This window comes from Streptomyces profundus (assembly GCF_020740535.1).
GTDB classification, from domain to species: domain Bacteria; phylum Actinomycetota; class Actinomycetes; order Streptomycetales; family Streptomycetaceae; genus Streptomyces; species Streptomyces profundus.
In genome coordinates this window covers 1,428,723-1,486,393 of record NZ_CP082362.1, presented here as the reverse complement: position 1 = coordinate 1,486,393, position 57,671 = coordinate 1,428,723, and the positions used below count along the sequence as shown (strand labels likewise).

Sequence of the window (57,671 nt, the reverse complement as noted above, 5' to 3'; positions counted from 1 at the left end):
CGCCCGCCACGAGTCGCTGCGCACCGTGTTCCCGGCGCGCGCCACCGGCGAGGGCGGCGTCCCGGCCCAGGTGGTGTCGGCGACGGCACGCGCCGAGGTGACCCACCACGCCCGGGTGCCGGCCGGCGACGTCGAGACGCGGATGCTGACCGAGGCGGCCCGCCCCTTCGACACCGAGACGGGCCCGCTGCTGCGCTGCTCGCTCTACGCCGTGGCCGACGGCAGCCACCGTGTGCTGCTGGTGGCGCACCATCTGGTCTGCGACGGCTGGTCGTTGCAGCAGATGCTGCGCGAACTCTCCGCCGACTACGCCGCGTTCACCGACGGCCCACCCGAGCGTTCCACCGCGCTCCCCGAACCAGCGCTCCAGTACCCGGACTACGCCGTCTGGCAGCGGGAGCGGCTGGCCGCCGGCGGCTACGCCGAGGCCGTCGCGCACTGGGCCGGGCAGCTGGCCGGCGCCCCCGACACCACCGCGCTCCCCGTCGACCGGCCCCGGCCGGCCCGGCGCACCACGGACGGCGGCGTGGTCCGCTTCGTGCTGCCACCCGCGACGCTGACCAGGGTCGGCGAGCTGGCCAGGGCCCGCCAGGGCACCCCGTTCATGGCCCTCCTCGCCGCCTTCGCCGCGTTCCTCGGCCGGCTCAGCGACCAGGACGACCTGGTCGTCGGGGTGCCGGTCTCGGGGCGCGACCGGCCCGAACTCCACGACATGGTCGGCATGTTGACCAACACCCTCGCCATCCGCTGCGAGCTGGCCGGGGAGCCGAGCTTCGCCGAGCTGATCGACCGGGTGCGGGAGCGGCTGCTGGCCGGCCAGTCCCATCAGGACGCCCCCTTCGAAGCCGTCGTGGACGCGGTGGCTCCGCACCGGGCCGTCGGCCACGACCCCCTGGTCCAGGTGATGTTCGCCTACGACGACGACACCCGACTCGTCCTCGACCTGGCGAACACCGACACCCGGCGCGTCGAACTCCCCCTGGACACGGCCAAGTTCGACCTGCTGCTCTATGTGGAGCGGATCGGCGACGAGCTGGTCGCCTCGCTGATCCACTCCACCGACCTCATCGGCCAGGACACGGCCAGGCGCTGGGTGCGCGCCTTCGAGACCCTGTTGGACTCCCTGCTGGCCGCGCCCGACGCACCGATCAGGGCCGCCACGCTGCTCCCCGCCGACGAACGGGACTGGCTCGCGAAGATCGGCGACCGGACGGCCGAAGCCGCCCCGCCGCAGCCGCTGGTGCCGGAGCTGATCGCCGCACAGGCCGCGCTGCGGCCCGAAGCGCCCGCCCTGCACTACCGGGAGACCACCCTCAGCTACCGCCAACTCCTCGACCGGGCCGACCGGTTGGCGGCCCGGCTGCGCGCCGCCGGGGTGCGGCCCGACACCGTCGTCGGCCTGCTGCTGCCCCGTTCGGTCGAGATGGCCGTCGCCGCGCTGGCCGTGCTGCGCGCCGGCGGCGCCTACCTCCCGCTCGACCCGGGGCACCCGGTGGCCAGGCTGCGCTACATGGTCGGCGACTCCGCCGCGCCGCTGCTGCTCGCCGACGCGACCACCGCGCCCCTCGCCGACCAGCTCGGCCCGCCGGTGCTCAGGGCCGACGTCGAGCAGGCCGTGCGGGCGCCGGCCGAGCCGCCGCCCGCGCCCACCCCGAGGAACCTCGCCTACCTCCTCTACACCTCGGGCTCCACCGGCACCCCCAAGGGCATCGCCGTGGAACACCGGGCCCTCGCCAACCTCTGCGTGGCCGTCCGCGCCGCCTTCCCGCTGGACGCCGACGACCGGGTGCTCCAGTACGTCAACTTCGGGTTCGACGTGGCCGTCTCCGATCTCTTCCTCACCTGGACCGTGGGCGCCGAGCTGCATATCGCCGGCGACGACGAGCGCCTCGGCGAACCGCTGCTGGCCCGGCTGCGCGACTCCCGCATCAGCTATGTGTTCCTGCCGCCGTCCGCCGCCCTCTCCATCCCCGAGCCCGAGGGGCGCCTGCCCGACCTGCGGAGCCTGGTGGTGGGCGGCGAGGCCTGCCCGGCCGAGCTGGTCGAACGCTGGTCGGCGCCGGGCCGCCGCGTCGTCGACGCCTACGGCCCCAGCGAGGCCACCGTCTACGCCACCACCGAGGACCTGCGGCCCGGCGTCCCCGTGGCCATCGGCGAGCCGGTGCCGGGCGCCCGGGTGACGGTGCTCGACTCGGGGTTGCGCCCCGTCCCGGTCGGCGTCACGGGCGAGATCCATATCGCCGGCGCCAGCCTCGGCCGTGGCTACCCGGGGCGCCCAGGGCTGACCGCCCAACGCTTCGTCGCCGACCCCTACGGCCCCCCTGGATCGCGCATGTACCGCACCGGCGACCTGGGGCGCTTCGACGCGGACGGCCGGCTGCACTACCTCGGGCGCATCGACACCCAGGTCAAGGTGCGCGGCTTCCGCGTCGAACTCGGCGAGATCGAGAGCGTGTTGGCGGGACATCCGGATGTCGCGATGGCCGCCGCCGATGTGCGCGGCGAGGCCGCCGACCGCCATCTGGCGGCCTATGTGGTGCCGGCCGAAGGACGCCGCCCCACCGAGGCCGCGCTGCGCCTCCACCTCGCCGAGCGGCTGCCGAGCTATATGGTCCCCGAGTACGTCACCCACCTCGACGAACTCCCGCTGAACCGCTCGGGCAAGGTCGAACGCGCCCGGCTGCCCGCGCCGCACCGGGCCGCCGCCGACCCGGAACGACCCCATGTCGAACCCGAGACCGACACCCAACGGCGGGTCGCCGCCGTCTGGGCCGAGGTGCTGGGCCATGACCGGATCGGCGCCCACGACAACTTCTTCGACCTCGGCGGCAACTCCGTCCGGCTGCTCGCCGTCCTCGAAGCGCTCAACGAGCCGACCGACGGAGCACCGGGCCAGGGCCTCACCCTGGTCGACCTCTTCCGGCACCCCAGCCTGGCCGCCCTCGCGGCCCACCTGGACCGACCACACCACCGTCCGGCGATCCCGGACGGCGACAGTGACGCCGCGCGGCGCGGCCAGGACCGCCGCCGACGCCTCACCTCGGGCCGCGGCGCCCGACCCCGGAAAGGCAGCACACCGTGACGCATCCCGCTTCCGCCCCGACCGCCGAGGACGCCGCCGGCTCCGTCGCGATCACCGGCATGCACGGCCGGTTCCCCGGCGCCGCCGACCTGGACGTCTACTGGTCCAACCTGCGCCAGGGCGTCTGCTCCCTGCGGGACTTCACCGCCGACGAGCTGCGCGCCGCCGGCGTCCCCGAGGACGAGCTGAGCCACCCCGCCTACGTTCCGACCAAGGGCTGGCTGGCCGACGCCGACCGGTTCGACGCCGCCGCCTTCGGCTTCCACCGCGCCGAGGCCGCCGCGCTCGACCCACAGCACCGGCTGCTGCTGGAGAGCGCCTGGGCCGCCCTTGAGGACGCCGGCTACCACCCGGAGAAGGCGCCGGCCAAGACCGCGGTCTATGTCGGCGGCAGCCTCACCGAACACCTGCTGGCCGCCAGCGGCGACCGCCGACTGGCCACCACCCTCGGCGCGACCCAGCTGCGCATCCTCACCGACCGGGAGTTCCTCGCCCCCTGGATCTCCTACCGGCTCGGCCTCGACGGGCCCAGCATGACGGTGGGGACCGCCTGCTCCACCTCGCTGGCCGCCGTCCACCTCGCCGTCCAGGCGCTGTTGGGCGGCGAGTGCGACGCGGCGCTCGCCGGCGGCGTCGCCGTGGACGCCGTCGAACCGCGCGGCTACACCTACTACGAGGGCGGCGTCTACGCCCCTGACGGCCGCTGCCGCCCGTTCGACGAGCGCGCCTCCGGCACCGTCCCCGGCAACGGCGTCGGCCTGGTGGTGCTGCGCCGCCTGGAGGACGCCCTCGCCGACGGCGATCCGATCCACGCGGTGATCCGAGGCACCGCGATCACCAACGACGGGGCGGGGAAGGTCGGTTTCACCGCACCAGGCGTCGCCGGGCAGACCGCCGCCATCGAGGAGGCCTGGTCGGCCGCCGGGCTCGACCCGGCCCAGGCCCGGTGCCTGGAGGCGCACGGCACCGGCACCAGGCTCGGCGACCGCGTCGAGGCCGAGGCGGCGGCGACGGCCTTCGCCGGCGCCGGACGTGGCCGGGTCGCGCTCGGCTCGGTGAAGGCCAACATCGGGCATCTGGACGCGGCGGCCGGCGTCGCCGCGCTGATCAAGACGGCGCTGATGCTGCGCCACCGTACCCTGGTCCCCTCCGCGGGCGTCAGCGACGCGAACCCCGAACTCGGCTTGGACGAGGGTCCCTTCCGGCTGCCGCGCGCGTGCGAGCCGTGGGCAGGCGCGGTCGGCGTGCCCCGTCTCGCGGGCGTCAGCTCGGTCGGCATCGGCGGCACCAACGTGCACGCCGTGCTGACGGAGGCACCGGAGCGCTCCCCTGGCGCCCGCCGGGCCGCGCCGACGCCCCGCGCCTTCACCCGGGAGTCCTACCCCGCGCTGCGCTTCCCCGGCTCGGCCCCCGCCGCCGCTCCCGCCGTGGCGGCCGAGGCTCCGGCGGAGCCGGCTGACCTCACCGCGCGGGTCCACGCACTGCTGATCGAGGCGCTGGAGCTGCCGGGCGACGAGGCGCTGGACGTCGGCTACTTCGAGGCCGGCGGCGACTCCCTCACCGCCGTCCACCTCATCGGCCGGCTCCGCGACGAGCATGGCGTCGAGGTGCCCATCACCCTCTTCCTTGAGGAGGCCCCGCTGCGCGAGTTGGCCGCCCGCGTCGCCGCCGAGGTGCGCGTCACGGCGGAGGGCCCGCTGGCCTCGCTGCTCGACGAGATCGAGAACGAGAACCAGATCGAGAACGAGAGCTGACCCGTCCGCGCTCGTGGGCGGTCGGGACCTACCCCTTGACCGCCCCCGAGGCGAAGCCGGAGGTCACCTGCCGTTGGAGCAGCAGGAAGATCAACAGCGCCGGGATGGCGAAGAGCGTGGACGCCGCCATGGTCGCGCCCCAGTCGGTGCCGAACGTGTTCTGGAAGGACGTCAGCCACACCGGCAGGGTGCGCGCGTCCTGGTTGTTGATGATCAGGAAGTTGGCGTAGGCGAACTCGTTCCACGCGGTGATGAAGCCGAACAGCGATGTCGCCATCAACCCCGGTGCCAGCAACGGGAAGATCACCCGGCGGAACGCGCCGAGCCGGGTGCAGCCGTCCACCTGGGCGGCCTCCTCCAACTCCGGTGGCACGGTGGCCAGGAAGTTGCGCAGCACCACGATGGTGAACGGCAGCGTGATCATGAAGTAGACCAGGGTCAGCGCCGGCAGCCGGTCCAACAGGTCGGTGTCCCGGTACATGATGTAGATGGGGATGATCAATGACTCCCAGGGCGCCATCTGGGCGGCGAACACCATCAACAGGAACTGCCGCCGGCCGCGCCACCGCATCCTGGCCACGGCGAACGCGGCGGCCAGCGCCACCACCAGCGCCAGCAGCACGGCGCCCACCGTCAACAGCAGGCTGTTGCGCCAGAACAGCCAGAACCCGTCCGCCGCCATCGCCGTCCGGAAGTGGTCGAACGTCCAGCTGAACGGGACCAGCTTGGGCTCGTCCGTCTGGATGTCGCCGGCCGGCTTCAGCGCCGTGGAGAACATCCAGTACACCGGGAACGTGCAGAAGACGAAGACCACGACCGCCGCCGCGCTGCGCAGCGGACGCCGTCGCCGCCGGCGCGGCGGCACCGGCGCACCGGCCGGGGCGGGACGCGGGAGTGCGGTGGTCACAGCTCGGCCTCCTGGCGGTAGAGCTGACGGAAGTAGATGACCAGCACGCTGGACATCAGCAGCACGGTGATCATGGAGGCCGCCGTGCCCAGGTCGTAGCGCTGCGCGGACAGCGCGGTCTGCACGGCGTAGACCGGCAGGATGGTGGTGGCGTCTCCCGGGCCGCCCTGGGTGATCACCCAGATCTGCACGAACGCCCGGAAGGTCCAGATCACTTCGAGGCAGATCACCAGCATGAAGAGCGGCCTGAGCATCGGGAAGGTGATGGTGCGGAACGTCTGGAAGGCGCTCGCCCCGTCCAGCCTGGCCGCCTCGTGGAGCTCCCTGGGCACGGTGGTCAACCCGGCGTAGAGGGTGATCGCCGCGAACGGCACGGACTGCCAGACCACCAGAAAGACCACGATGGCGAACGCCGCGGTCCCGTTGGCGAACCAGGCGTAGCGGTCGAAGGAGTCGAAACCCAGACTGGTCAGGGCCCAGTTGACCACTCCGTACTCGGAGTGGAACATCCACTGGAAGACGGTGGTCGCCGCGACCACCGGCATCCCCCAGGCCAGCACGAGACCGCTGAGCACGGCCGTTCTGCCGAACCTGCCGAGCCGCTCGATCAGCAGCGCGACCAGGGTGCCCACGCCGACGATCAGCACCACGTTGACCGCCATGAAGAGGAAGGTGCGCCGCACCACCTCCCAGAACCTGGGGTCGCCCAGCAGCGTGCCGTAGTTGTCCAGGCCGACGAACTTCGCGTCCCCGTTGACGAGTTCGCGCAGCTTGAAGTCCTGGACCGAGATCAGCAGGCCGCGCAGCAGCGGGACCAGCAGCAGCGCGGCCGTGCCCAGCACGGTCGGGGCGATCAGCAGATAGGGCCACCAACCGGAGCCACGCGCGCGGCGGCGCGGTGCCGGCTCGTCGCCGCGCGCCGGGGGAGCGCCTCCGGTTTTGGCGGCGGGACGGGGACGCTGGCCGATGACCGACATCTTCGTTCCCTTCGGTTCCGTCTGCCGAGCCGGTCAGGGGTTCAGCGCCCGGGTGATCACCTCGGACGCCTCCCGGGCCGCGGCCTCCGGATCGCCGCCGGTGAGCACGGCCGTCATGTAGTCCTTGATCGGGTTCTCGGCCTCGACGGCCGCCCAGTCGGGGGTGTTGGGCGTGGCGCGCCCCTCGGCGGCGCCCACCGCCATCGCGGCGGTGCCGGGCTCGTCGGCGACGGCGTCGGCGAGCCCGGTGCGGTTGGGCACATAGCTCATGGCCCGGGAGAGCTCCCGCTGCCAGGTCTCGCCGGTCAGCTCCTGGATGAAGGTGTAGGCGGCGTCCTGGTCGCCGGAAGCGGCCGGGATGATCAGGTTGGAGCCGCCCGTGAAGACGGCGCCCGGGGTGTCGGGCGTCTTGCCGGGGATCGGGAAGAAGCCGATCCTGCCCTCCAGTTCGGGGTTCCGCTCCACGATCAGGTTGGCGCCGCCCGGCACCGCGATGATCTGGGCGACCTCCTCGCCGGCGAACACCTCGACCTGGGGCGGCTGCGCCTCGTCCGAGTCGCGCGGGCCCTGGCCCAGGCTCTGCAACCGCTGGTAGAAGTCCATGCCGGCCAGCGCCTCAGGCGTGTCGAGCGTGCCCTCCCAGCCGTCGGCCGTCTCGACGGCCAGCTCGCCGCCCTCGTCCCAGACGAAGCCGGCCAGGGCGTACCAGTTCTGCCCCGGCAGATAGACACCCTGCTGCCCCTCGGGCTCGTTCAGGGTCTCGGTGGCGGCCAACCAGGCGTCCCTGGTGGTCAGTTCGGCCGGGTCGATGCCGGCGGCCTCGAAGAGGTCGGTGCGGTAGATGACCACCCGGTTGGCCGCGTAGTACGGGATGCCGTACTGCCGCCCGTCCACGGCGCCGGGTTCGGCGAGCCCCGAAATCCAGTCGGCGCCGTTCAACTCCTCGACGCGGTCGGTCAGGTCGGTGACGCCGCCGCTGGCCGCGTACTGGGCGACCTGGGTGTTGCCGACCTCGATGACATCGGGCGCGTCGTTGCTGGCCAGGGCGGCCGTGACACGCTGGCCCACCCCGTTCCACTCCTGGATCTGGACGTTCACCCTGATGTCCGGATGGGCTTCGTGGAAGGCGTCGACGAACTCCTGTTGGAACTCCTGGCTCACGCTGTCGCGCATCAGCCAGACGTCGATGGTCGTCCGCCCGTCCCCGCCGTCCGACGAGTCGTCCGAACAGCTTGTCAGGAGCATGCTGGTGGTAAGCGCGGTGACCAGGGCAACGGTACGGATCTTCACGGTTCACCTCGGGGTCGAGAGGCGGAAGGCGCTGAATCGATTGACCAATTGGCTTGCCTGCGTCGTGAACGTTGAAGTTGGCATAGACCTTTGAGGGCGTCAAGGCCGCCGGTGCCGTTCGTATGTAAACAACCGGGGAAGAAACGAACTCAACCCGTCGCTAGTCGAGTTGGCGCTGAAACTTACCGCCACCCGCCGCCAGGGCCGGGCGGGGAGGTCCAGGGGGAAGGCTGCCGCCGCCCTTGACACCGTTCGGCCGAGGCTGCCACTTTGCTTACCAGCACAGCCCTTCAGTTGACCAATTGGAAAGTCGCAGGACGGGTCCCCGGGCGTCGGCACCGGGCCCGTCCGCCACCGGAGGCATCCGTGCTCATCCCGCTGCCCCGCCATCTCCTCGAACGCTCGGGCCACTTCACCCTCACGGAGCGCACCGCCCTGCGCCTCACCCCGGGCACCGAGCCCGTCGCCCGACTGCTGCGCGAGTCGCTCGCCCCCGCCACCGGACTGCCGCTGCCGGCCCACGCCGACGGCCAACTCGCCCTCGCCCTCGACCCCGCGCTGACCGGCCTCGGCCCCGAGGGCTACGGCCTGACCGTCGGCGCCGAGGCGGTCCTGCTCCGCGCCGCGACGCCCGCCGGGCTGCGCAACGGCGTGCAGACCCTGCGTCAGGCGCTCCCGCCACCCGCCCTCGGCGACACGCCGGCGCCCGGCGTGCCCTGGCGGCTGCCCCTGACGGAGATCACCGACCGCCCCCGCTTCCCCTGGCGCGGCGCGATGCTGGACGTGGCCAGGCACTTCATGCCGATGGCCTTCCTGCACCGCTTCGTCGACCTGCTCGCCCTGCACAAGCTCAACGTCTTCCACCTGCACCTGACGGACGACCAGGGCTGGCGGATGCCGGTGCCCGGCCACCCCGCGCTCACCGAGGTGGGGGCCTGGCGCGCCGAGTCGATGGTCGGCCGCGCCGGCAGCGACCGCTACGACGGCACCCCGCACGGCGGCGCCTACACCCGCGCCGAGTTGACCGGTCTGGTCGCGTACGCCGCCGAGCGCGGCGTCACCGTGGTCCCCGAGATCGAGATGCCGGGGCACACCCGCGCGGCGATCGCCGCCTACCCCCACCTGGGCAACCACCCCGAGCGCCGGCTGCCGGTCTGGCCCGAGTGGGGGGTCTGCGAGTCCGTGCTCGGCGTGCACGACGCCGCGTTGGACTTCTGCCGCGAGGTGCTGACCGAGGTGATGGAGGTGTTCCCCGCCCGTCATGTGCACATCGGCGGCGACGAGTGCCCCACCACCGAGTGGGCCACCTCCGACGCCGCGCTCCGCCGGATGCGCGCCGAGGGCCTGACCGCACCCGCCGCGCTGCGCGGCTGGTTCCTGCGGCGGATCGCCTCCCATCTGATCGAACATGGCCGCACGCCCGTCACCTGGGACGAGGGGGACGGCCAACTGCCGCCCGAGGTGGTGACGATGGCCTGGCGCACCGGCGCGCAGGGCGCGCACGCGGCGCGTTCCATGGCGCGCGGGCACCGGGTGGTGCTCACCCCCTGGGAGCGCACCTACCTGGACTACCCGCGCTCCGCCGACCCGCGCGAACCGCTCGGCCAGGACGGCACCGTCACCATGCGGGACATCCACGCCTGGGACCCGATGCCGGCGGGAGGGCCCGGCACCGCCGCCGGCTCGGTGCTCGGCACCCAGGCCCAGCTGTGGACCGAGTTCGCGCCCACGCCAGCCGATGTCGAGTACCTCGCCTTCCCCCGGCTCGCAGCTCTCGCCGAGGTGGCCTGGAGCCCCGCGCGCGCCGTGCCGGGACGGGGCTCCCGTTCGTTCGCCGCACGGCTGGCCGCGCACGGCGCCCGGCTTGACGCGCTGGGCGTCAACCACCGCGAGCCCCGGCGCCCGCCGCCCAGCCGCGCGACAGCCCGCTTCGCCTGACCGCTCGTGACCTCCCGCCCGTGATCGTCCCGCCCGTCCCCCCGCACCGAAGGAGAAGTGATCCATGCGCCCCTCCCATCCGGGACCGTCGATCCGGCGGCGGATCGCCGCCCTGGCGGCCGGTCTCGCCCTGGCAGCCGGGCTCGGCGCCGCCGGCACCTCCCACGCCGAGCCCCCGGGCTCGGCCACGGCCGCCGACGACACCGCCGTGGCCCTCCACTACCGCACCGGCAACGGCGGGGCCACCGCCGACCAGATCGAACCCTGGCTCAAACTGGTCAACACCGGCGACCAATCAGTTCCGCTCGGTGAGTTGACCATTCGCTACTACTTCAAGGCCGAGTCGCCCGGCACCGACTACCGCTTCGGCTGCTCCTGGGCCGTCGTCTCCTGCTCCCAGGTGCGCGGCTCGTTCGGCCTGTTGGACCAGCCGACCGCCACGGCGGACCGCTATCTGGAGGTCGGCTTCGGCACCGGCGCCGGCACCCTCGCCCCCGGGACGGACACCGGTGACCTGCAACTCCGCCTGCACCGCGCGGACTGGCAACAGGTGGTCCAGTCCGATGACTACTCCTTCGGCGCGGCCCAGACCGCCTACGGCCCCTGGGAGCGGATCACCGTGCGGCGCGGCGGCGCCCTGGTCTGGGGCACGGCCCCCGAGGGAGAGGACCCCGGCGAACCGGGCGAGCCCGGCGACCCCACGGGTGAACTCTTCGACGACTTCGACTACACCGGGCACGCCGACCCGGCGCTGAGCGGCAACGGGTGGATCGTGCGCGGCTACCCGGGCGGCCCTGGCGTCCCCGGCGCCAGCTGGCCGGCGGAGAACATCACCTTCCCGACCAGCGGGGGCTCCACCGTGCTCAACCTGGAGTCCGGCACCGACGGCACCCCGGGCGGCACCGAACAGTCCGAGCTGTACACCTCGGAACTCAAGTTCAAGGAGGGCACCTACGCCGCCAGGGTGCGGTTCTCCGACGCCCCGCGCTTCGGACCCGACGGCGACCACCTGGTGCAGACCTTCTTCTCCATCAACGCCCTCGAAGCCCCCATGGACCCGGACTACGCCGAGTACGACTTCGAGTACCTGCCCAACGGCGGCTGGGGCGAGCCGGACAACATCCTCTACGCCACCTCCTGGGAGACCTACCGCCCCGACCCCTGGGAGGCGGTCAACACCCACACCGCCGAGCGAACCAGTTTCGACGGCTGGCACGACCTGGTGTTCACCATCGACGACCAGAGCATCAGGTACTACCTCGACGGCCGGCTCTTCGCCGTGCACGGCGAGCCCTACCTGCCGGAGCGGCCCATGTCGATCAACTTCAACCAGTGGTTCATCGACCTGCTCGGACAGCCCGACACCACGCCGCGCGCCTACGACCAGCAGGTGGACTACGTCTACTTCGCCGCGGACACCGCGCTGACCCCCGCACAGGTCACCGCGCGGATCGCGGAGTACCGGGGCGAGGGCGTCTCCTTCGAGGACACCGTCCCCGCCGGCTGACCGCCCCGACTCCCTTCCAGGACAGGCGAGAAGCGCCGGCCGGTGCGGCAGCCTCGGGCACCGGCCGGCGCCAACTGGTCATATGCTGGTCAAGAGCGGCGGCCCGGAGCCACCGCCGGGAGCAGCCGTCGAGCACGGGGGAGGGACCATGGCCAGACCGTCACCCGGGGCGGCCCTCAAGCGCGAACGGGTGCGGGAGCACCTGCTGGAGCTGATCGAGGAACGACGCCCAGGCGACGCGATCCCCTCCGAACGCTCCCTCTGCGCCCGGCTTGAGGTGTCCAGGCCGACGCTGCGCGCCGCGGTGGACGAACTGGTCGCGACCGGCCAACTCGTCCGCGAACACGGGCGCGGCATGTTCATCGCCCCGGGCAAGATCACCCAGGAACTGGTCTCCGGCGGCGACTCCTTCGCCGTCCCACCGGCCTCCGGGGCCTGGACCAGTCGCGTCCTGGAGTTCACCGACCAGGCGGCCGGCGCCCGGGTGGGGCGCAAGCTCCGGATGTCGCCCGCCGGACGGATCTTCTACGTCGCCCGGCTGCGGCTGGTGGAGTCCATCCCCATGGCCGTCGAGTACCTGCACCTCCCGGCCGACCTCGCCCCCGAACTCGACCCGCGCGAGCTGGCCGCCGGCGACCTCTACGACCATCTGCGGGAACGCCACGGCGTGCGGGTGCGGGAGGCCATCCAGTCCATCGAGCCGACCGTGGTCAGCGAGGCCGAGGCCGCGCTGCTGGACGTGCCGGCGTTCTCCCCCGCGCTGCTCTTCGAACGCGTCACCACCGACACGGAGGGCCGTACCGTCGAGTACTGCCACTCGCTGTACCGGGGCGACCGCTACCGCATCGTCTCCCGGCTCGCCCTCACCGGCACCGGGGCACCGGGCGCCGGCGCGGGGGCGGCCGGCGGCCACCACCCGGGAATGCCCCCGGCCGACTCCAGCTCGGGCCGCCCCGTCGTCTCCGCCACCACCGGCGACATCCAGCCCGCCGACTGACCGCGGGTTTCCTTTCGCCGCCAGGGGGCTCTCAGAAGGGGGACGCCAGGCGGGGCCGGCGAAGTGCCGGCCAGGCCCGCGACGGCCCGCGAAGAGCGGGGCGGTCCGCGAAGGGAGAGCTATGCGAGCGACGTTTATCCACGAGGCCGGCGATGTGCGGGTCGAGGACGCCCCCGATCCGGAGCTCCGCGAGCCCACGGACGCCATCGTGCGGGTCCTCCTCGCCTGTGTCTGCGGCAGCGATCTGCACCCGTACCACAACAGACCCCCGTCCGACGGGCCAGCGTCGATCGGCCACGAGTTCCTCGGCGTGGTCGAGGACGTCGGCTCGGAGGTCTCCGGCCTCCGCCCCGGCGACCTGGTCGTCTCCCCGTTCGTCTACGCGGACAACACCTGCGACTTCTGCCGCGCGGGCCTACAGGTCTCCTGCCGGCACGGCGGGTACTACAACGCCGAAGGGGTGGGCGGCGGGCAGGCGGAGGCGGTGCGCGTCCCGCAGGCCCAGGGCACCCTCGTCCGTCTGCCGGTCGCCGAGGACTCACCCCTGCTGCCGTCGCTGCTGACGCTGGCCGACGTCTATGGCACGGGGTACCACGCGGCGAAGGGGGGCCAGGTCGGCCCCGGCAGCACGGTCACCGTGATCGGGGACGGGGCGGTCGGGCTGATGGCGGTGCTCGCCGCGCGGCGCCTGGGGGCCGAGCGGATCATCCTCATGGGGCGCCACCGGGACCGCACCGACCTGGGCCGGGAGTTCGGCGCCACCGAAGTGGTGCCCGAGCGCGGCCCCGAGGGCGTCGAGCGGGTCCGCGAGCTGACCGGCGGCGACGGCAGCGAGGCCGTGCTGGAGGCGGTCGGGCTCAGGCCGGCCTATGACATGGCGGTCGGCGCGGTGCGCGCCGGCGGCGTGATCAGCCGGGTCGGCGCCCCGCAGTACGTCGAGGCGCCGATCGGCTGGGACAGCCTCTTCAGCCGCAACGTCCGGCTCGCCGGCGGCGTGGCGCCCGCGCGCGCCTATATCGAGGAGCTGATGCCCGCGATCCTCGACGGGACCGTCGAACCGGGGCGGGTCTTCGACCGGACGGTGGGCCTGGAGGACGTCCCCGACGGCTATCGGGCGATGGACCGCCGCGAGGCGCTCAAGGTCCTCGTCCGCCCCTGACCCCGCCGGTGCCCGGGGAAGCGGCTCAGGGGCGCCCGGCGGCGAACGGGCCGCCACCGGCGAAGACCAGCTCGGCGAACCGCTCCCCGACCCGGCCGTGGGTGGCGGCGTCCGGATGCAGCTCGTCGGGCAGCGGCAACTCCGCGTAGTCGGCCTCGCCGTAGAGGGCCCGGCCGTCGAGGTAGTACAGCTCGGGATCGTCGACCGCCCGCCGGCCCACGATCCGGGCCAGCTCGTCCCTGATGACCGTGAGCGTCAGCTTCCCAGAGGCCAGCTCCGCCGGATCGCCGGCGGCGCGGAACCGCAGGATCCCGCTGCTGAGATCGCTGAAGTCGGGGACGCTCGGCCCCGGGGTGTCCTCGTGCAGCGGGCACAGCAAGGGCGAGACGACCAGCAGCGGCGTGGTCGGATGGCCCTCACGGAGGGTGTCGAGGAAGCCATGCACGGCCGAGGTGAAGGCGCGCAGCCGCATCAGATCGGCGTTGACCAGATTGATGCCGATCTTGACGCTCAGCAGATCCGCCGGGGTGTCGCGCATGGCGCGGGCGGTGAACGGATCGAGCAGCCCGCCGCCGCCCAGGCCCAGATTGACGAGCTCCACGCCCCCGAGGGAAGCGGCCAGCGCCGGCCAGGTGCTGCTGGGGCTGGCGGCGTTCGAACCCTGGCTGATGGAGCTGCCGTGGTGCAGCCACACCCGCCGGCCCGACGGCCCCGCCGGCGTGACGGGGGCGTCGGTGCGCAGCGCCACCAGCCGGGTGATCTCGTTGTGCGGCAGCCAGATCGCGATCTCCTTCGCCGCGTCCGACAGCCCGGCGAACCGGACGGTGCCGACCGGGCCGGGCAGCGTCTCCGCGGTGCCGGCGGCCATGTCCACGGAGAGCACCATGCCGCCCGGCGCGCTCGCCCGGCCGACCGGCAGCCCGTCGACCAGCAGGTCGTAGACACCGTCGGGGCGCGGCGGGGCGCCCTGGTAGACGGTCTTGGTGGGGAGCGTGTCCAGCTCGACGACGGTGGCCCGGCTGCGGAAGACCAGCCGAACGCCCGACGGCTGGGACTCCGCCATGGCCAGCTGACCGTCGTCGCACTGCGCCCGGGCCCGAGCGGGCAGCCGATGCGGCAGCAGGCCGTGCTCGGTGCGCTCGATATCGAGTGCGCCGAACAGCAGGTCATCCCCGATGGGGGTCTCGATCAACGGGGCGGACGGGGACGGCCGCGGGGCGTCGTGGTGGGGGTCGTCCTGCTGCGAGGCGCCGTGCTGGTGGTCCATGGGCCTCAGGGTGCCAACGGGACGCCCCCTCCGCACCCGGTTTGCCGCCGGGCCGGTGGGCGCCCCTTCAGCCGCTGGCCGAGGGCGGCGTGTGCGTGAGCACCAGGCGGACCGCGTCGTCGAGGAGCCCGGTCTCCGCCTCGCTCATCGCGGGGTCGGCCGCCCGCCGCGCCCTGGCCTCCGCCAGGCAGCCGGCCTCGGCGTTCCCCCACCGGACGGACGGGGCGATCCGCCGCAGCAGGGAGGGCAGCACGGCGCGCGCGACGGCCGCCTCCGCCATCGGGCCGACGGCGACCTGGGCCAGGATCAGCGCCGACATGGCCCAGTCCAGCCCCGGGGGCCCCTCCTCGCTGTTGCACCAGTCGATCACCATCGGACCCGCCGGGGTCAACATCACGTTGTCCGGGTGGAGATCGAGGTGGAGGACGCGGACCGCGGGATCGGTGGAGAGCCGGGCGGGGATCGCGTGCAGGGTGTTCAGCAGCGCCCCGAGGGTCGCCCCGGCCTCCTCGGCGCCGACCGTGCCGCGCCCGAGCGCCACCAGCATCGAGGGGCCGCGCAGCCGCCGCAGCACCAGATCTCCTGCGGTCGCCACACCGGCCTCGGCCGCCTCTGGCGCCCGCACCCGGGGCACCGGATACCCGCGCTCCGCGAGATAGGCCATCACCTCGGCCTCCACCGTGGCGTCATCGCCGTTCCGGTAGCGGCGCAGGACCCAGTCCCGGTCGATGGCGAACACGTCCGCGCTTCGGCCGGAGCCGATCAACTGGCCTGTCCCCATGGGTGGACCGTACCGCGCGAGCGGCGCCCGCCGGCCGGTCAGCGGCGCAGCGAGAGACGGAAGACGCAGCCGGCACCGCCGGGCCCGGGGGAGGCGACCGTGAGACGCCCCCCATGGGCCTCCGCAATCTGATAGGCGATCGGCAGACCGAGCCCCGCACCCCGCATATCGTCGTGGCCGCGCCAGAAGCGTTCGAAGATGTGCTCCTGCTGCTCGCGGGGAATCCCGGGGCCGTGGTCGGTGACGACTATGGCCGCCTCGGCCCCCGCGAGCTCCACCCGCACCTCCACTTCCGGGGGGACGCCGTCCGAGGCGTATCTGATGGCGTTCTCCACGAGGTTGGACAGCGCGCGCCGCACGGTGAGCTCGTCGACCGAGCAGATCGCCTCGGCGGCCCCGGCGACCCGCAGCTCCAGCCCTTCCGCCGCCGCCAGCACGGCGGCGTCCTCGACGACGCCACGGGCCAGCGCCGTCAGATCGGCGGGGGCGCGGTCGAGCGTGCGGGCCCGGCCACGTGCCTCGATCAGCAGCTCGTCGATGGTCGCCTGTAGCCGATCGGCCGCCCGCCGCGAGCGCCGCAACCCCTCCCGCCACACCTCCACGCTCGGATCCGGATGGGCCAGCAGCACATCGGCGTTGGTGGTCAGCACGGAGAGCGGGGTGCGCAGCTCGTGACTGGTCTCCTCGATCAACCGCCGTTGGAGATCGGCAGCGCGCTCAAGGCGCCCCAACATGGCGTCGAAGCTGGCCGCCAGCGAGACGATCTCCGTGGGGCCGTGGCCCAGCCCGATGCGGCGGCTGAGATCGGACTCCTCGATCTCCTCGGCGACCGTCCGTATCCGCTCGATGGGCCGCACCGCGCGCCCCGCCCACCACCACGACACGGCGGCGGCCAGCGGGCCGAGAGCCACCACCGTCCAGGAGACCCAGGACGAGCGGTTGGTGGCCGTGGTTCGCGTCGCCATCCCGCCCTCGACCGTGATCGTGGTGTCGGTCTCCGTCACCAGCACCACTCCGAAGAGGATGAGCACCGGGAGATAGCCGGCGAGAAAGCCGAGCAGGGCCAGCCGGATGCGCAGCGAACCCCAGAGCGGCGAGGCCCCTCGCCTCCGTGGCCCGCTCATGACGAGGGCCGCAGCTGATAGCCGGCGCCGGTGATCGTGAAGATCAGCGGCGGCTCGCCGAGCTTTCGCCGCAGCCGGCTGAGGATGACCCGGACGGTGGCCGTGAACGGATCGGCGTTGGCGTCCCAGACATGCTCCAACAGATCCTCAGCGGAGAGGACTTCCCCCGGGTGGTGCATGAAGTACCGCAGCAGGGAGAACTCCCGGGCCGTGAGCCTGAGCCGCGTGCCGGAGCGGGACGCCGTGTGCGTGGCGAGATCCAGCGTCACATCGCCCACGTTCAACAGGGCCCCCCGATCGTCGCCGCGCCGCGCCAGGGCGCGGAGCCGCGCCATGAGCTCGGCGAAGTGGAACGGCTTCACCAGATAGTCGTCGGCCCCGGCGTCCAGACCGGCGACCCGATCGCCGACCGCGTCCCGCGCCGTCAGGATCAGCGAGCGCCGAGGGCGCCGCAGCTCCCCGTCGGTGGTCAGCCTCCGCACCAGATCGAGGCCGTCGCCGTCGGGCAACCCCAGGTCGACGCAGGCCACGTCGTAGGTGGTGGTGCGGAGCAACTCGTCGGCCCCGGCGTAGGTGCCGACGACATCGACGGCATAGGACTCGTTGCGCAGGCCGAGCGCGACGACCTCCGCGAGGTCGGCGTCGTCCTCCAGCAGCAGGATGCGCATGGCAGCAGTCTCCCAGCGGCTCGGGCGGTCAGTCGGCCGTCTCGGCGGTTGTCACACCGGCGGGGCCGGAGAGCGTCATCGTGCCCTCGTCGAAGGCCACGGACGGCTCGGATCTGTCGCCCGTGGGATCGTCCGGCCGGAACTCGCCACCGCCGACGGGGACCAGCGGCAGGGCCGGGGCCGCCACCGGACCCTCGACCCCCGCGATACCGCCCGCCTCGTCGAGGGCGTACCACAGGGTGACCGAATCGTCCCCGACGGAGAGCGTGACATAGGTGCGCGGCTCGCCTCCGTCGACCAGCGTGCCATCGACCGCGATCGCGTCGATCGGCCCGAACTCGGACTCCAGGGCCTCCCGCTCCTCCCGGCCCTCCTGGGACTCACCGGCCCACAGCGCCCGCACCCGATCCTCGTGCGCGCGCAGCTCGTCGGCGGTGAAGCCGCCCGTGGGCGGGAAGAGGGCGGAGACGGCATCGGGGCCGTGCGCGGAGACGGAGAGCCCGGAGCCCTCGGCGACCACGTCGAGGACGCCGCCGGAGGCCAGCGCGTACGCCCCCTCGACCGCGGCCAACTCGGCGGGCGGCACATCCGCCGCCTGCCCCTCCGGCAGGGGCGGCGGCTCGTCGGCGAGCAGCGCAGGGCCCACCGCCCGCGCCAGCTCCTCCGCCGTGATCTCCGCGCTGTTGGAGGTGATCGCGAGGGAACGGCGGCTCTCCGGCAGCCACACGGCGACCGCGTGGTGCCCCGTGGCGCTGCCGCCGCCGGCCACCGCCAGCACCGGCGCCCCGAAGGCGGCCTCGTCCAACGCCACCCAGCCGGGCGTCTCCGCCGTGCCGTCCTCGCCGACCCACCCCGGCGTCGCGATCACCTCGGCCCACTCCGGCGGGACCACCTGGCCGGTGAAGAGCGCGTGCGTCCAGGAGGCCAACTCCGTGGCCGTCATGGCCAGATCGCCATTGCCGGCGAGCGCCCAGTGCGGCCCGGCGAACGCGCCGACCTGCTCGGACGGCCCGTCGGCGAGCCTGCCCCTGGCCCGTGGCTCGGGCGCGGCCGGCTCGCCGTCCCAGAAGCCGCCGGCCGAGCCGCCCTCGGGCAGGGGCAGGATCCGCGAGGCCAGAAACTCCCGATGGCCCTCGTCCGTCAGCTCCTCGATGATCAGCGCGAGCAGGGTGTAACCGCCGTTGGAGTAGAGGAAGTCGGTGCCGGGCTCGAAGGCCCGCTCCAGCCGGCTGATCGCCGCCACGGCCTCCTCGCGGTCCAGCGGCACATGATCCTCCCCGTGGGTGCCCGTGAGCCCGCTGGTGTGGAGCAGGAGCTGCTCGACCGTGGCGTCGGCGGCCGGACCGCCGAGCCCGGGGACGAGGGAGCCGGCGCGCTCGTCCAGCGACAGCGCGCCCTCGCCGGCGAGCTGGAGCACCGCGGCGGCCGTGAACGACTTGCTCACCGAGCCGATGGCGAAGACCGTGTCCGGCGTGTTCGGCGTCGGCGGATCGTCGAGGGCCTGACCGTAGGAGGCGACGCAGTCGGGCTCCCCGCCCGTGGCGAGCGCCACCGAGCCGCTGAAGCCGGCATCGGCCCAGGCGCCCAGCGCCTCGTCCAACTCCTGGGCACAGCTGCGGCTGTTGTCGTGGCCGACGGCCGAGCCGTCGGCCGGGCCGGCGGAATGGGCGCCGTCGTCGGTGTCGCTGTCGCTGTCGCTGGCTGAGGAGCAGCCCGTCAGTGCGGCGACCGCCAGCAGGGCGATCAGGATTCTTCTCATGCCCCGAAGCTAGAAAGCCCCTTGCAAACCTGATGTGAACGAGCCCGCCGTCCTCGGATTTCTTCCCCGCCGTCCCCGGACTCCTTCCCGCCGTCCCCGGACTCCGTCCCCGCCTTCCCGCCTTCCCGCCTTCCCCGCCTTCCCGCCTTCCCCGCCTTCCCATCCGTGGAGGTCAACCGCCCTTGCTAACGTGACCGATCGAGGTTCGATGGAGGCTGAACGGATGACAGGTCCGAGCACGTTCCGTATCGGTGGGGATCTGGAGGTGGGCAGGCTGGGCTTTGGCGCCATGCGGCTGCCGACCGAGGAGGGACCGCCCCGGGAGGGATCCCTGGCGTTGCTGCGCAGAGCCGTGGAGTTGGGCGTGACGCTGATCGACACCGCCTTCCTGTACGGCGGCGGGGCCAACGAGGAGCTGATCGTCGAGGCGCTCCACCCCTTCCCCGAAGGGGTCCTGGTCACCACCAAGATCGGAGTCGCCCGCTCGGCCGAGTCGGGCGAGTGGGCGCTCGACGGGCGTCCCGAGGTGCTCCGCGAGCAGGTCGACCTGGCGCTGGCCCGGCTGCGCGCCGAGCGGCTCGATCTGCTCCAACTGCACCGGATCGACCCGGAGGTGCCGCTGGCCGACCAGATCGGCACGCTGCGGGACCTGAGGGCCGAGGGCAAGATCGGCCGGATCGGGCTGTCCGAGGTCAGCGTCGACGAGCTCGCGCGGGCCCAAGAGATCATCGATGTGGCGAGTGTGCAGAACCGCTACAACCTGCTGGACGCCGAACACGAGCCGGTGCTCGCCGCCTGCGAGGCGGCCGGGATCGCGTTCCTGCCGTGGCGTCCCGTGCACACCGTGGCGTCGGAGACGACGGACGACGTGTCGGCCGTCGCCGCCGAACTCGGCGCGACGCCCGCCCAGGTGGCACTCGCCTGGCTGTTGGACCGCTCCCCGGTGATGATCCCCATCCCCGGAACCGCCAGCGTCCGGCATCTGGAGGAGAACGTCGCGGCGGCCGGTCTGCGGCTGACTCCGGAGCAGCGCGCCCGCCTGGACCGGCATCGGCCCGCCCCGCCCCAGGCGTAGCGGCCGTCGCGGCGGTCGGCCGGGAATTCGGTCGCCGGCCGATCCGTTGACGGGTCGGCGCGGCCGAAGCCGTGGCATGCCTGGAGAAGAGGGGGCGGTCGATGCGGGTGCCGTTGGGGGACGACGGCGCGGAGTTGGGGGCGTTGGCGCCCTGGCGGGCCGAGGAGTTTCTGGCGCACATCGATCGGGCGCGCGAGTTCGTCGGGCGGCATGTGTCGCTGCCCGACCGGGTGGTCGACGTGGCGTCGAGCCGCGCGTTCCTCCAGCGGTACGCGGATCGGGCGGCGGCCGACACCGGTCGGCTCTTCGGCGTCTGGAGCGCGGGCACGCTGGTGGGCGGCGTCCTCTTCCGGTTGCTCGACGTGCCGGGCGGCACAGCGGAGGCGGGGTGTTGGCTGGAGCCGGCGGCGGTGGGCGGCGGGCTGGTGACCCGGGCCTCGCGGGTGATCATCGACTGGGCCGTCGAGGAGCGGGGCATCCAGCGCGTCGCGTGGCTGACCTCGGTGCGCAACGCGCCCAGCATCGCGGTGGCCCGGCGGCTGGGGATGACCAGGGAGGCCGTGCTGCGCGCCAAGTACCTGCACCGTGGCCGCCGGGGGGACATGGAGCTGTGGTCCGTCCTCGCCCCCGAGTGGCGGGCCGCCAGGGCCGCGCCGCCGCCGGGTCAGCGTCGCGACGCGGCGTAGTGGGCCGCGATCTCGTCGCTGGTGGTGAGCCAGACGTCGGGGTGGTTCGCGATGTGTTCGAGCGCCTCGTCGAGATACCTGGCGCGGAACGCCTGGCCCATCACGAACGGGTGCAGCACCAGCGGCAGCACCCGGCCGCTTTCGGCCGACTCCGCGTGCAGCTGCGCCAGTTGGTCCTTGACGAGCTGGACGAAGTCAGGACCGCTGAGGCTCTTGCCGACGAAGAGGCTGATGTCGTTCAGCTCGACGGTGTACGGCACCGAGTACATTCCGGCCACGTTCAGCGGGTACGGCTGGTCGTCGTTGGTCCAGTCCAGGAGATAGCTGAGGCCGAGGTCGGCCAGCAGCTCCGGGGTGTGGAAGGTCTCCGTCAGGGCCGGGCCCAGCCAGCCGTGCGGTCGGCGGCCGGTGGTGCGTTCGATGCTCTCGACGACCTCGGTCAGATAGCGCCGCTCCTCGTCACGGTCCAGGCCCGTCTGGAACGTCGAGTTGTTCCGGCCGTGCGCGATCCAGGCCCAGTCCCGGTCCCGGCCCGCCCGGACGATGGCCGGATAGCGTTCCCCGGCGTCGGAGTTGAGCATCACGCTGGCCCGCACGCCGTGCCGATCCAGGCTCTCGACCAGCCGCCAGACGCCGACCCTGGGCCCGTAGTCGCGCCAGCCGTAGTTCAGCGGGTCGGGCGTGAAGGCGGCGGTGTCGGGGAAGACGCTGGTCGCCGGGCGGTCGACCCGGTAGTGCTCGATGTTGAGCGCGAGATAGAACGCGATCCTGGCGCCGCCGGGCCACCGGATCGGGGCGCGGTCCACGATCGGGCTGTAGTCGTAGAGCCGCTGCTCGCCGTCCGAGGGCTGCTCGTCGCGCGTGGGCTGGTCGGTCATGGCGTCTCACCTGTCGCTGCTCGGGGTGGGCCGGTGGCCCGGTGTCCGCCTATGCTCAAACGTTCACACCTGTGTGAGGGTAAAGCGGGGTCAAGGTGAGGTGGGTCACATGCGTATCGGTGAGCTGTCCGAACGCACCGGCATATCGCGGCGGTTGCTCCGTTGCTCCGTTGCTGCAACGAACAGGAACTGATCACACCCGCGCGGTGTGCCAACGGCTACCGTTCCTATGACGAGGTCTTCGTCGACCGGGTGATCCAGATCAGGGGCCTGCTGGAGGCGGGGCTGCCCACCCGGATCATTCGGCAGATCCTCCCGTGCCTCGATCGCCCCCGCGATATCCACTTCCGGGACGCCACCCCCGAGATGCTCGCGCTGCTCGAACGGGAGCGCGACGCGATGACCGACCGGATCGCGTTCCTGGTCCGGAACAGGGACGCCATCGTCGACTACCTCGACGCCGTCCGCGCCCGTTGACCTCAGCCGGAGCGCCCTTAGGGCGCCGCCGGGCGCGGCCGGGGACGGCCGCCGGTCAGGGGGCGCTCGGGGTGACACAGGGGGGCGTGGACGGGTGGACGACCAGATGGCGGGCGCCCCGCTCGCCTACCATCGTCAACGCACCCGTTTCTCGTGCGGCGCTCGGCCTCACCGGGGACGGGGCAGGTTCCCATTACCGTGCGACAGACGTGAGGAATCCACGACCATGCCGACCGAGACGTTCGAGTTCCAGGTAGAGGCGCGCCAGCTTCTCCAGATGATGATCCACTCGATCTACTCGAACAAGGACGTGTTTCTACGCGAACTGATCTCCAACGCGTCGGACGCGTTGGACAAGGTGCGCATCGAGTCCCTGCGTGATGACGCCCTTGAGGTGGATGTCTCCGACCTCCATATCGAGATCGAGGCCGACCAGGACTCCCGCACGCTCATCGTGCGGGACAACGGCATCGGGATGTCACACGACGAGGTCGTCGAACTCATCGGCACCATCGCCAAGTCGGGCACGGCCGAACTGTTGAAGAAGCTGCGCGAGGCGCAGGACACGAGCGCGGCCGAGGGCCTCATCGGCCAGTTCGGCGTGGGCTTCTACGCCAGCTTCATGGTGGCCGAGGAGGTCCAGCTGCTCACCCGCCGCGCGGGGGAGAGCCAGGGCACGCGCTGGTCGTCCGCCGGCGAGGGAACGTACACCATCGAGTCCGTGGACGAGGCGCCCCAGGGCACCTCGGTCATTCTGCGGCTGAAGCCGGCGGACGACGACGACCAGCTCTTCGACTACACCTCCACCTGGAAGATCCGGGAGATCGTCAAGCGCTACTCGGACTTCATCACCTGGCCCATCCGGCTGGCCGCACCGGCGGTCGCCGAGGCGGAGCCGGCTGAGAGCGCCGACGAGGACGCCGCCGACGGGGACGCCGCCGTCGAGGGCGCCGCCGACGGGGACGCCGCCGACGGGGACGCCGCCGACGGGGAGAAGAAGGCGAGCGCCCCGGCCGAGCCCGAGACGCTCAACTCGATGAAGGCGCTGTGGGCCCGCTCGCGCGGCGAGGTCGCCGACGAGGAGTACCACGAGCTGTACAAGCACATCAGCCACGACTGGAACAACCCGCTGGAGACCATCCACCTCAGGGCCGAGGGCACCTTCGAGTACCAGTCGCTGCTGTTCCTGCCCAAGCGCGCGTCGCAGGACCTCTACTCGCAGGCCCACAAGCGCGGCGTCCAGCTCTATGTGAAGCGCGTCTTCATCATGGACGACTGCGAGGCGCTCATCCCGGAGTACCTCCGCTTCGTGAAGGGCGTGGTCGACGCCCAGGACCTGTCGCTCAACGTGTCCCGCGAGATCCTCCAGCAGGACCGCCAGATCCAGCTGATGCGCCGCCGGCTGGTGAAGAAGGTGCTCTCCACCCTGCGGGAGATGATGGCGGGCCGCGAGGAGAACTACACCGCGTTCTGGAAGGAGTTCGGCCGCGTCGTCAAGGAGGGGCTGCTCAGCGACAGCGACAACCGTGACGCGATCCTCGCCGTCTGCTCGTTCGACTCGACCCAGGACGAGGAGAAGCAGACCACGCTCAAGCAGTATGTCGAGCGGATGAAGGACGGCCAGCAGCACATCTACTACATGACGGGCGAGTCGCGGACCGCCGTGGAGAACTCCCCGCATATGGAGGCGTTCCGGGACAAGGGCCTTGAGGTGCTGGTCCTGACCGACCCGGTGGACGAGGTCTGGGTGGACGCGGTGCCCGAGTTCGAGGGCCGCCAGCTCCGCTCCGTCGCCAAGGGCGACGCCGACCTGGAGACCGAGGAGCAGAGCGAGGAGACCAAGGCCGAGCGGGAGCGGCAGCAGGAGGACTACGCCGAGCTGCTGCGGTGGATGAGCGAGCGGCTGAGCGAGGAGGTCAGGGAGGTGCGGCTGTCGTCGCGGCTCACCGTCTCGCCGGCCTGTGTCGTCTCGGACGCCGAGGACGTGACGCCCGCGCTGCAGAACATCTACCGGGCGATGGGGCAGGAGGTGCCGATCGGCAAGCGCGTCCTGGAGCTCAACCCGTCGCATGGCCTGGTCACCGGCCTGCGGAAGGCGCACGCCGCCGACACAGCCGATCCCGCGCTCGGCAGCACGACCGAACTCCTCTACGGCATGGCCCTGTTGGCGGAGGGCAGCCAGCTCGCCGACCCGGCGCGGTTCACCAAGCTGCTCGCCGAACGCCTGGAGCAGAGCCTGTAGTTCCCGGCTCTCCCCACGGCGCCGCTCGCGTGCGGCGCCGTGGGGAAGTACCCGTTCGCAAACTCGGGGAGGCTCGACCCGCGCCGGCCGTCATGGTTCACGGGAGGTGGGGTAGGGGGCGGGCAGCGAGTGCACGAGCGGTGGGGGCGATCCTTGAGTAAAGAAGCAAACACGAAGCCGGTGTGGTGGCTGCTGGTGCCGAGCCTGTCGCTGCTCCTGGCGCTGACCGTCTGGGGCGTGGCGCGGTACCCGCGTCTTCCCGATCGGATTCCCCAGCACATCGGTCCCGGCGGTGTCGACGCGTGGACGGACAAGAGCGTTCTCGTCGCCTTCCTGCCGGTCTATGTCTATGCGCTGCTCACAGCGCTGATGGTGATCGCGGCCGTGGCCATGCTCCGCACCACGCCGGCCGACCAGCTGCCGGAGCAGGAGAACCGGTGGGCGCGGGCCGCCAACGCGATGAGCAACCGCCCGGCCAGTGCCGCGTCCGCCCGCCGGGGCGCCGTCGCGCTGCTGATCGGCAACGCCCTGATGGGGATCGCCTTCATCCCCATGGCCCATGTGCAGTGGCGTGGCACGGAGACCTCCCATGTCCCGGGCTGGATGTTCGCCGCTGTGCTCGTCCCCCTGGCCGGCGGCATCGCGCCCCTGGTGATCGCGACCCTGCGGGACTCCGCCGAGAAGCGGAGGGCGCGCGAGGGCCGGGCGGCCTGACGTTCCCCCGGTCCTGAGCGGCGAGGCCCCGTCCGCTGGCCGGGATAGCATGCCGAGGTGGCTGGCAGCGGTGAGGGTGTGGAGCGGAGAAGGCCGACGTCACGGGATGTGGCCAGGCTCGCCGGGGTCTCCCACACGGCGGTCTCGTTCGTGTTCAACGGGCGCGCCGACGGCAACCTCTCCGCCGAGACGCAGCGCCGCATCAGGGACGCCGCCGAGCAGCTGAACTACCGGCCCAACCCCGTGGCGCGGGGCCTGCGCAGCCGCCGCACGGCCGTCATCGGCATGGTCACCGACCACATCGCCTCGACGCCGTTCGCCGGCGCCCTGCTGCGCGGCGCCATGCGCACCGCCTGGGAGCGCCAACACCTCGTGCTGACGGTGGACTCGGCCGGATCGCAGGAACGCGAGGACGCCGCCGTGGCCGAGTTGCTGGACCGCAGGGTCGACGGCATCGTCTACGCCGCGATGTCCCTGCGGAGGGCGCGGCTGCCCGCCGGGCTCGACCAGTGCCACAGCGTCCTGGCCAACTGCCTGCCGGCGGACGGCTCCCTGCCCGCCGTGATCCCCGCCGAGCGGGCCGGCGGCCGGGCCGCCGCCCGGCTGCTGCTGGACGCCGGCCACCGTCGGCTGGCCCTCGCCGGCGGCCTCGACGACATCGCCTCCGCCGAGCGGCTGCGCGGCTTCCGCGACGCGCTCCGCACCGTCGATCTCAAGCCCGCACCGGACAGCGTGGTGCGCACCGGCGGCGAGATCGCCAGCGGCTACCGGGCCGCCCTGCGGCTGCTGGACGGCGTGCCGGTGAACGAACGCCCCACCGGCGTTGTCTGTTACAACGACCGGGTCGCCGCAGGGGTGTTGCTCGCCGCCGCCCGCCTCGGTCTCGATGTGCCCGGGGACCTCTCGCTGGTCGGATACGACGACCAGGAGCATATGGCCGCCTTTCTCGACCCGCCGCTGACCACGGTGGCGCTGCCGCACGAGGCGATGGGCCGGGTGGCCGTCTCCCTCCTGCTGGACGCCGTCGAGAGCGGCACCCCGCCCGCCGTCGAGACCACGGCGCTGCCCTGCCCCACCGTCAGCCGGGGCTCCGTCGCCCCGCCGGCGGACCGCTGACAACGGGGAAGTCGACCGCCGAAGCCGCCCGTCGACCCCGGGACCGCCGCCGGGGAGGGCGACAGCGGAACGCCGCCCGCCCCCCTACCGGCCGAGGACCACATCGCGGGGCCAGTCGAAGATTCCGTCATGGTGTGATGGTGACAGGCGGCACTGACAACGGGCCGTCAGCCCTGGCCGGGAAGGTCCAACTCCCAGCAGCGGACGGAGAACGAGGCGGCCCCCGTCTCCGCGCGCACCGCCAGCGCCGGTCGGTCGTCCGGGCGGAGGTAGACCCGTTCGGTGGCCATCGCCCGGCCATCGCCCGCCAGGATCTCGACCACCGAACCGTCCACCCACGCCCGCACCGACAGCGCCCCGGAGCCGCCCTCCGGCACCGGTATCCGCAGCGGCCCGAAGTCCGCCTCGGTGCCCGGCCGTTGCCTCGGCCAGCCGGCGCGGGAGAACACCACCTCGCCGGCCGCCGGGTCGAGGCGCAGGGTCAGCGCCCGACCCGCGCCGTCCCCGGCCAGCTCGACCAGCACCGGGCCACCGCGCGCCGTCACCGCCACCTCGTGGGCGGACGGCAGCGGCACCGGGCCCAGCTTCCGCACGCCCTCCCGCGCCACCAGGGGCGCGCCGGCGCGCAGCGCGCTGAGCTCGGGCGCCGGCGCGATGCGCAACGCGCCGTCCGGATGGGTGGCCACCTCACGCGGCAGCGTCAACAGCCCCGCCCAGCCAGCCTCATCGACCTCGCGCTGCCCGCGCGCCTCCCAGGACCAGCCCCACAACAGCGTCCGTTCCTCCTCCTGGAGCACGGCCGGCGCGTAGCAGTCCCGGCCCAGATCCAGCGGGCCCGAACGGCGCGGCTCGAACGTCAACCCGGGGCCGTCAGGACCCCGCGCCGGCCGCAGTTCGCCGGAGAGCCAGACCACGCGCAGCGGGTCCCCGTCCCAGAGCGACAGCACCAGCACCCACTCCCCGCCGCCCGCGTCGAAGAGCTGAGGACACTCCCAACCCGTCCCCTCGAAGCGGGCTTCGGCGTGCCGTCCGTCCAACAGCACGCCGGCGAAGCGCCAGACGGCGAGGTCCTGGCAGTCGTAGAGCAGCACCGAAGAGGTGCCGTCCGCATGCCCCGCACCCACCAGCGCCCAGCGACGACCGCCGTGCCGGAAGACGAACGGGTCGCGGAACATCACCACGTCCAGACCCGCCGGTGGGCCGTCGACCACCGGCCGGGGCAGCGGCTTCCAGTCGAGCAGCCGATCGTCGGCGGGGTCGGCGGCGCGCGCCAGGCAGATCGCGCCGAGGCCGGCGTGCCGCTCGTCGATCCCCGTGTACACGGCGGTCGGCGTCCCGTCGTCGTCCACCACACAGCCCGACCAGCAGCCCGCCGAGTCCGCCCCGCCCGGGGTGGGCGTGAGGGCCACCGGGTAATGCTCCCACCTGACCAGATCCGTGCTGCCGGCGTGCCCCCAGTGGATGTTCTCGTGCACCGGCCCCGCCGGATTGTGCTGGTAGAAGAGGTGGTAGCGACCGCGCCAACGGAACGGCCCGTTGGGGTCGTTGGCCCAGCCCGAGGGCGGCCGGACATGGAGGCGCGGATCTGCTGGACGGGTCACCTGTTGACTCCTGCGGACGTGATGCCCTCACGGAGAGGACGTTGGCCGACGACGAACACGAGGACTGCGGGGATCATGGAGAGCACCACGCCGGCCAGCACTACGGAGACGCTGCCCGTGCCGAGGTTGCCCTGGAGCGAGACGAGTCCGAGGGGCAGGGTGAAGTTCTCCGTGCTGGTCTGAAGGATCAGCGGGCGGAAGAACTCGTTCCAGTGGTAGTTGAACGCCAGCACCCCGATGATGGCCAACCCCGGTGCGGCGAGCGGGGCGTAGACGGAACGGAAGATCCGCCAGGGGCCCGCGCCGTCGATCATGGCCGCCTCGCCGAGGTCCTTGGGCATCCCCAGGAAGTACTGCCGCATCAGGAAGGTGCCGAACGCGGTCGGCCAGGCCGGAATGATCAGCGCCAGCAGGGTGTCGGTCAGCGACATCTCCTTCAGCAACAGGAAGACCGGCACGATGGTCACCTGTACCGGCACCATCATCGTCGCCAACACCAGACCGAACAGCGGTCGTTTGAAACGGAAGTCGATCCGGGCGAAGGCATAGCCGGCGAGTGCCGCCGTCAGCATCTGGCCACCGGCGACCAGGGCCGTCACCAGGGTGCTGTTGAACGCCAGCAGCAGGACGTCGATCTGGTCGAAGACCTGCCGGTACGCCTCCACGGTCGGGTCGGCCGGGATCGGCCGCGGTGGCAGGTCGAAGGACTCGGCGGGCGTCCGCAGCGAGGTGGAGACCGTCCAGAGCACGGGCCCCAGGGTGAGCAGCGCGACCAGCGTCAGAGCGGTGACCCGCCCCACCAGGCCGAGACGGGGGTGAACGGACTTCGATGTCGTGGTCATCGGGATTCCTTCGTGGATGCCCCCGGCTTCAGCCGGGGGTGGAAACGAGGCTCCTGCGGAGCAGGGCAGGGGAAGCCGGTTTGCCGTCAGGGCGGACCGGCGTCTACCAGCAACGACCGGTATTTCACCACTAATTGATTCCTTATCATGTGAACTGTGAAGACCACGCATGTGAAGCGGGCGTTGAAGTACCGCTGCTATCCGACGGATGCGCAGGCGGCGGAGCTGTCGCGCACCTTCGGATGCGTGCGGAAGGTCTACAACCTGGCCCTTGCCGCGCGTACGGAGGCGTGGACGCGGCAGGAGCGGGTGAACTACCACCAGACCTCGGCGATGCTGACGGCCTGGAAGAAGACCGAGGAGTTCGCCTACCTCAACGAGGTGTCCTCCGTCCCGCTCCAGCAGGCGCTGCGGCACCTCCAGGGAGCGTTCACCAACTTCTTCGACAAGCGAGCCAAGTACCCGCGTTTCAAGTCGCGGAAGAGGTCGCGGAAGTCGGCGGAGTACACCACCTCCGCGTTCCGGTTGAGGGATGGCGGGTTGACCTTGGCGAAGATGGCGGAGCCGTTGGGCATCGTGTGGTCGCGTCCGCTGCCGGAGGGTGCGTCGCCGTCCACGGTGACTGTCTCGCAGGACGCGGCCGGACGTTGGTATGTGTCCCTGCTGGTCGAGGACCCGACCATTCAGCGGCTCCCGGCTGTCGATACGGCTGTGGGTATCGATGTCGGGCTCGATCACCTGCTGACCCTCTCCACGGGGGAGAAGATCACCAACCCGAGGCACGAGCGTGCGGATCGTGTCCGTCTGGCCAAGGCTCAGCGACAGTTGGCCCGTAAGGCCGAGGGGGAGGGGGCCAATCGTGCCAAGGCCCGCCGGAAGGTCGCCCGGGTGTATGCCCGGATCGCTGATCGCAGGCGTGATCACCTGCACAAGCTGACCACTCGACTCGTGCGTGAGAACCAAACGCTCGTGATCGAGGATCTCGCGGTTCGCAATATGGTGCGAAACCATTCTCTGGCCCGCGCCATCTCGGACGCGGGGTGGTCGGAGTTCCGGAGCATGCTGGAGTACAAGGCGGCTTGGTATGGGCGGGAAGTGATCGCGGTCGACCGTTTCTTCCCCTCCTCCAAGCTGTGCTCCGTCTGCGGCGCCGTGCGGAGTGGGATGCCGCTGCACGTCCGGGTCTGGACGTGCGGCGGTTGCGGGGCGACCCATGACCGGGATGTGAACGCGGCGCGCAACCTGCTGGCCGTCGGGCTGACGGTGTCTGTCTGTGGAGCTGGTGTAAGGCCTCAACGGAGAACTCCGGGCGGGCGGTCGGCGACGAAGCAGAAAACTCCACGGCGCGAGCCGTAGGAACCCCCCTTGTTCACGAGGGGGAGGAAGTCAACGTCAGGCAACCCCGGCTCACTGGTAGTGGACGAAACGTCGGCTCAGCCGGAACTGGAGCGCGGTCATGGCGAGGATCAGGCCGAACAGCAACACACCGACAGCGGAGGCCGAACCGAAACGCAACTGTTCGAACGCGTTCTGGTAGATCACCATCACCACCGTGCGCGTGGCGTCGCCTGGACCGCCGTCGGTCAGCACATACGGCTGCTCGAAGACCTGCAAGGCGTTGATGACGCCCACCACCGAGGCCACCAGCAGGGTCGGGCTGAGCAGCGGAAGGGTGATGTGCAGATGCTTGCGCCAGCCCGTGGAACCATCCATGGCCGCCGCCTCGTGCATCTCCCGGGGGATGTTGTTCAGCCCGCCGATGAACAGCAACAGCGAGAAACCGAACTGTTGCCACACGTACACCAGCACCACGGCAACCATTGCCCAGGTCTCGTGTGTCAACCAGGGCACGGGCGAGACGCCCACCTGCCCCAGCGCCCAGTTGACCACTCCGAAGTCCTGGTTGAAGAGGTACTTCATCACCACCGAGATCGAGGCGGCGGAGAGCACCAGCGGAAAGAAGAACGCCGAACGGAGCGCCGTCCGAAGCCAGTTGGGCAGTCGGCCGTCCAGCGCCAGCGCCAACACCAGGGCCAGGAAGATCTGTAGGCCCACCGCCAGCACCATGAACAGCAGGGTGTTGGTGAACGACACCAGCACCGTCGAATCCGTCACCATCTCGCGGTAGTTGGCGGTGCCGGCCCAGCGCGGCGAGTCGATCACGTTCCAGCGGAAGAAGCTGAGCAGCACCGACCCCACGATCGGCACCACCGTGAACACCAGCACCCCGATCACCGTCGGCGCCAGGAACACGGCCGCCAACAGCCGGGCGGCGCGCTGGTGTCGGGGCCCGCCGACGCCGCGCCGGCGTCCCCTCCGCGCGCCGCTCACAGGTCACGCTCCATGGCCGCCTCCAGGTCGTTCTGCATCGCGCGCAGCGCCGATCGCACCGATCCGGGACTGCTCAGCGCGGTGCTGGTGTGTTTGGTCAGGGCCAGTTCGACCTCGGTGACCCGGGGCGGCGCCGGGATCGGCCCGGTGTCGGGGAAGGCGTCGAGGGTGTCGTAGAAGGTCCGCCAACCGGCGGGGCCCGTCTCCCGGTAGCGCGCCGCGTCCACCATCGAGCGGCGGGCCGGTGTGGTCTGGTTGGCCTGGAAGAGCGCCTCCAGCACCTCCGTGCGCACCGAGTACTTGATGAACTCCCACGCCTCGTCGGGCTTGTTCGAGGTGCGCAGCAGCGCATAGCCGGCGCCTCCGAACTGGTGCCGCTGGGAGCGCCACCGTGGGAAGAACCGCACGTCGTAGCCGGCCGGATCCATCCCGGCCTCGTGCAGCCCGCCGGCCCAGAAGCCGCCGGCCGGGGTGACGCCGACGCGTCCGGTGGAGAAGACCCCGACCAGGTTGTTCCCGCCGCCGCCCTCGGGCCGGGAGCAGAGGCCCTCCTGGATCAGCTCCGTCAGATAGTCGTAGACCTCGGCCACCGGCGCCGAGGTCGCCTGGGGAGTGGTCCAGCGGTAGCCGCCGCCGCGCCCGGCGGCCAGGTCGGCGGGGTAGAACTCGTCCCACAGCCACCTGCCGCCGGGGGCCTTGGACTCCGACAGGATGTTGGTGTCGTTGACGAACAGCCAGGGCACCACCCCGCCCCAGAGCCGGTTGGTCCAGTAGTAGGGGGTGAGGCCAGAGCCGCCGGCGCTCCGCAACTCCCGCAGCAGGGCGGTGAACTCGTCCCGGGTCCAGTCGGCCGCCGGCAGTTCGAGACCGGCCCCGCCGAGCACCGAGGTGTTGAGGTACATGTCGGCCGCGTTGAACTCGACCGGGAGTTGGTAGAGGCTCCCCTCGTACATCATCGACTCCACCAACGCGGGGTGCACGTCGGCGAAGTACTCCCGCAGCTCGTCCGCGTCCCGCCGCACCCGGTCGTCCAGCGCCACCCCCAGGTTCTCGGCGAACAGCTGCACGCCCTCGGTGGCGACGTAGACCACGTCGGGGGCGGTGCCGGCGGCGATCTGGGTGAGGATCTTGGCGAAGAAGTCCGGCCAGTCGGTGGCCTGGACGGGAATCAGCCGCACCTTGATCTCCGGGTGCAGCCGCTCGAAGCCCTCGCGCAACACCCGTTGCGCCGCCGGGTCGATGGACGCGCCGAGCGTCGCCACGGTGAGCGCGTCGCCGCCCCGGCCCGGGATGTCGGCGCCGGTCAACCGGTCCCAGCTGGCGGCCACGCCGGCGGCGGTCGCGCCGTAGGCGCCGTAGCGCAGCAGCGCGCGCCGCGATGGGCCGATCCGATCTCGGCGGCCGGTACTGCTCATGGAGGACCATCCTTTGTTCGCGGCTCGGCCCGGGAGGCTCCATGGCAGGCCCAGGGACGCGCCCGCAGGGGGACGCGGTCAACGGGTGGCCATGGGTGCCCGGGGCGCGGGCGCACCGACCTAACTCCTGTTAGGTCTGTCGTGCCGGAAATCATGGGAACGCGGCGACGGTCGTGTCAAGAGGTGGGCGCGCGGAAGTTTCCCGCAGGTGTGGTCAGGGAGCGAAAGTGCCCACGGGGCTTGACCTTTAACGGGTTAGGTATACGGTCTGGGGCACATCGACTTGGACCATCGGGCCACTTCCGAGCGCGGCGGTGGCCATCCCCACGGAGAGGACGAGTCCCCCATGGATCCTCAAGGGCACACCCCCGCACGGCGGTTCGGTCCCGGCAGGCGCTCCTTCATCGGGCTGGCGGCGGGCGGCGTCGCCCTCGGCGCGGTGCCCGTGCTGACCGCCCGCGCCAGCAGCTCCGACGCCCCGGCGCCCGTCGACGATCCGTCCGGCGCCACCACCCCGGCCGCCGTGACCTATCGGCCGGTCTACCACCACAGCGTCCCCGACGAGTGGAAGAACGACCCGCAGCGCCCGCTGTTGATCGACGGGACATTTCACTACTACTACCTCTACAACGCGGACTACAGCGCGGACGGCGAGGGCACCGCCTGGCGCCGCGCCACGTCGACCGATCTGGTCACCTTCGTCGACCAGGGGGTCTCGATCCCCAAGGACACCACCCCGGCCGGCGACGTCTGGTCCGGCTGTGCCGTCCTCGACCCGGACGACACCGCCGGCTTCGGCGCCGGCGCGGTGGTCGCGCTGGTCACCATGGAGCCGGTCGAGGGCGCCGACACCCAGGCGCAGTACCTCTGGTACTCGACGGACGGCGGTCGGAGCTTCGTCTCCCACAGCGACGATCCGGTGCTGGCCAACCCGGGTGTACGGGACTTCCGTGACCCGAAACTGATCTGGGACGCCGAACACGGACGTTGGGTGCAGCTGCTCACGGAGAACAACAAGGTGGGCTTCTATGTCTCGCCGGATCTGAGGGACTGGACCTATGTGAGCGGTTTCATCCGGGACGGCATCGGCGTGCTGGAGTGCCCCGACCTGTTCGTGATCGAGACGGCCGACGGCGAGGCGCGCTGGGTGCTCGGCGTCAGCGCCAACGGCAAGGCGGCCGGGCTGCCCAACACCTATGCCTACTGGATCGGTTCCTTCGACGGCGAGACCTTCACCCCCGAGGCCGTCGAACCTCGCTGGCTGGACCATGGGTTCGACTGGTACGGCGCCGTGACCTGGGAGAAGTACACCGATCTCGACACCGGCGCCCTGGACCCGACCACCCGCTACGCCATCGGCTGGATGAACAACTGGGACTACCCCCACAACACCCCGACGCTCCAGAGCGACGGCTTCAACGGTACGGACTCCATCGTCCGCGAGATCACCCTCGGCCGGGACGGGGACGGGCAGTTCGTCCTGCTCTCCCGCCCGGTGGACACGCTGGACGGCCGGGTGGCGCGGACGATCGACCTCGGTGATCAGACAGTGGACGGTGAACTCGTCCTCGACTACACCGGTGTGGCTTACGAACTGCGCACGCAGGTGCGGTGGGAGCAGCTCACCACGCTTGGTGTCCAGCTGCGCCGCTCCGCCGACGGCGGTGGCCATGTGGATGTCGGGGTGCACGAGGACTACGCCTTCCTCAACCGGGGCGGCGTGCCCAACCCCGACACCGGCGGCAGCTGGCAGGAGAGCCGCACCCCGTTCGACCCGGGGCGCCGCGAGGTCACGCTGCGGATTCTGGTGGACCGGATCTCCGTCGAGCTCTTCCTTGACGACGGCCGCCATGTCCACTCCCACCTGGCCTTCCCCGCGCCCGAGGACGCCGGCCTGGCGCTGTTCACGGTGGGCGGACCGGCGACCTTCGGCGGAGTGGTGATCCGTGAGTTCGACTGAGCCGCCACCCGGCCGGGGAACGGCGTTCCTGGTGGTCGGCGAGTGCGTCGCGGACATCGTCCGCACGCCGGGCCGGCCGGACGTGGTGCGTCCGGGCGGCAGCCCGGCCAACGTCGCCTACGGTCTTGCCAGGTTGGGTCACGCGCCCACGCTGCTCACGCAGACCGGGGACGATCCGTCGGGCGCGGCCGTCAGGGCCCGGCTGTCGGGGGCGGGCGTCTCGCTGCCGGCGCCGGGCGGGGCGCCCGTCCGCACGCCGTCGGCTGTGGTCTCCCTGGACGAGGCGGGCCGGGCCGACTACGCCTTCGACATCGCCTGGACGCTGCCCCCGCGGGGCACCGTCCCCGGGCCGCCCCCCGACCATCTGCACTTCGGCTCCATCGCCGCCACCATGGAGCCGGGCGCGGCCGGCGTGCGCGCGCTCGTCGAGCGGCTGCGGCCCACGGCGACGGTCAGCTATGACATCAATATCCGGCCCCAACTCCTGGGCGGCCAGGCGGAGTCGGCGGCGCTGGTGGAGCGGAACGCGGTGCGTTGCGACCTCGTCAAGGCCAGCGACGAGGACCTCGACTGGCTCCATCCGGGACGTTCCCCCGACGAGGTCGCCGACGGCTGGCTTGAGCTGGGTGTCGGCCTGGTGCTGATCACGCTGGGCGCGCGCGGCGCGCTTGTGCGCACCCCGACGGAACGGGTCACGGTGCCCGCCGGACGCACGGTGGTCGTGGACACGGTGGGCGCGGGTGACGCCTTTATGACCGGTGCCCTGGACGCGTTGGCCCATATCGGCGCGCTGGCACGCGCTTCGCTGCCCGGGCTGACCCGCGCCGAGCTGTCCAGGGTCGCCGCCCACGCCACCGTGGCCGCCACGCTCACCGTCGCCCGATCCGGTGCGGCGCTCCCCGGCCGGACGGAGCTGGGCCTGCCGTAGGCGGCTCCCGCGCGTTGACCGGCACATCGGAATCGCCGCGGCCGGCGTCACATGCGGTGCACGTGACGCCGGCCGCCCCCCCGTTCCTCGGGACCCGTCCGCGTCCCGCGCGGGTGGGTGCCGAAGGGTGAAAGGCCGTCAGGCGCGCGCGTTCACGGCTTGTCGGATGTGGTCGAATCTGGTCGATATCCCGTGGAACGGAACGGGGCGACCATTTCGTTCGACCGGCGCGTCAAATTGCATACGCAATCGTTGCATATGCGCCCCGTCCGTCTCGAAGGCCGTGGGACTGCCGTGGTGGCGCTGTATCAGCGTGCATGATGGTGGACGGAGCGGTGGGGGGTTACCCCTTCGCCGCTTACCGTAGATGTGCGTACGCAAAGATGTCAACGGGGGTGGGTTGAAGCTTTGGGGCGGAGACGCGAATATGGAAGGTCGCCGCCCTGACGACCGGCCAGCGGCTTCAGGTCGAATGGCCCCGTACGGTGAGGAGATTCGCCCGCCTTGAGATGTGTTCCCGCAATTCTCGCCCTGAGTGCGTCAACTGTCCTGTTGGCCGGCTGCTCCGGCGGCTCCGATGAGCCGGAGCCGGAGCCGGAGCCGAGCGCGGAGTCGTCGGAGCCGTCTCCCAGCCCCACGCCGTCCGAGGACCTGTTCTCCGAGGAGATAGCCACGGTCGAGAACCTGGCGCGGTTCTGCGGATACCGGGAGGGCGAGGCGTACGACGAAGGAGCGGAGTACTCCGGCGACGGCCCGCACACGATGGTGGTCAACCTGTCCGAGGAGCGAACGGACCTCCCGCTCGGCAATTCCTTCACCGTTCAGGACGGTGAGCCCTTCTCCGACTGGATTCCGGATGAGCCGACCGAAGCCGAACTTCTGGGATGTGTCGAGGGAGTTCCAGGGGAAACCGAGGTCGATCTGTGTGTGTACGAGGAATTCGGGGTGTTCCCGGATTCGTCCGTCCTCTCCCTCCCGCTGTACGGCCAGACGTTCCACATCACCGTGTACGAGCTGAGGACGGCAACGGTCGTCGCCGAAACGATCCTGGAGCCCGAGCCCGACTGCCCGGCGAATATCGAGTACTTCCAACTTGAGGACGAGTTGCCCAACCTGGTGTACACGCCCGTGGTGATCTCCGACGTCTCGGACTATCTGGCCGAGGTGGTGAGCGCCCCCGCCGGCTGACGCGGTACCGGGGTGATCGGCGGGGGGCGGGGCCGTCGGGAAGGGCCGGCTCACAGGCCGAGGCTCTCCAACTGCGCGTGGTAGTCGTCGGTGATCTCCTCGATGTCCCTGGTGTCGTCGTCCCACATCTGGTAGAGGCGGGTGCGGGTCTCCTCGTCAAGGCCCTCCCAGCGTTGGCGCAGCTCCTCGGCGCGATGGGTCCAGTAACCGACGGTGGTGTAGGTGCCGTTGGGCAGCTGCCGCTCGCGGCGGAGGTTCTTGCGGATGGCCCGCATCACGCCGGTCTCGCCGGCGAACCACAGATAGCCGGGCCCTTCGGGGAGTTCGAGGTCGCGCACGATCTGGTCGAGGCGGGATGGGGTGTGCCCGTTGCCGGCGTAGATCCAGTCGATGTCGAGCTTGCCCCGGCTGGTGATGTCCTGCCGGTGGGTGGGGTCGATCACTTCGAGGATGGCGCGGGTGGGCAGGTCGGCGCGGGTGGTCTCGGCGATCCTGGCGGCGGCCGGCAGCCCGGCCGCGTCGGCGATCAGGATCTGCCAACGGGCCTCGGCCGGCGCCTCGTAGAGGCCGGTGGGGGAGGTGAGGCCGACGACATCGCCCTCGGTCGCCGCCAGCGCCCAGGCGGCGGCGACCCCGCCGTCGTGCACCACGAAGTCGATGTCGACGGTGCGGGCCTCGGCGTCGACGGCGCGGATGGTGTACGTCCGCATGGTCGCCGGCCGCTGGTCCTCGTCCCAGCTCCAGCCGCCGCGTTCGGTCGGCGTCGGCAGCTCCGGCTCGTGCTCGCCGTCGGCGGGGAAGAACAGCCGGACGTACTCGTCGCCCACGCCGGTGGTCGGGTACTCGGCCAGATCGGGGCCGCCCAGGGTGATCCGGACCATGCCGGGGGTCAGGCGGCGCACGGCGGTGACCTGGGCGCGGTGGATGGTGAGAGGCATCAGCCCAACAACTCCTTCTCGACGACTTCGAGGAATGCCGGCCGCTGGGCGACCCGAAGGGCATTTCCCCGTCATGGGGGTGGATGGCTTCGTTCTCGACGAACGGCGGCTGGTTCCGCCGGTTGTTGTCCGCGCGGGAGGCGAACGGGCCCCGCCCACCGGTCATGTCCCCGGCGCGGCGGAACAGCCGCCGCCTAGGGTGAGTGCGCGGCGGGTTCCCTTCGGTGGTTCGACGCGTTGTCAGCGGGGCGATGGTGTTGTCCGCCGGCCGTTCCCGGACCGGCCGGGAGCGCGGGGCCCGACCGTGGGGCGCCGGTCGATCGCAGGTAGCGTCCTGGCGTGTGTCCCAACACGCGGCGAAACGACTGCACGAAGGAGCTCGCCGTGGTGTAGCCCACGGCGCGGGCGACGGAGCCGACCGGGGTGCCGGCGGTGAGCAGCGCGATCGCCACCCGGATACGGGCCTGGATGCGCCACTGCTCGAATGTCATCCCGGCCTCGCGGACGAAGAGCCGGGACAGGTTGCGCGCGCTGCCGCCGACCGCGCGCCCCCAGTCCCCCAGGGAGCGGGAGTCCGCCGGATCGTCCAGCAGGCGCTGGCAGATGGCGACCAACCGCTCGTCGCTCGGCATCGGCAGCGAGATGTCGTGCGCGGCCACCGGGGCGACCAGGCCGAGGAACAGGTCCTCCGCCGCCCTGCGGACGGAAGGCCCGGTCGGGGCGTCGCGCAGGTGGAGCAGGATCTCCCGCATCAACGGGCTGACGTCCACCGCCCGTGTGCCCAGGGTGAGTTGGGGATCGAGAGCGGTCGCGGCACCGGCCGGGGCGGTGAGGTAGGTGCAGTAGAAGCCGGTGTGGCTTGAGGACCTGACCGCGTGCACGACGCCCGCCGGTATCCACAGGCCGAGGGTCGCCGGCGCCACGAACAGTCCGTCGTCCGTCTCCACGCTGAGGGTGCCCTCGGTGCCCCACAGCAGCTCGTGGCAGCCGTGGTGGTGCGCGGCCCAGACTCCCGGGTGGTCGAGCCTGAGATGGGTGGTGGCGATCCGGAACGGTGGAGCACGGTGAGCGGCGTTGCTGGTAAGCGACATGGCGTGGCAGGTAGCTCCATTGAGCATGGGTAAGGGAAGGCTTACCTTAGTGCAATGTCTGAAGCGTTGCCATCGTTGCCGCCAGCCCCCATGACCTTCGGCGAGGTCTTCCGGCTGGCGCTGGTCCGCGACCGACGCGTGCTCCTCGTCCTCGGCGGCACGGTCGGGCTCAGCGGCCACCAGTTCGGGGAGGCCCTCGTCCCGGTCGCCATCGGCTGGGCCATCGAGTCCGGCATCGTCGCCGGCGACACCGGCGCCTTCCTCCGTGATCTCCTGCTGCTCGCCCTGCTCTTCGTCGGCCTCACCGTCTCCTGGCGCTTCGGCTTCACCTGCCTCACCAGAAACAGCCTCTACGGCGCGCACGCGGTGCGGCAACGCGTCGTGGACCGGGTGCTCGACCCGCACGGCTCCGCCGTCCGCCGCGCCCCCGGCGCCGCGACCGCCATCGCCACGTCCGACACCGGCCGGGTGGCCCGACTCGCCTGGTCCGTCAGCGAGTTGGTCTCGGTGCTGGTGGCCCTCACCGTCAGCACCGTGGCCCTGCTGTACATCTCGCCCGCCCTCGGCCTGATCGTGCTGATCGCCACCCCCGTCTCCCTGGTCCTGATGCACCTGATCTCCCGCCCCCTGGAACGCCGCAGCGGCGCCGAACAGGCCGCCTCGGCCACCGCCTACGGGCTCGCCACCGAGTTCGTCTCCGGCGTCCGCGTCATCAAGGGCATCGGTGCCGAGGACGAGGCCGCCGCCCGCTACCGCACGGCCAGCCGTCACTCCCTGGAGGCCGCCGTCCGCGCGATCCGCTCCAAGGCGGGCTTCTACGGCGTGAGCGTCGTCTTCTCCGCCCTGCTCACCTCGCTGATCGCGCTGGTCTCAGGACTGCGCGCGCTGGACGGCGAGATCAACGTCGGCCAACTGGTCGCGGTCGTCGGACTCGCCCAGTTCATCCAGGAACCCATGGCGCGGCTCGGGACCTTCGGCCTCGACGTGGCCCAACAGCGCGCCTCCGCACGGCGGGTGGCCGACCTGCTCGCCACCCCGCCGGCCGTCAGGACCTCCGCGGCCCGGGCGGCCGGCGCGGAACTGACCGCCGGCACTCTCGCCATCTCCGCCCGCCCCCAGGGCCGTTGGCCCGCCGTCACGGCGCGGGCCGGGCAGCGCGTCGGCCTCGTCTTCGACGACCAGGCCGAGGCCGTCGCCCTGGTCGAGACCCTGGCGCGACGCGTCCCCGTGGACCCCGGACGGATCACCGTCGAGGGCCGCGACCTGGCGACCCTCAGCCCCGACGAGGCCCGCGTCAGCCTCCATGTGCAGGGCGGCACGACCCGGGTGCTCACCGACACGTTGAGCGACAACGTGATCCTGGACGCGCCACTGAACGACGAGGCCCTGCGGATCGCGGCGCTGGACGAAGTGGCACGGCTCCTGCCCGCCGGCTATGCCGAACTGCTCGCCTCCGGCGGCGGAACGCTCTCCGGGGGCCAGCGACAACGCATCCTGCTGGCGCGTGCCCTGCACTCCTCACCACCCCTGCTGGTGCTCCAGGACCCGACGACCGCGCTGGACGCCGTCACCGAATCCCATATCGCCCACGGCCTGCGGGGCATCGACGACCGCGCCGTCCTCCTCGTCACCACCAGCCCCGCCCTCCTCGCCACCTGCGACACCGTGGCCGCCCGCCTCGACGGCACCTGGGTCACGGCCGAACACGCCCACCTCTTCCACCGTTCCCCCACCTACCGAGAGCTGGTCGGCGCATGACCCCCACAGACGGCTCCGCCCACGGCTCCGCCGGTTCGGCCACCCACCACCCCGCCGGCGCCGGCCCTGCCGGCGGCGCGGCTGCGACGGTGGGTTCCGCTGGTTCGGCGGCTGTGCGGGGCGAGGCCGCGGACGGCTCCGCCGGTTCGGCCGGCGGCGGTTCGGCCGGCGCGCCGGGCGCGCCGGGCGGCGGCGCTGGTTCGTTGTCCGGCTCCGCCGATGGCTCCGCCGGTTCGGCGAGTGGTGTCGTTGTGGATGAGGCTGCCGCTACGGGTGTCGCCGGGGGCGCCATCGGCGGTTCCGCCGCGAACCCCCCGAACCCATCCGCCGAAGCCGTCGCCCCCGGCGCCCCCGGCGGAGCCGGTGTCTTCGACCCCGCCGGGTCGGCGAACGCCGCTGTCGCCGCAGGCAAGGCCGCTGCGGGGGCGGCGAACGGTTCGGCCGACGCGCCGGGCGCCGGCGCGGGCCGCGCCAGCGGCGTCGCTGCGGATGAGGTGCCCGCAGCGGGTGTTGTCGAGGCTGCCCTCGGCGGTTCTGCCGCAGGCACCACGCACACCCCCGACGGCGAGCCGGGGGTCGGCACGAGCCCTGGCAGCGTCGTTGCCGCCGCTTCCGCACCGGCTGCCGGTGTGGACTCCGAAGTTGCCCCCGCCGGTTCGGCGAACGCCGCCCCCGCCGAAGCCGAGCCCGGCCCCGCCGCGCCCGGCGGAGCCGATGTCGTCGACCCCGCCGGTTCGGCGAACGCCGCTGTCGCCGCAGGCGCCACGCACACCACCGCCGGTACCTCTCCCGATGGCGGGTCGGGTGGCGGCGCGAGCCGTACGGGCGCCGCTGACGCGGATGTGTCCGCCGCCCCCGCCGGCCCCGCCGCGCCCGGCGGAGCCGGTGTCGTCGACCCCGCCGGTTCGGCGAACGCCGCTGCCGCCACGTACACCACCGCCGGTACCTCTCCCGATGGCGGGTCCGGTGGCGGCGCGAGCCGTGCGAACGCCGCTGACGCGGACGTGCCCGCCGCCCCCGGCGGAGCCGGTGTCGTTGACCCCGCCGGTTCGGCGAACGCCGCTGCCGCCACGTACACCACCGCCGGTACCTCTCCCGATGGCGGGTCCGGTGGCGGCGCGAGCCGTACGGGCGCCGCTGACGCGGACGTGCCCGCCGCCCCCGGCGGAGCCGGTGTCGTTGACCCCGCCGGGTCGGCGAACGCCGCTGTCGCCGGAGGCGAGGCCGCCGTTCCCGGGGAGGGTGGGTTGTTGCCGATCGCGGGGGCGCGGGAGACGCGGCGGGAGGCTTGGCGGCGGCTCGTTCGGCGGCCCTACGCGTTGGCCGGCGTCGCGCTGCTGTTCGTCGTCGCCTCGGTCTGCGGCCTGGCCGCGCCCGCGCTGTTGGGGCAGATCGTCGCCGCCGTCACCGAGGGGAAGTCCACCTCGTTCGTCGTCGGCGCCGCCGTCGGCATCGTCGTCGCCGGGGTGGTCGCCGCGCTGCTGGGGCGGTTCGCGCACGCGCTGCTGGCCCGGCTCTTCCAGTCCGCGCTGGCCGATCTGCGCGAGGAGGCGTTCGGCACGGCGCTCGGCCTGCCGCAGGCGCGGCTGGAGAAGGCCGGCGCCGGTGACGTGGTGAGCAGGGTGTCCGGCGATGTGGAGGCGGTCGGCGAGGCCGTCGGCGGCGTGTTGCCCGCGTTGACGTCGGCCGCGTTCACCATCGTGGTCACCGCGGCCGGGCTGGCCGTGCTGGATCCGAGGTTCGCGCTGGGCGCGCTGGTCGCCGTTCCCCTCCAGGTGTGGGTCACCCGCTGGTTCCTGGCCAGGTCGGGGCCGGTCTACCGGCGGCTGCGGGTCGCCGAGGGGCACCGCACGGGGGAGTTGGTCGAGGTCTTCAGCAGCGAGGACACCATCGTCGGCACCGGCCGCTCCGCGCGCCACTCGCGGCGCGTCGCCGACGCGTCCGAGGCCGCGATCATCCCCGGCCTGGAGGCCACCCGGCTGCGGGCCGGCTTCTACAACGGGCTGAACGCCGCCGAGTTCGTCGGCCTGGCCTCGGTGTTGGCGGTCGGCGCCTGGCTGACGTCGTCGGCGGGCGTCTCCGTCGGCGCCGCCACCACCGCCGCGCTGCTGTACTTCCGTCTCTTCGACCCGATCGGCATCGTTCTCGCCGAACTCGACGCGCTGCAACGGGCGATGGCGGGACTCAGCCGGCTGTTCGGGGTGGTCGGCGTCCGGGAGTTGACGGCGGTGCCACGCGCGACGCGGCGGCAGCGGGAGGCGCGACGGGCGGGCGCCCCGGCCCGGTTGACCATCGAGGAGGTCACCTTCTCCTACCAGCCCGACCGGCCGGCCGTGCGCGGCGTCTCGCTGACCGTCGAGCCGGGTGAACGGGTCGCCGTGGTCGGCGCCTCGGGGTCGGGCAAGTCCAGCCTGGCCGGGCTGGTCGCCGGCATCCACCGCCCCGGCTCGGGCCGGGTGCTGCTCGACGGTGACCCGGTGGTGCCGGGGGCCGCGGCCGAGGCGGGCGTGCTGCTGGTGACACAGGAGGTGCGCGCCTTCAGCGGCACCGTCGCCGACAACCTGCGGCTGGCCGCGCCGGACGCCGCGCCGGACGCCATCGCCGCCGCGCTGCGGGCGGTCGGCGCCGAATGGGTCTTCGCACTGCCGGACGGCGCCGACACCGGGATCGGCCCGGAGGCGCTGGCCCTCACCAACGAGCAGATCCAGCAACTCGCCCTGGCGCGCGTGGTGTTGGCCAAACCCCGGGTGGTGGTGCTGGACGAGGCCACCGCCGAGACCGGCGCCAGGGCCGCCCGTGCGCTGGACCGGGCCACCGCCGAGGCCATCGGCGACAGCGGCGCCCTGGTGATCGCACACCGGTTGACGCAGGCCGTGGGCGCGGACCGGGTCGTCGTCATGGACGAGGGGCGCGTCGTGGAGTCGGGGCCGCACGAGGCGTTGCTCGCCGCCAGAGGCGCCTACGCGCGGCTCTGGCAGGCGTGGTCGCGCCGCGCCGTGGCGGGTGACTGAGGCGGCGCGAGTGTCGAACTCCGGTGCGGGGCACCGCCGTCAGTGCGGACGTGGTCACCCGAACCGGTGGTTTCGTCCGCGACCTCGCGCCGGAGGGGAGCGCCCCGCCGGTGACGGCGCGTCTCATGGTCTTCCGAGGCTGGCCCGGCGGGGCGGCGCCGGGCCAGCCGTCCGGCCGGTCGAGCCGGTCCTGCCGGGCGAGCGGGGAGTGGGAGCACAGTGGAGCGGACGCGAGCGACACCCGCCGAGGAGCCCCTGGCGGGCACGGTGGATCTGGCGTACTGGCTCGGCCGGGCCGTCGCCGAGCACCAGGCGTGGACGAAACGGTTCGGCCCGCACCCCCGGCATCCGTCGCAGTCCGTCGACCCGGAGCGACTGACCGTCGCCTTCGACGAGTTGAGCCAGCGCATCGGCGGCAGCTACCCGTTCTTCCACCCCAGCTACGCCGGCCAGATGCTCAAGCCGCCGCATCCGGTGGCCGTCCTGGGCTATGTGGCGACCATGCTGGTCAATCCGAACAACCACGCCCTGGACGGGGGCCCGGCCACCTCGGCCGTGGAGGAGGAGGTGGTGGCCCAACTGGCCGCCATGTTCGGCATGGAGACCCATCTGGGCCACCTCACCGGCGGCGGCACCGTCGCCAATCTGGAGGCGCTCTTCGTCGCCCGCCAGTGTCACCCGGGGCTGGGCGTCGCCTACAGCGCGGCCAGCCACTACACCCATGCCCGCATGTGCCATCTGCTGGGCGTCCCCGGCTACTCGGTGGCCGTCGACGCGCGCGGCCGGATGGACGTGGACGCGCTGGAACGGCTGCTGGCGACAGGCGAGGTCGGCACCGTCGTGGCGACCGCCGGCACCACGGGCCTCGGCGCCGTCGACCCGGTGCACGAGATCCTGGCGCTGGCCAGGGCGAGGGGCGTGCGCGTCCATGTGGACGCCGCCTACGGCGGGTTCTTCACCCTGCTCGCCGACGAAGGGCCCGGCGGCGAGGGCCCGTTGGTCGATCCAGCGCCCTGGCGGGCCGTCGCCCGCTGCGACTCCGTCGTCATCGACCCGCACAAACACGGCCTCCAGCCCTACGGCTGCGGCGCCGTCCTCTTCGCGGACCCCGAGGTGCGCCGCCACTACCAGCACGACTCGCCGTACACCTACTACAGCTCCGACCGGCCGCACCTCGGGGAGATCAGCCTGGAGTGCTCGCGCTCGGGGGCCAGCGCCGCCGCGCTGTGGCTGACCCTCAGGCTGCTGCCGCTCACCAGGGAAGGGCTTGGCGCGGTGCTCGCCGGCGGACGCCGCGCCGCCCTGCGCTGGGCGCGACTCCTCGCAGCCGCACCTGGGTTGGAGCTGTTCCAGCCGCCCGAGCTGGACATCGTGAGCTACTTCCCACGCACCGCGCGCCGCTCGCTCAGCGAGATCGACGCGGCCGGCACCGCGCTGATGCGACGCGGCGAGCGGGCGGACGATCCGGTGTTCCTGAGCGTCGGACGGGTCTCGGCCGCCGAGTTCACCGCGCGCCACCCGGACGTGGTGGTCGACCGGGGGGACGCGGCGATCCTGCGCAGTGTGCTGATGAAGCCCGAGTTCGAATCGCGGGTCGACGCGCTGCACGCCCGGGTGGCGGCGCTGGCCGCCGAAGGATCCGGGGGAGTGGGACGGGCATGAGCCAGGGCCCCGAGGACGAAGGACCCGCCCTGCCGCCCCCGCTCGCGCTCCCCGACAACCTCCGCGCCCCGCAGGCCGGCCCCGAAGTCGCCGAAGTCGCCGACTACGAACGCTACTTCGGCATCACCAGGACCAGCCAGGGACCGGACGGCTGGACGCGCGGGCTGCTGGCCACCCAGGCCATGGTGTTGGCGGACCTGCCGGCCGCCCGGCTCGCGGACCACGAGCGGACCGCGCTGCTCACCGGGCTGCTCCTGCTCAACCACCTGTCCCTGACGGCCGCGGCGCCGGACGCCGCCGGGGCCGAGCTCCCCTGGCAGGGGCCGCGGGGGCCGGCCGAGCCAGGCGCGGCGGCGCTGTGGCGGTGGCGGCTCGGCCACCAGCTGTTCCATCTGCTGCTCACCGCGATGAACCGCGAGCTGGACCGTGCGTCGGCCGCCGCCGGATCGGCCGGCTGGCCGCCGCTGATCGCGGCGTTGAAACGGCTGACCGTGCTCTACGACGCGGCCACCGCCACGATGAGCTACGCGGCCGACTTCGGCCCCGACACCTACCGGGAGCAGGTCCGGCCCACCATGCGCCCGCCGTTCGTCAGCCCGGGGTTCTCCGGCGTCTTCAACCGGGAGCACCGCGAGCTGACCACTCTGATGCGGGCGCTGCGCCGCACCCTCGGCGAGCTGGCCGCCGGGGGCGGCCTCCCGGCCGAGGTCGCCGAGGCGGCCGATCTGGTGCGCGGCGCGCAGCGGCGGAACCGGGCCAACCACCTGCGGGTGTGCGAGGCGTGTGTCCCGGACGGCGTCTCCCTGCTGCGCGAGCACCTCGACCGGGCCGACGGCGGGCCGGCGGCGTAACGGCTACGGCTTGATGCCGACCGCCGCCCAGATGGAGACCTCACGGCTCAACGCCTCGGCCTCCTCCGGGACTTCCTCGTCACCCGGCCGCCACAGGTGCGGCGGCACGATGCCCGGGTCGACCAGCTCAAGACCCTCGAAGAAGCGGAGGATCTCGTCTTTGCTCCGCGACTGGGCCGCCATCCCGCCCTGTTGGTAGATCGCCTCGACCCGCCGCATCACGTTCTCGTCGAAGTCGTGCGTGCCGTGCGAGAGCACCAGCGCCGACCCGGACGGCAGCGCGTCCACCAGCGCGCCGACCACCTCGCGCGCGCCCTGCTCGTCGGGCACGAAGTGCAGCAGCGCGACCAGCGAGAGCGCCACCGGGCGGCTCCGGTCCAGCACCTCGAACGCGTCGGCCAGGATCCGCTCGTGGTCCCGTGCCACATCCGCCTGGATATACGCCGTGCGCCCCTCGGGGGTGCTGCGCATCAGCGCGTCGGCGTAGACCAGCACCAGCTTGTCCTTGTCCGTGTAGACCACCCGCGACTCGGGCGCCACGCCCTGGGCGACCTGGTGCAGGTTGGGCTCGGTGGGGATGCCGGTACCGATGTCCAGGAACTGCCGCACCCCGCGCTGCGCGAGATGGCGCACCGCGCGGTGCATGAACCGGCGGTTGGTCTGCGCCGCCTTCCGCGCGCCGGGCCAGACCTGTAGCACGGAGTCCCCGGCTTGCTGGTCTATCTCGTAGTAGCTCTTGCCACCCAGGTAGTAGTCGTAGACCCGCGCCGTGTGCGGCACTCCCTGCTGCTGTGACTCCATGGCTCCCCAACTCACTTACCGGTGTGACGTGGTCATCCTCCCAGGTGCACCTCTGCCCCGGTCCCCGGGGTTCACTCCCGCGCCGGCTGCCGACGCCGGCTGTCGGGCGGGCCCACCCGAACCGGGGAACCTCCCGCGCCGGGCCCGCGTCGGAGACGACAGAACGCGCCGGAGCGGGCGAGGTCGCGCGCCCGCCCCCGGGGCCCACGTCGACATGGGGGGACGGCACATGGGACGCGTACGAACGGTGGCCGCCGGGCTGCTGGTGGCGCTGGCGCTGACAGCGCCGGGCCCCGCCGGGGCGGCCCAGGCCGCGCCGGCGGAGGCGGTGGCCAACAACGACCCGGACTTCCTCCAGGTGTATGACGGGAACCTGGAGAACCTGCCGATCAGCACGGAGAACTGTCCGGGCGACTGGCACGACCTGATGTACTACATGCGCCTCCAGGACTACCGCCCCGATGTGCTGATCGCTCAACAGATCGGTGGACAGAAGCAGTTGACCACGCTGCTGACCCGCATGGAGGAGCACTTCGGCGAGCGCTACGAGGGTGTGGTGGCGGAGGCGAACCCGGCGCCAGGCGGCGGGGTGTGCGGCTCCGACAAGACCTACCAGAGCAACGTGGTGATCTGGCGCGCCGACCGGCTGGAGCTGCTGCTGTCGCAGTCCCCCGACAACCGCTGGCAGGCACAGTACGCACCGGATCCGGACGCCCCCGCCACCTGCGTCAACAACAACCAGGCACGGACCAAGGGCGTCAAGGCGCTGCTGTACGACAGGGTCGCCGAGCGGCAGGTCACGGCGGCCTCCTTCCACTGGCCGACCCAGGGCCACGGCGGCACCGCCGCCTGCGCCGACTCCAACGCCCGGGAGACGCACGACGAGTTGACCGAGGACGGCTATGGCGTCGCGGACCTCTACCTCGTCGGCGGGGACACCAACCGGGCGGCCAGTACCACCAACGGGCAGGACGACTGGACCAGTTGGTATCGCTCCATGAACGGTGACCTCGGCGGCGCCTACGGGTTCCGCGACGTGGTCTACGCCGAGTGCGCCGGCGCTCCGGCCTGCCTCGCCGACCAGTGGACCATCATCACCTCGGGCAACGAGCGGCGGATCGACTTCCTCTTCGCCCGCAAGCCCGGCGGCGCACTGCCGGTGACCAGCCACGCGGTGGTGCCCACCTTCGACGAGGGCGACGCGGCCGACCTGGCCCTGACCGGGACCGACAACGAACACCTGGACTACTCCGACCACCGCGCGATCGGCGCCCGCGTCCACTACTAGAACCCGTCTGCCCGTGGCAGAGCCGGGTGTGAACGGGCGCCGGCGGGCCAGGGAAGAGGCATGGGTGAACTGGGGTTCGGCGGCCAGGTCGCCGCGTACTACGCGCGTTACCGGCGGGGCTATCCGGCCGAGGTGGTGGATGCGCTGGCGTCGGCCTTCGGGCTGACCGATCGGGACGCGGTGCTCGATCTGGGCTGCGGCACCGGCCAGTTGGCGCTGCCGCTGGCCGCGCGGGTCGGCTCGGTCGTCGGGATGGACCCGGAGCCCGACATGCTGCGGCTGGCCCGCGCCGAGGGGGCTCGGCGCGGAGTCGGCAACGTGTCCTGGGTGCTGGGCGGGGACAACGATGTCCCCGCGTTGGGCGCGCTGTTGGGCGGCCGCGGCCTGGCGGCGACGGTGATCGGTCAGGCGCTGCACTGGATGCGCCCCGCGCCGCTCCTCGCCGCGCTGCGGCGGGTGACCCGGCCGGGTGGTGGGGTGGCGGTGCTGGCCAACGGCACTCCGCTCTGGCTCCAGGACGACGCCTGGTCGCTGGCCCTGCGATCGGAGTTGGAGGCGTACTTCGGCCGCCCGCTGGTGGCGACGTGCGGCACGGCCGCGACGGAGCGCGAGCGCTACGCCGAGGAGTTGCGCGGCGCCGGCTTCGCCGAGGTGCGGGAGACGTCCGTCGCCTACCGCGCGCCGCTCAGCTTCGACGAGCTGGTCGGCGGCGTCTGCTCCGCCCTGCCGCGGGACCGACTGCCCACGGACGTCGACGCGTTCGCCGCCCGGCTGCGGCGGGCCCTGCCGCCCGCCCCCTACGCCGAGTCGGTGCGGGTCAGCACGCTGGTCGGGCTGGTCGGCGCGGGGGGCGGGCAGCGGTGAACGAGCGGCGTGGCAAGTGCCGTGTCAGTCGGGGTTTGCCCGGTAGCGAGGTGTCCTGGTGCGTGCGATCGCCAGGCAGCCGGGAGCCGCATGTAGTTGTCCTACCTGGGCTCTCGGCTAACGCAGCGAGTGTGCGTGCCAGGGCGGCGAGCGGGGCAAACCCTGGCTGACGCGGCACTACGGCAGGTGGACCTCGCCCTGGTTGAACACCCGGGGGTGGAAGTAGGTTTCCTGGATCTCCTCGTTGGAGTTGTTGTCGCGGAGCTGTTCGGACCAGACCATGAAGTAGCTCCAGCGGGTCTGGGAGTCCAGCAGCCAGGGGGCGGGCACCTTGCCCATCTCGGCCAGCGCGATGGGCTTCTCGCCCGCGATGGCCTGGAGCTGCTGGTAGTCGCCCTCGCTGGGCAGGTCCTTGTACCAGACGTCGAGCGAGGCGACCTCGACGTAGTCGTCGCCCGGGTAGTAGGCGTCCCAGCCGCCGGCCGGGTTGTCCTGGACGTTCCACACCCAGATCAGGTTGTCCAGGCCCCGGGTGCCGGCGAGGTGGTCGTGGGTGATCTGGAAGAGCCGTGAACTCCCGTCCGACCCCGGGCGGTCGCCCCACCAGTTCCATGCCTCGTTCATCTCGTGGAACGGCCGGAAGAGCACCGGCACGCCGGCGTCCTGGAGCTGCCGGAGGTAGGGGACCACGGCGTCCAGCCGGCTGAGCCACTCCTGGTGCAGGTCGGTGCCCTCGGTGACGATCTCGGCGAACTCCTCGTCGGAGATGGAGGACTTGACGCCGCCCTCGAACTCGCAGGACGTGCCGCCGGTGGGCGGGCAGGCGTGCCAGGTGAGGGTGACCAGGGAGCCGTTCTCCCATTCGGTGAGGGCCTGGTCGATCACGGACTGCCGGTTGGCGATGTCCTCGGCGCGGAACATCAGGTCGCCGCCCCACAGCCCGGGCCACTGGCCGGTGATGTCGTGGACCTGCTGGGTGTACTGGCCGGGCTGGTCGGCGGGCTCCTTGTTGTGCTGGCCGGAGACGATGTGGGAGCCGCTGATGGAGTCGAGGTAGGCGAGTACCTCCTGCTTCGGGGTCGGGGGGAACGCGGTGGCGCCGGCGGCGGAGTTGAGCGCCAGCGCGCCGGCGGTGACGGTCGCGGTGGCGACGGCGAGCGACAATCTAGTCGTGCGCATGACAAGTACACCTTCCTGGGTGGGGGGTTCGCCCGTGCTCGCCGGGTGGGACGTGCGGCGGGTGCGGGATGTCGTCGGGCAACTGCCCTGGTGGGAAAGCTGGTTCAGGGGGGTGGCGGGGGTCCGGTGGAGGCGCGGGGGGTGAGGGCCGGCGTGGGCATCCGCCGGGCGGAGATCCGTTGCCCGGCGAGCACATCGAAGAGCGCGCGGGCCACCTCCGCGCCGAAGGCGTGCACGTCGTGGCTCATGGCGGACAGGGTGGGGCGGGTCAGCTGGCACAGCTGCGAGTCGTCCCAGGCCAACAGGGAGACGTCCGCCGGCACGCGCAGCCCCATCTCGGCGGCGACGGAGAGCCCGGCGACGGCCATCACGTCGTTGTCATAGAGGATCGCCGTCGGCCGGCGCGCGGCGGACAACAGCGAACGGGTGGCCCGCGCGCCCTCCTCGCCGGAGAAGTCGGTGGCCAGTTGGCGGCCCTCGTCGAGCCCCAACTCGGCGACGGTGGCCGCGAACGCGGCGGCCCTGATGGCGCTGTGCCCCAGCTCGGCCGAGCCGCCGACGCGGGCCAGCGAACGGTGCCCGAGCGCCGCGAGATAGCGCACGCACTCGGTGACGGCCGTGCCGTCGTCCGTCCACAGCGCGGGGAACGGGCCGGTGAGGGAGGGGTGTCCGACGGCGACCGCCGGCATGCCGAGCGCGGAGAGCACCGGCACCCTCGGGTCCTCCTGCCGGAAGTCCACCAGCACCGAGCCGGCGATCTGCCCGGAGCGCCACCAGTGCCGCTGGAGGTCCAACTCCTCGTTCACATCGCGCACCAGGCGCAGCAGCAGTGCGCTCGACCGGTCGGCGAGCACGCCCTCCATGCCGGAGATGAACTCCATGTAGAAGGGCTCCAGGCCGAGTTGGCGCGCCGGGCGGCAGATCGCCAACCCCACGGTGCCGGTGCCGCGTTGGGTGAGCGCGCGGGCCGAGAGGTTGGGCTCCCAGCCCATCTCCCGCGCGGTGGCGAGGATATGGGCGCGGGTTGTGGCGGAGACGCCCGGCTTGTCGTTGAAGGCCAACGAGACGGCCGCGCGCGACACGCCGGCCCGCGCGGCGACGTCCCTGATCGTCAGCCGTGCGGAGCGCTGCTCCTCGCGGGACAAGGTCATCGGGGCACCTCCGTGAACAAGGCGCTCGCACGCGGCGTTTGAACGCCGCGCTTGAACACGGCGCGTGGACACAGCGCTTAACGTAGGCGCGTTCCCGGCGGCTCGTCCATAGCCCGGTCAAGTAAATCCAGGCCCGATTTCACGCCCCCCACCTGCGACATTACTTAACCTTTACTCAACTTGTGACCGCTCTGGACAAGCCGGCCCCGGCCCCGCACAGTGGCCACGCGAGCGGTGTGCCCGGCATGCCGAACGGCCCGGCGCACGCACGCCGGGCCGTCATGACTTCGCGCTAGTCCTGGGCCTTTCCGCTGGTGATGCGGGACATGACCAGGGCCAGCAGGATGATGGAGCCGTTGAGGGCGTCGATCCACTCGGCGGGGACGCCGCCGAGGGTGAGGACGTTCTGGATCATGAAGAGCAGCAGGATGCCGGTGAACGCGCCGAAGAGGCTGCCGCGTCCGCCGCTGAGGCTGACGCCGCCGATGACGGCGGCGGCGAAGACGGTGAAGATGGCGCCGTCGCCCTGGGCGGCGGCGACGGAGCCGAGTCGGCCGGAGAGCAGCAGCCCGCCGAGGGCCGCGAGGAGCCCGGCGACGATCAGCACGATGGCGACGGTGCGGCGGGTGCGGATGCCGGCCGCCCTGGCCGCGTCCTCGTTGCCGCCGATGGCGTAGAGCGAGCGGCCGAAGCTGGTGTAGCCGAGGACGAGGATCCCGATGGCGAACAGGGTCAGGCAGAGCCAGACGGAGGCCGGCAGCCCCGCCCATTTGGTGGTGCCCAAATAGCTCATGGAGCTGGGCAGTTGGAAGAACGTCTGGCCGCCGGAGATGCCGGTGAGCATGCCGCGCAACATGATCAGCATGCCCAGGGTGACGATAAAGCCGCTGAGCCCGAACCGCACGATCAGCAGCGCGTTGACCAGCCCGATCGCCACCCCGACGGCCAGCGCGACCGGCACCGACAGAGCGCCGGGCAGCAGGTCGAGCCCCTGCCCCGCCTCGCTCACGGTGAGCCAGGCCGCGACTCCGGGGGCCAGCCCCATGGTCGATTCCAGGGAGAGGTCCATCTTCCGAACGATCAACACCAGCGCTTGGGCCAGCACCAGCAGAGCGATCTCGGACATGGTCTGAAGGATGTTGATCAGGTTCTGTCGTTGGACAAAGACCGGATCGACGATCCAACCGGCGATCGCCACCGCGACGATCGCCGGCACCAGGGCGAACTCCCGCATTCTGGCGATCGGTATCCGGCCCCCCAGCAGCCGGGCGGAGCCGGAGCCGCCCGCCCCCACCTCGCGTGCGGGACGATCGGCGACGACGGGTTCAGGCATCGGCGTATACCCCTTCCATGGCGGTGACCAGCTCGTTGTCCGTCCAGCCCGCGGTGAACTCCGCGACGAGCCGGCCCTTGAACATGACCAACACCCGGTCACAGAGCGCCAGATCGTCCAACTCGTCGGAGGCGATCAGCACGCCCGTGCCCGACCGCGCCACCTCCTCCGCCTTGCCGAGGAGGAACTCCTTGGACCGCACGTCGACCCCGGCGGTCGGGTTGATCAACACCAGCAGCCTCGGCTGGTTGGCCAGGGCCCTGGCCATCACCACCTTCTGCTGGTTGCCCCCGGAAAGACCGGAGACGGGCATCGCGGGGCCAGGTGTCTTGATCGCCAGGTGCTCGATCATCTCCTCGGCCAGCGCGTCCCGGCGTCGCGGGTCCAACAGGCCGCCGGGGCCGAGGCGTTCGGGAACGGTCAGCGTCGCGTTGTCCCCGATGGACATCTCGGGCACCAGGCCCTGGTGGTGGCGGTCCTCGGGCACGAAGCCGACCCCGGCCGCCAGCGCCGCCGGCACATCGCCGGGCCGAGGCCGCCGCCCGGCGACCTCGATCGAGCCGGCGTCGGCCGCCCGCAGCCCGGCGACCGTCTCCGCCAGTTCGATCCGCCCGCTGCTGGCCGCTCCCGCCAGGCCGACGATCTCCCCGCCCCCGACGGCGAACCCCACCCCTGCGAAGCGCTCGTCCAGCGCGAGCCCGTCCACGGTGAGCACCGGCGGCGCGTCGGCCGGCGGCGAGCCGCGCCGTTCCCGCAGATGCCCCGAGGCGGAGACCTCCTCCCCGGTCATCGCCGCCACCAACTCGTGCTTGCCCAGCTCGGACACGGGCGCGGTGACGATGTGCCGCGCGTCCCTGAACACCGTCACCGTGTCGCAGAGGTCGTAGACCTCCTGGAGGTGATGGCTGATGAACAGGAAGGTGACGCCCAGCTGTTGGAGGTCCCTGACGCGTCCGAAGAGCCGCCCGATGGCCGCCGCGTCGAGCTGCGCGGTCGGCTCGTCCAACACGATGAAGCGCGCGCCGCCCGAGAGCGCCCGCGCGATCTCCACGAACTGCCGCTGCTCGACGGTGAGATCACGCGCCAGCTGGTGGACGTCCGCCTCCACCCCCCACTCGTCGAGCAGTTCGCGCGCCTGCCGGCGCAGCGTCGGCCAACGCACCGCGCCCCAGCGGTTGGTGGGCTGCCGGTGGAGGAAGAGGTTCTCCGCCACCGTCAACCCCGGTATGACCGTGGACCTCTGGTAGACGCAGGCCACCAGCCGCCGCCACGCCTCCCGGTCGGCCGGCCGGGGCGCCGGCCGGCCCTCGAAGCTGATCTCGCCCTCGTCCGGCCTGGTCAGGCCCGTGATGATCGAGACCAGCGTCGACTTGCCCGCCCCGTTCCGCCCGACCAGCGCATGGGTCTCGCCGGTCGCGACGGCCACGCCCGCCCGGTCCAACGCCACCGTCGAGCCATAGCGCTTGCTCACCCCGACCGCCCGCACCGCGAACGTTTTCCGTTCGTCCGCCATCGCCCGCTCCGCATCCGTCACCGCGCACCCCTCTCCGGCCTGACCCGCGCCTCAGTGGCCTGACTCGCGCTCGCTGGCGTCAGCCCATGTTGTTGCCCCACAGGGACGCGTCGTCGAACGTCAGGCTCTCCACGCCGCCATACGTTCCGCCGTCCCTGGTGACCAGCGGCGCCGGCAGCTGGTCCTCCAGCACCCCGTCCCTGACCTCGACGATCTCGCTGCCGTGGTCGGTCGGCCCCGGCTCGAACGTCTCCCCGGCGAGCGCCGCCTGGAGGTAGGTGAGCGCGTACTCGGCGTAGAGGTCGGCGGGTTGGGAGACCGTGGCGTCGATCTTGCCCTCGCCGATCAGCTGGAGCTCCTGCGGAATCCCGTCGTTGGAGACCACGAACACGTGGTTCGGGTCCTCCGGCGGCACCGCCATGTCCAGCTGGTCAAGCACCTGGAGCGTGCCGGAGAGCGCGAAACTGGCCTGCATGTAGACGCCGCGCACATCGGGGTTGGCGATCAACGTGGTCTGGAGCTTCTGTGCCGCGGTGGCCGCGTCCCAGTTCGTCGCCTCGCCCAGCACCTGGATGCTTGGATACTCGGCCGACATGCAGTCGTTGAACGCCTCGGTGCGGTCCCGGCCGTTGATCGAGGCCAGATCGCCCTGGAGCATCACCACCTTGCCTGCGCCCCCCAGTTGGGTCCCGAGGTAGTGGCACGCCTGCTCGCCATAGGCGCGGTTGTCGGCGCGCACCACCATGAAGACCTCGCCCTCGTCGGGCCTGGTGTCCACGGTGACCACCGGGATGTCCCGCTCGGCCAGCGACTGGAGCACCGGCGCGACCGCAGCCGTGTCCTGCGGGGCGATGGCCACCCCCTCGACGCCCTGGCTGATGAACGTCTGGACGTTGGACGTCAGGGTGGCGACATCGTTGCCCGAGTTGGTGGTCTTCATGTCCAGGCCGAGTTCCTCGGCGTACCGGGGCACGTAGTCGATATAGGAGTTCCAGAAGTCCGTGTCGGACCGCGGGTAGTCGACGCCGATCGTGCCGTCACCGCTGCCGCCGGTGTCGTCGGCGCAGCCGGTGAGCAGGACGGCGGACAGCGCGAGCACGCCGGCCAGCCTGGTGGTCTGGAGCTTCACGTCGGTCTTCTCCTCGGGCAGGCTGACGGTCGGACGGAGGACGGAACGCGTGGCGGGACGGACAGGGCGGTGCTCCGTCAAGGGACGTGCCGAGGGCGGTTGTTGACCGGCCAACGGCAATCGCTCATGCGTGGGGCATGACCAAGACATGGGATCGTTTTATAGACCCAGCGCTGTGCGCTGTCTATGGCGCGCGCAAAGATCATCGCAACGTCGCAGGTCACGCGCGAGTTCCGGTTCCGAAGATCGTCGACGGCCGAGGCGAGTGAACCTATGTCTGCGCCTCGTCGAGGCCCCGCCGCCCATGCGGCGGCGGGCCGTCTCAGGTGCGGGCCGCCGCCTCCGTGGTGCTCGCCGGCGCCGTGGGCGCGTCCCCCGACGGCCGGGTGGCCAGGATGCCCGAGGTCAGCAGGATCACCACGCCGGCGACCGGCACCAGCACCAGGCCGAGCCGGATCGAGTGGGCGTCGGCGATCAGACCGATCATGGGCGGCGACAGCAGGAAGCCGATCCGCAGCAGGAACGCGGCCACCGTGATGCCGGTGCCAGGCGCCAACCCCGGGATCTCGTCCGCCGCGTGGAAGGCCGCCGGGATCAGGGTCGCGATGCCAAGGCCACAGAGCGCGAAGCCGATCACCGTGGTGGGAACGGACGGCCACAGCAGGGCCACCCCCATGCCCACCAGCACCAACAGCCCGCCGACCCGTGCCGTCGTGCGGTCACCGAGCCACCGCACCACCCGGTCGCCCAGCAGCCGGCCGACGGTCTGCGCGCCCTGGAGCGCCATAAAGGCGAGGCCGCCGACGAACGGGCTCGAACTCAACTCGTTCTGCAAGTAGTTCGCCCCCCACGAGCTGGGCGCGTCCTCCACCACCGCGGTCGCGGCCGTCATCAGCCCCAGCACCGCGAACGCGATCAGCACCGGCCGGGACAGCGCCCGCCGGCCGGCCGCGACGGGAGCCCCCTCGGCGGCCTGGGCCCGCTCCGCGTCCTCCGGCCCGGGCAGCAGGAACCGGAGCACGGTCAGCGCGGAGGCGACGGCGATCGCCCCGATCACGGCCAGATGCACGACCAGCGCGATCTCCAACTGGGCCGCGCCGGCCCCGACTATGCCGCCCAGCACGGCGCCCACGCTCCACAGCCCGTGGAACGAGTTCAGGATCGACCGCCCGTAGCGCCGTTGCACCCGCATCCCGTGCGCGTTCATCGCCACATCGGTGACCGAGTCGAGCGAGCCGGCCAGGAACATGGCCGTGCACAGCAGCGCGAAATGCGGCGCCGTGCCCACCAGCACCAGGTTCACGCCCATCAGCAGCTGGGTCGCGACCGCCGTCCGGGCCGAACCGAACCGCTTGATCAACGGGCTGGCCGCCAGCCCCAGCATCAGCGCGCCCAGCGGCATGGCGGCGATCGCGGTGCCCAGCGCGGCGTTCGACAGTTCGAGATCGGACTTGATCTCGGGATAGCGCGGCACGACGTTCGCGAAGACGAAACCGTTGACGAAGAACAGCGCGGCGACCGCGAGCCGTGCCTTCACGGGACGGTCGGGCGTGGTGCGGGACATGGCTATCTCTCTCGAAGGTCTCTCGGAGGTCTCTCGGAAGTCTCTGCGGGACTCTGGGGGAATCTGGGGTCTCTCGGGTCCGGTCTCGGGGCGCGCGACGTGCGGACGGGGGCGCGAAGCGGCGCCTGTACGCGCCGGGGGAGCCGGATGCCCGGCTGCGGGGGGCGAGCGGCCTATCCGGCCTGTTCGGGCTGTTCGGGCTGTCTGGCCTGATCAGCCTGTCCGGGCTGTCCGGGCTGTCCGGCCTGTCCGGGCTGTCCGGCCTGTTCAGCCTGTTCGGGGAGGGGCGAGGTGATCCGGACGATCGCCTCAAGGGTCAGCGCGCGTTCGTGCGGTTCGGTCTCCAGCGCGCGGTGGATGGACAGACCCTCGATCAGCGCGTCGAGTTGGCGGGCGGTGGCCGGATCGAAGTGCCATTCCAGCGCGCGACGACTACGGCTCATCCAGGCCCGGGTCAGCGCCCGGAAGGCGGGCTCGCGCGCCGCCAGCGTGTACAGCTCGTGGGTGAGGACGATGTCCCGCTGGTTGCCCTGGTCGCCGCTCGACAGGTGGTGGACGAGGTCGGCGACCGCCTCGCGGGCCTCCTCGACACCGCTCGCCGCGCCGAGGCGTTCCTCGAAGACGGCCACGACGGTGTCCGAGAAGCGGGTGAACGCCTCGCGGAGCAGTTCGTCCATGCCGTCGAAGTGGTAGGTCATCGAGCCCAACGGCACGCCCGCGCGGGCGGCGACCTTGCGGTGCGAGGTGCCGGCGACGCCCTGCTCGGCGATCAGCTCCAGCGCGGCCTGGATGATCCGCTCGCGCCGGTCCGGATCATGCTGTCCGATCGCCATCAGCGTGCCCTGTGCCTCACAGCGGCCTGATCACCTTGGCGG

45 protein-coding genes and 1 pseudogene (2 of these 46 cut by a window edge) are annotated in these 57,671 nt (G+C 72.2%); 22 read left to right on the top strand and 24 right to left on the bottom strand.

What is annotated here, in order from left to right; all coding sequences use genetic code 11:
- Positions 1-3,082: the 3' portion of a non-ribosomal peptide synthetase gene (locus tag K4G22_RS06625; protein ID WP_228078811.1), read on the top strand. 155 nt of this gene lie to the left of the window's left edge; 3,082 of the gene's 3,237 nt are visible here — the last part of the coding sequence; its start codon lies beyond the left edge, outside the window; its stop codon occupies positions 3,080-3,082.
- Positions 3,079-4,836: a beta-ketoacyl synthase N-terminal-like domain-containing protein gene (locus K4G22_RS06620; protein ID WP_228078809.1), complete on the top strand. Its 1,758-nt coding sequence runs from the start codon at positions 3,079-3,081 to the stop codon at positions 4,834-4,836. Before K4G22_RS06625 ends, K4G22_RS06620 begins: the two co-directional genes overlap by 4 nt.
- A gap of 28 nt (positions 4,837-4,864) precedes the next feature.
- Here K4G22_RS06620 and K4G22_RS06615 read toward each other — a convergent pair whose 3' ends face one another.
- Genes K4G22_RS06615 through K4G22_RS06605 form a run of 3 tightly spaced genes read right to left on the bottom strand, consistent with a single transcriptional unit; the run spans position 4,865 to position 8,010 of the window.
- A complete protein-coding gene (locus K4G22_RS06615; protein WP_425336621.1) occupies positions 4,865-5,743 on the bottom strand; it encodes a carbohydrate ABC transporter permease in 879 nt (292 codons plus the stop codon).
- Positions 5,740-6,720 carry a carbohydrate ABC transporter permease gene (locus K4G22_RS06610; protein WP_228078807.1) on the bottom strand — a complete coding sequence of 327 codons (981 nt, stop codon included), beginning with the start codon at positions 6,718-6,720 and terminating at the stop codon, positions 5,740-5,742. Before K4G22_RS06610 ends, K4G22_RS06615 begins: the two co-directional genes overlap by 4 nt.
- Positions 6,721-6,753: 33 nt before the next feature.
- Positions 6,754-8,010, bottom strand: a complete 1,257-nt coding sequence (locus K4G22_RS06605) for an extracellular solute-binding protein (protein WP_228078806.1) — start codon at positions 8,008-8,010, stop codon at positions 6,754-6,756.
- A gap of 366 nt (positions 8,011-8,376) precedes the next feature.
- On the opposite strand from K4G22_RS06605, the gene K4G22_RS06600 reads away from it, so the two are divergent.
- The 4 genes from K4G22_RS06600 (at position 8,377) to K4G22_RS06585 (ending at position 13,611) form a co-directional block, all read left to right on the top strand.
- Positions 8,377-9,948, top strand: coding sequence for a beta-N-acetylhexosaminidase (locus K4G22_RS06600; RefSeq protein ID WP_425336619.1), 1,572 nt, complete (start codon positions 8,377-8,379; stop codon positions 9,946-9,948).
- A gap of 64 nt (positions 9,949-10,012) precedes the next feature.
- Complete coding sequence (locus tag K4G22_RS06595) at positions 10,013-11,455, top strand: cellulose binding domain-containing protein (RefSeq protein WP_228078804.1); 1,443 nt, start codon at positions 10,013-10,015, stop codon at positions 11,453-11,455.
- Between the two features lie 148 nt (positions 11,456-11,603).
- Positions 11,604-12,452, top strand: coding sequence for a GntR family transcriptional regulator (locus tag K4G22_RS06590; RefSeq protein ID WP_228078802.1), 849 nt, complete (start codon positions 11,604-11,606; stop codon positions 12,450-12,452).
- Between the two features lie 121 nt (positions 12,453-12,573).
- Entirely contained in the window at positions 12,574-13,611 is a 1,038-nt protein-coding gene (locus K4G22_RS06585; protein WP_228078800.1) for a zinc-binding dehydrogenase, read from the top strand.
- A gap of 25 nt (positions 13,612-13,636) precedes the next feature.
- Here K4G22_RS06585 and K4G22_RS06580 read toward each other — a convergent pair whose 3' ends face one another.
- From K4G22_RS06580 to K4G22_RS06560, 5 genes are all read right to left on the bottom strand, one after another.
- Positions 13,637-14,878 carry an SGNH/GDSL hydrolase family protein gene (locus K4G22_RS06580; RefSeq protein WP_228078798.1) on the bottom strand — a complete coding sequence of 414 codons (1,242 nt, stop codon included), beginning with the start codon at positions 14,876-14,878 and terminating at the stop codon, positions 13,637-13,639.
- Between the two features lie 67 nt (positions 14,879-14,945).
- A complete protein-coding gene (locus K4G22_RS06575) occupies positions 14,946-15,659 on the bottom strand; it encodes an aminoglycoside phosphotransferase family protein (protein WP_228078796.1) in 714 nt (237 codons plus the stop codon).
- Between the two features lie 38 nt (positions 15,660-15,697).
- A complete protein-coding gene (locus tag K4G22_RS06570; RefSeq protein ID WP_228078794.1) occupies positions 15,698-16,783 on the bottom strand; it encodes a HAMP domain-containing sensor histidine kinase in 1,086 nt (361 codons plus the stop codon).
- The gene (locus K4G22_RS06565) at positions 16,780-17,451 is read right to left on the bottom strand and encodes a response regulator transcription factor (RefSeq protein ID WP_228078792.1); all 672 of its coding nucleotides are present in this window, start codon (positions 17,449-17,451) and stop codon (positions 16,780-16,782) included. Before K4G22_RS06565 ends, K4G22_RS06570 begins: the two co-directional genes overlap by 4 nt.
- A gap of 28 nt (positions 17,452-17,479) precedes the next feature.
- Entirely contained in the window at positions 17,480-19,210 is a 1,731-nt protein-coding gene (locus tag K4G22_RS06560) for a serine hydrolase domain-containing protein (protein ID WP_228078791.1), read from the bottom strand.
- Positions 19,211-19,433: 223 nt separating this feature from the next.
- Here K4G22_RS06560 and K4G22_RS06555 point away from each other — a divergent pair, with 223 nt between their 5' ends.
- Both K4G22_RS06555 and K4G22_RS06550 read left to right on the top strand, forming a co-directional pair.
- Positions 19,434-20,285, top strand: coding sequence for an aldo/keto reductase (locus K4G22_RS06555; RefSeq protein ID WP_228078789.1), 852 nt, complete (start codon positions 19,434-19,436; stop codon positions 20,283-20,285).
- 101 nt (positions 20,286-20,386) lie between these two features.
- On the top strand, positions 20,387-20,971 hold the full coding sequence (locus K4G22_RS06550) for a GNAT family N-acetyltransferase (RefSeq protein ID WP_228078787.1): 585 nt from the start codon (positions 20,387-20,389) through the stop codon (positions 20,969-20,971).
- On the opposite strand, the gene K4G22_RS06545 is transcribed toward K4G22_RS06550, so the two are convergent.
- A complete protein-coding gene (locus K4G22_RS06545; protein WP_228078786.1) occupies positions 20,950-21,849 on the bottom strand; it encodes a polysaccharide deacetylase family protein in 900 nt (299 codons plus the stop codon). The genes K4G22_RS06550 and K4G22_RS06545 overlap by 22 nt on opposite strands.
- Before the next feature lie 109 nt (positions 21,850-21,958).
- On the opposite strand from K4G22_RS06545, the pseudogene K4G22_RS06540 reads away from it, so the two are divergent.
- From K4G22_RS06540 to K4G22_RS06525, 4 genes and pseudogenes are all read left to right on the top strand, one after another.
- Positions 21,959-22,326: pseudogene (locus K4G22_RS06540) on the top strand (MerR family transcriptional regulator).
- 226 nt (positions 22,327-22,552) lie between these two features.
- Positions 22,553-24,568, top strand: coding sequence for a molecular chaperone HtpG (htpG, locus tag K4G22_RS06535; protein WP_228078785.1), 2,016 nt, complete (start codon positions 22,553-22,555; stop codon positions 24,566-24,568).
- Between the two features lie 153 nt (positions 24,569-24,721).
- On the top strand, positions 24,722-25,282 hold the full coding sequence (locus tag K4G22_RS06530; RefSeq protein ID WP_228078784.1) for a DUF1648 domain-containing protein: 561 nt from the start codon (positions 24,722-24,724) through the stop codon (positions 25,280-25,282).
- 57 nt (positions 25,283-25,339) lie between these two features.
- Entirely contained in the window at positions 25,340-26,398 is a 1,059-nt protein-coding gene (locus K4G22_RS06525) for a LacI family DNA-binding transcriptional regulator (RefSeq protein ID WP_228078783.1), read from the top strand.
- Between the two features lie 167 nt (positions 26,399-26,565).
- Here the strand turns inward: K4G22_RS06525 and K4G22_RS06520 are convergent, their stop codons facing one another.
- Both K4G22_RS06520 and K4G22_RS06515 read right to left on the bottom strand, forming a co-directional pair.
- Positions 26,566-27,999, bottom strand: coding sequence for a glycoside hydrolase family 32 protein (locus K4G22_RS06520; protein ID WP_228078782.1), 1,434 nt, complete (start codon positions 27,997-27,999; stop codon positions 26,566-26,568).
- Positions 27,996-28,841, bottom strand: coding sequence for a carbohydrate ABC transporter permease (locus K4G22_RS06515; protein ID WP_228078781.1), 846 nt, complete (start codon positions 28,839-28,841; stop codon positions 27,996-27,998). The genes K4G22_RS06520 and K4G22_RS06515 overlap by 4 nt, the downstream gene beginning before the upstream one ends.
- 156 nt (positions 28,842-28,997) lie before the next feature.
- Here K4G22_RS06515 and K4G22_RS06510 point away from each other — a divergent pair, with 156 nt between their 5' ends.
- Entirely contained in the window at positions 28,998-30,197 is a 1,200-nt protein-coding gene (locus K4G22_RS06510) for an RNA-guided endonuclease InsQ/TnpB family protein (protein ID WP_228078780.1), read from the top strand.
- 51 nt (positions 30,198-30,248) lie between these two features.
- On the opposite strand, the gene K4G22_RS06505 is transcribed toward K4G22_RS06510, so the two are convergent.
- Both K4G22_RS06505 and K4G22_RS06500 read right to left on the bottom strand, forming a co-directional pair.
- Positions 30,249-31,172 (bottom strand): carbohydrate ABC transporter permease, encoded by a 924-nt coding sequence (locus K4G22_RS06505; protein WP_228078779.1) that lies wholly within the window; start codon positions 31,170-31,172, stop codon positions 30,249-30,251.
- A complete protein-coding gene (locus K4G22_RS06500) occupies positions 31,169-32,587 on the bottom strand; it encodes an extracellular solute-binding protein (RefSeq protein WP_228078778.1) in 1,419 nt (472 codons plus the stop codon). The genes K4G22_RS06505 and K4G22_RS06500 overlap by 4 nt, the downstream gene beginning before the upstream one ends.
- A gap of 346 nt (positions 32,588-32,933) precedes the next feature.
- On the opposite strand from K4G22_RS06500, the gene K4G22_RS06495 reads away from it, so the two are divergent.
- The 3 genes from K4G22_RS06495 (at position 32,934) to K4G22_RS06485 (ending at position 36,663) form a co-directional block, all read left to right on the top strand.
- Complete coding sequence (locus K4G22_RS06495; RefSeq protein WP_228078777.1) at positions 32,934-34,547, top strand: glycoside hydrolase family 32 protein; 1,614 nt, start codon at positions 32,934-32,936, stop codon at positions 34,545-34,547.
- Positions 34,534-35,475, top strand: a complete 942-nt coding sequence (locus tag K4G22_RS06490) for a carbohydrate kinase family protein (protein ID WP_228078776.1) — start codon at positions 34,534-34,536, stop codon at positions 35,473-35,475. The genes K4G22_RS06495 and K4G22_RS06490 overlap by 14 nt, the downstream gene beginning before the upstream one ends.
- A gap of 552 nt (positions 35,476-36,027) precedes the next feature.
- On the top strand, positions 36,028-36,663 hold the full coding sequence (locus tag K4G22_RS06485) for a hypothetical protein (protein WP_228078774.1): 636 nt from the start codon (positions 36,028-36,030) through the stop codon (positions 36,661-36,663).
- 50 nt (positions 36,664-36,713) lie between these two features.
- On the opposite strand, the gene K4G22_RS06480 is transcribed toward K4G22_RS06485, so the two are convergent.
- Both K4G22_RS06480 and K4G22_RS06475 read right to left on the bottom strand, forming a co-directional pair.
- Positions 36,714-37,601, bottom strand: coding sequence for a siderophore-interacting protein (locus K4G22_RS06480; protein WP_228078773.1), 888 nt, complete (start codon positions 37,599-37,601; stop codon positions 36,714-36,716).
- Positions 37,602-37,795: 194 nt separating this feature from the next.
- A complete protein-coding gene (locus tag K4G22_RS06475) occupies positions 37,796-38,692 on the bottom strand; it encodes a helix-turn-helix domain-containing protein (protein WP_228078772.1) in 897 nt (298 codons plus the stop codon).
- 54 nt (positions 38,693-38,746) lie between these two features.
- Here K4G22_RS06475 and K4G22_RS06470 point away from each other — a divergent pair, with 54 nt between their 5' ends.
- From K4G22_RS06470 to K4G22_RS06455, 4 genes are all read left to right on the top strand, one after another.
- On the top strand, positions 38,747-40,450 hold the full coding sequence (locus K4G22_RS06470; RefSeq protein WP_228078771.1) for an ABC transporter transmembrane domain-containing protein: 1,704 nt from the start codon (positions 38,747-38,749) through the stop codon (positions 40,448-40,450).
- Positions 40,451-41,700: 1,250 nt separating this feature from the next.
- Positions 41,701-43,461: an ABC transporter ATP-binding protein gene (locus K4G22_RS06465; protein WP_228083978.1), complete on the top strand. Its 1,761-nt coding sequence runs from the start codon at positions 41,701-41,703 to the stop codon at positions 43,459-43,461.
- Positions 43,462-43,680: 219 nt separating this feature from the next.
- Positions 43,681-45,123, top strand: a complete 1,443-nt coding sequence (locus K4G22_RS06460) for a pyridoxal phosphate-dependent decarboxylase family protein (protein WP_425336618.1) — start codon at positions 43,681-43,683, stop codon at positions 45,121-45,123.
- Positions 45,120-45,974, top strand: coding sequence for a hypothetical protein (locus tag K4G22_RS06455; RefSeq protein ID WP_228078770.1), 855 nt, complete (start codon positions 45,120-45,122; stop codon positions 45,972-45,974). The genes K4G22_RS06460 and K4G22_RS06455 overlap by 4 nt, the downstream gene beginning before the upstream one ends.
- 3 nt (positions 45,975-45,977) lie before the next feature.
- On the opposite strand, the gene K4G22_RS06450 is transcribed toward K4G22_RS06455, so the two are convergent.
- Positions 45,978-46,775: an SAM-dependent methyltransferase gene (locus tag K4G22_RS06450; RefSeq protein WP_228078769.1), complete on the bottom strand. Its 798-nt coding sequence runs from the start codon at positions 46,773-46,775 to the stop codon at positions 45,978-45,980.
- 229 nt (positions 46,776-47,004) lie between these two features.
- Here K4G22_RS06450 and K4G22_RS06445 point away from each other — a divergent pair, with 229 nt between their 5' ends.
- Both K4G22_RS06445 and K4G22_RS06440 read left to right on the top strand, forming a co-directional pair.
- On the top strand, positions 47,005-48,063 hold the full coding sequence (locus K4G22_RS06445; protein ID WP_228078768.1) for a hypothetical protein: 1,059 nt from the start codon (positions 47,005-47,007) through the stop codon (positions 48,061-48,063).
- A 60-nt stretch (positions 48,064-48,123) separates the two neighbouring features.
- Complete coding sequence (locus K4G22_RS06440) at positions 48,124-48,927, top strand: class I SAM-dependent methyltransferase (RefSeq protein WP_228078766.1); 804 nt, start codon at positions 48,124-48,126, stop codon at positions 48,925-48,927.
- Between the two features lie 177 nt (positions 48,928-49,104).
- Here K4G22_RS06440 and K4G22_RS06435 read toward each other — a convergent pair whose 3' ends face one another.
- The 8 genes from K4G22_RS06435 to K4G22_RS06400 all read right to left on the bottom strand — a co-directional run.
- A complete protein-coding gene (locus K4G22_RS06435) occupies positions 49,105-50,106 on the bottom strand; it encodes a glycosyl hydrolase (RefSeq protein ID WP_228078764.1) in 1,002 nt (333 codons plus the stop codon).
- A 104-nt stretch (positions 50,107-50,210) separates the two neighbouring features.
- Complete coding sequence (locus K4G22_RS06430; RefSeq protein WP_228078763.1) at positions 50,211-51,257, bottom strand: LacI family DNA-binding transcriptional regulator; 1,047 nt, start codon at positions 51,255-51,257, stop codon at positions 50,211-50,213.
- Between the two features lie 292 nt (positions 51,258-51,549).
- Entirely contained in the window at positions 51,550-52,590 is a 1,041-nt protein-coding gene (locus tag K4G22_RS06425) for an ABC transporter permease (protein ID WP_228078761.1), read from the bottom strand.
- Positions 52,583-54,103: a sugar ABC transporter ATP-binding protein gene (locus tag K4G22_RS06420; protein ID WP_228083976.1), complete on the bottom strand. Its 1,521-nt coding sequence runs from the start codon at positions 54,101-54,103 to the stop codon at positions 52,583-52,585. The genes K4G22_RS06425 and K4G22_RS06420 overlap by 8 nt, the downstream gene beginning before the upstream one ends.
- A 79-nt stretch (positions 54,104-54,182) precedes the next feature.
- Complete coding sequence (locus tag K4G22_RS06415; protein ID WP_228078759.1) at positions 54,183-55,232, bottom strand: sugar ABC transporter substrate-binding protein; 1,050 nt, start codon at positions 55,230-55,232, stop codon at positions 54,183-54,185.
- A gap of 322 nt (positions 55,233-55,554) precedes the next feature.
- A complete protein-coding gene (locus tag K4G22_RS06410) occupies positions 55,555-56,796 on the bottom strand; it encodes an MFS transporter (RefSeq protein ID WP_228078757.1) in 1,242 nt (413 codons plus the stop codon).
- 173 nt (positions 56,797-56,969) lie between these two features.
- Complete coding sequence (locus K4G22_RS06405) at positions 56,970-57,629, bottom strand: TetR/AcrR family transcriptional regulator (RefSeq protein WP_228078755.1); 660 nt, start codon at positions 57,627-57,629, stop codon at positions 56,970-56,972.
- Between the two features lie 16 nt (positions 57,630-57,645).
- Positions 57,646-57,671 carry the end of a maltose acetyltransferase domain-containing protein gene (locus K4G22_RS06400; RefSeq protein ID WP_228078753.1) on the bottom strand. 553 nt of this gene lie beyond the right edge of the window, so 26 of the gene's 579 nt are visible here — the last part of the coding sequence; the start codon falls outside the window, past its right edge; it ends in the stop codon at positions 57,646-57,648.

Coding starts and splice junctions, on each gene's coding strand:
- K4G22_RS06610 (WP_228078807.1), bottom strand. CDS start 6,720: ATGTCGGTCATCGGCCAGCGTCCCCGTCCCGCCGCCAAAACCGGAGGC.
- K4G22_RS06595 (WP_228078804.1), top strand. CDS start 10,013: ATGCGCCCCTCCCATCCGGGACCGTCGATCCGGCGGCGGATCGCCGCC.
- K4G22_RS06590 (WP_228078802.1), top strand. CDS start 11,604: ATGGCCAGACCGTCACCCGGGGCGGCCCTCAAGCGCGAACGGGTGCGG.
- K4G22_RS06585 (WP_228078800.1), top strand. CDS start 12,574: ATGCGAGCGACGTTTATCCACGAGGCCGGCGATGTGCGGGTCGAGGAC.
- K4G22_RS06580 (WP_228078798.1), bottom strand. CDS start 14,878: ATGGACCACCAGCACGGCGCCTCGCAGCAGGACGACCCCCACCACGAC.
- K4G22_RS06575 (WP_228078796.1), bottom strand. CDS start 15,659: ATGGGGACAGGCCAGTTGATCGGCTCCGGCCGAAGCGCGGACGTGTTC.
- K4G22_RS06570 (WP_228078794.1), bottom strand. CDS start 16,783: ATGAGCGGGCCACGGAGGCGAGGGGCCTCGCCGCTCTGGGGTTCGCTG.
- K4G22_RS06565 (WP_228078792.1), bottom strand. CDS start 17,451: ATGCGCATCCTGCTGCTGGAGGACGACGCCGACCTCGCGGAGGTCGTC.
- K4G22_RS06560 (WP_228078791.1), bottom strand. CDS start 19,210: ATGAGAAGAATCCTGATCGCCCTGCTGGCGGTCGCCGCACTGACGGGC.
- K4G22_RS06555 (WP_228078789.1), top strand. CDS start 19,434: ATGACAGGTCCGAGCACGTTCCGTATCGGTGGGGATCTGGAGGTGGGC.
- K4G22_RS06550 (WP_228078787.1), top strand. CDS start 20,387: ATGCGGGTGCCGTTGGGGGACGACGGCGCGGAGTTGGGGGCGTTGGCG.
- K4G22_RS06545 (WP_228078786.1), bottom strand. CDS start 21,849: ATGACCGACCAGCCCACGCGCGACGAGCAGCCCTCGGACGGCGAGCAG.
- htpG (WP_228078785.1), top strand. CDS start 22,553: ATGCCGACCGAGACGTTCGAGTTCCAGGTAGAGGCGCGCCAGCTTCTC.
- K4G22_RS06515 (WP_228078781.1), bottom strand. CDS start 28,841: ATGACCACGACATCGAAGTCCGTTCACCCCCGTCTCGGCCTGGTGGGG.
- K4G22_RS06500 (WP_228078778.1), bottom strand. CDS start 32,587: ATGAGCAGTACCGGCCGCCGAGATCGGATCGGCCCATCGCGGCGCGCG.
- K4G22_RS06495 (WP_228078777.1), top strand. CDS start 32,934: ATGGATCCTCAAGGGCACACCCCCGCACGGCGGTTCGGTCCCGGCAGG.
- K4G22_RS06480 (WP_228078773.1), bottom strand. CDS start 37,601: ATGCCTCTCACCATCCACCGCGCCCAGGTCACCGCCGTGCGCCGCCTG.
- K4G22_RS06475 (WP_228078772.1), bottom strand. CDS start 38,692: ATGTCGCTTACCAGCAACGCCGCTCACCGTGCTCCACCGTTCCGGATC.
- K4G22_RS06470 (WP_228078771.1), top strand. CDS start 38,747: ATGTCTGAAGCGTTGCCATCGTTGCCGCCAGCCCCCATGACCTTCGGC.
- K4G22_RS06455 (WP_228078770.1), top strand. CDS start 45,120: ATGAGCCAGGGCCCCGAGGACGAAGGACCCGCCCTGCCGCCCCCGCTC.
- K4G22_RS06450 (WP_228078769.1), bottom strand. CDS start 46,775: ATGGAGTCACAGCAGCAGGGAGTGCCGCACACGGCGCGGGTCTACGAC.
- K4G22_RS06445 (WP_228078768.1), top strand. CDS start 47,005: ATGGGACGCGTACGAACGGTGGCCGCCGGGCTGCTGGTGGCGCTGGCG.
- K4G22_RS06440 (WP_228078766.1), top strand. CDS start 48,124: ATGGGTGAACTGGGGTTCGGCGGCCAGGTCGCCGCGTACTACGCGCGT.
- K4G22_RS06435 (WP_228078764.1), bottom strand. CDS start 50,106: ATGCGCACGACTAGATTGTCGCTCGCCGTCGCCACCGCGACCGTCACC.
- K4G22_RS06430 (WP_228078763.1), bottom strand. CDS start 51,257: ATGACCTTGTCCCGCGAGGAGCAGCGCTCCGCACGGCTGACGATCAGG.
- K4G22_RS06425 (WP_228078761.1), bottom strand. CDS start 52,590: ATGCCTGAACCCGTCGTCGCCGATCGTCCCGCACGCGAGGTGGGGGCG.
- K4G22_RS06420 (WP_228083976.1), bottom strand. CDS start 54,103: ATGGCGGACGAACGGAAAACGTTCGCGGTGCGGGCGGTCGGGGTGAGC.
- K4G22_RS06410 (WP_228078757.1), bottom strand. CDS start 56,796: ATGTCCCGCACCACGCCCGACCGTCCCGTGAAGGCACGGCTCGCGGTC.
- K4G22_RS06405 (WP_228078755.1), bottom strand. CDS start 57,629: ATGGCGATCGGACAGCATGATCCGGACCGGCGCGAGCGGATCATCCAG.